Genomic DNA, 57,671 nt, shown 5'->3' with positions numbered 1-57,671 from the left:
TTTAGTACATCATCCACACGGCCCGTGATCCAGTAATAACCATCTTCATCACGGCGAGCGCCATCACCAGTAAAGTACATACCTTTAAAGGTTGAGAAGTAAGTTTGTTCAAAGCGTTCATGGTTACCGTAAAGTGTACGCATTTGACCAGGCCAACTATCTAGCATAACCAAATTACCTTCAACAGCACCTTCTAAAATGGCACCATCATTATCTACTAATGCAGGTTGCACACCAAAAAATGGACGAGTTGCTGAGCCGGGTTTAAGATCTGTTGCACCTGGAAGTGGCGTAATTAAAATGCCACCTGTTTCTGTTTGCCACCATGTATCAACAATAGGGCAACGTTTATCGCCAATTTTCTCGTAGTACCATTCCCATGCTTGAGGGTTAATTGGTTCACCTACAGAGCCAAGTATTCTTAAAGAACTGCGGCTAGTTCCTTGAATTGCTTCATCACCTTTTGCCATTAATGCGCGAATTGCCGTTGGTGCTGTATATAATAATGTGACTTGGTGTTTATCAACCACTTCACTCATGCGAGCAGGTGTAGGGTAATTAGGAACACCTTCAAATAATAATGTCGTCGCACCATTTGCAAGTGGACCATACACTAGGTAACTATGACCTGTTATCCAGCCTACGTCAGCAGTACACCAGTATATGTCACCCTCTTGGTAATCAAATACATACTTAAATGTCATAGCCGCATAAACAAGGTAACCACCTGTTGTATGTAATACACCTTTCGGTGTGCCAGTTGAGCCTGATGTATAAAGAATAAACAGTGGATCTTCTGCGTTCATTGCTTCTGGTTCGCACTCGGTTGCTTGTGATTGAGTTGCTTCCGCCCAATCTAAATCTCGACCTTCAACCCAGTTAACTTCTCCACCTGTATTTTTGAATACAATGACACATTGAACACAATCAGTACTTTCACGTGTTAACGCTTCATCAACATTTGCTTTTAGTGGAACTGTGCGTCCACCACGTCGGCCTTCATCAGCGGTGATCACTAATTTTGCACTACTATCGACAATACGTCCGGCAATAGCATCCGGAGAAAAACCACCAAATACAATCGAATGCACAGCACCAATACGCGTACAAGCGAGCATTGCAACAGCTGCTTCTGGTGTCATTGGCATATATAAGCAAACAACATCACCTTTTTTAATGCCTTGTTCTTTTAGGGCGTTAGCAAATTGACATACTTGTGTATAAAGTGTGCGGTAAGTAATTTTTGCATCCTGATCTGGAGAATCACCTTCCCATAATAAAGCGACTTGATCCGCTCTTGTTGCTAAATGACGATCGATACAGTTAACCGAAACGTTTAATTGACCATCTTCAAACCATTTAATATCAACATGCCCTGGATCATATGAGCTATTTTTAACTTTTGTATAAGGTTTCATCCAGTCTAAAATTTTACCTTTTTCACCCCAGAAGGCTTCAGGATCTTCAATTGAAGCTTTGTAATCAGATAAATATTGTTTGTTAGTTAATAAGCTTTTTTTTGCTACTTCTGGTGAAACAGGATAAATATGGTTCTCGCTCATGTTTAACTCCATTATTGTATAATAATCAATTGCTTATGGTTTTTTATTTATATTCGATTGGTTAAATATTGATGATTTCATTCTAGTCGACAGTTTGGATATATATTGTGAGACAGGCCTCTGTTGTTACAAATATGTTAACTAGCGCGCACTAAGCAGTGTTTTTTGAGATCAAGGTCAATAAATACAAGAAGATAAATACACTTCTTTTTTTATTAATATTATTGGCGGAAATTTACTTAGTGATTAACTAAACTATAAGTAAAAATAAAGTCTTTAGGTGGTTTGTGGAATGACGATAAATGAAAGGATAATGATAATTTTATATTGCAAAATAACTGATTAAATAAAATTTAAAATCCTTAAGGTCGGGGAAATGAAGAATAATAAGCAAGGTTTTGCTGTATTAACGTTTGCTATCCTATTGAGTGTTGCGGGCATTGTTTATACGGTTAATATGGCGCGATCTCAACTCATTGATAATCAAGTTTTAGCTAATTATTATCGTAATAGTGAGGCATTTATTAATGCAGAGTCTGGTGTTAATTTAATTTTAAATAAATTAAATAGTGTTGCTATTGCGAATGAATTAATAGAAAACTTACCTTTTGTTTATCCCGCACAAATGAGTGAAAACACTCCTTATCAAGTAACAGTAACTAAAATCACTCGCCATAAATTTCAAATCGTATCAAAAGGACAATCTCAAGATGCTTCGGCTTCACGACAAATATCTTTACAAGTCTATTACAGTAATGCATTTGATATCCCGGTTGCACCTGTTTCAAGTAATGGAAAACTGAATATTAATGCATTGGCTATGATTAATGATGGTTGTGAAGGGTTAAGCAAAGAAGGCTGCCGTTCACCGGGTAATATAGCAAAACAACTTATTGTGAGTCAGCCTAGTGCTGAATTAGAACAAACGGATCTTTGTACTGGAGATGAACTACAAGTTAATAGTATTGATGAAAATGCTATTTATGGTTTGTTAGAAGATCAGACTGGAGAAACGCGTTTTAAAGAAATAAGTAATAATCAGTGGGGAGTTGCTGCTTCTTCAACGGGTTCTATTTTTGACCAAGTAAGTTCGATTGAAGATATGAGCAATGCGAGTTCTTTATTTCAACGTACTTTTGGTATTAATTTAGAAGATGCTCAAGATGAGTTGAGTAGTTCAGGGCAAGTGGTGCGAATTGATATGACTCATTTAAGCTCGCTAAGTTGTTCGGATCAGCTTCAAGATGTTAGCGATGATACCTCGGTTATTTATATTAAAGGTGACTGTAATATTGATCAAAATGATACATTAAAAAGTCAGACATCTGAATATAACCATTTTACTGTTGGTTCATCAGAAAGACCTAAAATGGTTTTTATTGAAGGAGGTACCTTCATTACTGAAACAAATACAACAGCTTCTGTAATTGGGATGCTGTATTTTCTCCCGGCAACCCATGATGTGATGGATGAGTTAGGCAGTATCGTTTATATCGATGGAGTGAAACAAACCCAAAAAGATCAACGTATTGATATGGCCGGAATTCGTGTTAATGGTGCATTATTAAGTGAATATAATTGCTCAACAGGTGGAGTCGATACAATAGATAGTGATAGTACTCAGCAATATCTATCTGCTCGATATGACAAAACAATATTAAATACGTTATATCAGCAAATGGGAATGACAGCTGCAGCAAGTAGTTATCAATTGGTTGCTGGTACATGGAGGGACTTCTAATGTTATGTAAACTTGCAGGTTTTTCATTAATTGAAGTATTAGTATCATTAATAGTGGTTAGTTTAACGGCTGTAAATATAACAGGTTTACAAAAGAGAATTGCCGATCAGCAACGTGATAATTTAACCCATTCCTTAGTTATTCCATTAGTGACAGAGAAGAGAGAGCAACTATTAACACTCTCTAATGTGCAACAATTAGTGGCATTAGATAACACCTCGGAAACGGATATACAACTTGGTAATAGTCAGTTTAATATTACTTGGAATGTGCATGATGTTAGTAATGAACTCAATACTGCAATTGATTTTAAAGAAATTGAAATGGATGTATCTTGGATTAACGCAAAAGGTAAGGTAGAGCATTTTATACATTCAGAATTGGTGAATTTAAGCTTATTATCAAGTAGTGACAATACTGAAATGACAGCTCAATTAGCGGGGATTATTGTTTCGCAACTAACTACTAACGAAATCTTATACTTTGAGCCTAATATGGAATACAGCAAAGGGGCATTTGTTATCCACAATGGTTATTTATATCAAGCCACTTCTGTTCATTCGGTTGGTGATGGCTACCCCAAAATAATAGCAGATCCTACAACGGGCATTGAGTCCGCTGAAGATGGTTGGCAGAGTTACGGACGTATTGATAACACTGAGCTTATCAATAACCTTCAATTATCAACATTATTTTCAGAAAATGTTAATTAAATTGAAATAAAATAAGCGCAAGTACCGGTCTATTAGATGAACTATAAATGAATTTATCACTCTATTTATAATCACAGTGTCTATTTCAAGGAATGTTTAGCCAATGATTGAAAGTCAGCTTATTATTTTACAACAAGCAAAAACCTATTTAACATCAGTGTCTGAACAACAATACATAGAAATTATTTCACCTTCTTTTATGAGTGCACCGGGTGCGCATATTCGCCATATTTTGGATCATTATTATGCGATTATTAATGGCTTAGAAACGGGGCTTATCGATTATGATCAACGTAGCCGTGGAGGTGTTTTAGAAAGCTCTCCTCAAGCAGCGTTAGAATCGATTATGGAAATAGAGCTTTTTTTATCAGAGTTGACTGAGCAACAACTACAGCAAACCTTAAAATTATCGACTGAAATATCTGTTAAAAGTAAACAAGTGGTTATTGTTAATACAACTCTTGCTCGTGAAGTGATTTTTGTAGGAAGCCATGCGGTTCACCATTTTTCAACAATCAAACAAATTTCTCAAATTCAGAAACTCAAAGTAGATAGTGGTTTAGGGATTGCTCCAGCAACCGCGACTTTTTTACGTACAGGCTAATAGTTATGTGTACATTAACTTATCGATTAACAGAGCAAGGCTATCAACTCTTTTTTAATCGAGATGAGAACAAGCTTAGATCGCAGGCGATCCCTCCAACAGTAAACTCTTCTTTAAAAGCGATTTATCCTATTGATCCTAATGGTGGTGGAACATGGATTGCAGTGCATGAAAGCGGTGTGAGCTTGGCTTTATTGAATTATTATCAAGCACAAGTTGATCCAAACCTTAATATTTTTACTAGTCGTGGAGTTATTATTCCGAGGTTATTAGAGAATGTGAACAATATTCATGAGTATTTAATGAAGATGGATTTTAGGCATTTTCAAGCTTTTCAATTGTGTGTATTTGCTAATAAGTTATCTGCAAAACAAAGTAAAAGTGAACTGGCTTGGCAGTATACTTGGGATGGAAAAAAATTAACTTATGTTACGTTATCTGCAGAATATTCACTACCATTAACATCATCTGGTGTTGATTATGAAAATGTTTACGCATCACGAAAACAGCAATTTAAGAAAATGATCACAGGACAACAAACAACGACTGCTGATTATATTGCCTATCATCAACACCAAGGCCCATCAGGTAAATGTTCAGTAAAAATGTATCGAGAAGATGCACAGACAGTTAGTTTCACTATGATTGACGTTGATCAAAAACAACCCTTAGGTGACAAAATAAAATTGCAATATATAGATTATTTAACACCGCAACCTAATGCCACACTATCACTTCATCTTTAACTTTCTAATAATGAGGAGGGCGCATCTCTTCTTTTTCTGATGCCAGTTGGTTAGGCTCACTCTCTTTTAACTTAACAGCTAATAATGCAACCTGCTCAATAAGTTGTTGTGTCCGACGTTGTTGTTCAAAAATCTCTTTGTTAAGTGTCTCGATATTATCTTCTTGAAAAGCAATTTTCATTTCTAATTGTTCAATACGTTCTGCTAATTGTAATTGTGTACTATTCATAATTTCTCTATATAGGCAGGCTTAGCCAAATGATAACAATTAAGTGGAATTTTGCACCTGTGCATAACTCCATAATACAGCCGAGTATACTACAGCTAGCAAAGCGGGTAGTGATTTTATTATACGTCATTGAGATAAATGATTATTCCTCTTAAAAAGTCGCTACCAGTAATCATAAAATTGAAATGAACTAATTTTGTCTTACTTTGTCCATTAACAATTGGTGTCATCAATCACTTACTTTTATTATGCCCAAATAAATTTTTAATCGTTTATAAGCAATGTAATACAGTTATTTGCAGACAAACGCACAATAAATAGATTGTTACTTTGACTGTTAATGTGATGCCGGTTAAATAGTAGTGATAATTTAGATGATCCCATCAATTTAGTTAAATGGAATTGATAAAATAAGCCTCTTTTTTAAAACGGTAGGTATCTCGCTGTATGTTTAATATTATTGAATGATCAATGAGAATATTCGTAAGTATTCAATAATAAAGTATTTAACATTTTTTAAAAATGACGTGTTAACAGCCCCTCAAGGTAAATAACCTTGGTTGATGAATAACTTTAGGGGTAATATAAACGCAATAGTTTGGATGCTTGGCTTACATTTTGTGATGGAATTTCACCGTAATCTTTTTAATTTAATATTTGGAGTAACAATGAAAAACGTTTTTAAAGTTTCTTTATTAGCAGCAGCAGTTGCATTTACAGTTGGCTGTAATGCAAAAGATGAACCAGCAACAACAGCACAAACTCAAGAAGCTGCCGCTGTAACTTTCAAAAGTGATAACGATAAAGCTGCATACGCAATTGGTGCTTCATTCTCTCGTTACGTTGAAACAACGTTAGATAAACAAGCTGAATTTGGTATGGAGTTAGATAAAGAAGTTATTTTAGAAGGTATTTCAGATACTTTACGTGGTAAATCTAAATTAACTGATGAAGACACTATTCAAACATTAAAAGCTTATGATGCAAGGGTACAAGAAGCTGCACAAAAAGCACAACAAGAAGCGGCAGAGAAAGCAGCAGCAGATGCAAAAGCATTCTTAGATAAAAATGCAAAAGCTGAAGGCGTAACAGTAACTGAATCTGGTTTACAATATTCAGTTATCACTAAAGCTGAAGGTCCTAAACCAAGTGCTGATGATTTAGTAACAGTACATTACGTTGGTACTTTAATCGATGGTACTGAGTTCGATAGCTCTATTAGCCGTGGTGAACCAGTTCAATTCCCTCTAAATGGTGTTATTCCTGGTTGGACTGAAGGTGTTCAACTAATGAGCGTTGGTGAGAAATACAAATTTGTTATTCCTGCTGATTTAGCTTACGGAGAAAAAGGTGCAGGTCCAATTCCTCCTGGTGCAACACTTATTTTTGAAGTTGAATTATTAGCAATTGATTCTCAAGATGCTAAAGATGCTCCAGCTACTAAATAAGTAGTGCAAAGCATTAATAAAAAGGCCGCTGCTACGCGGCCTTTTTTTATCATAAACATCTCCACTTATTCTCATCAATATTTAAAACTTACACATAAGTGCCTGACTAATACCAATCACAATAAACAACCACTTCCTCGTTGTAAATTTCGTAAATAAAACAGCTTTTTGCGTAATTTACACCTTGAATAGAGCTATTTTTTCAGCGTAAAACTTAGATAACATATTTAATGTAATCGCTATAATTTCGCACTTAAAAAAGCAAATAGTGTATCCTTGGGCGATTATTTTTAATGTGTTTATGCTTCAGTGCATATTATCTAAGCTTCGTGTATTTAAGGTCTGCTATGTTTGATGTAATTATTATTGGTGCTGGTGCATCAGGTTTGATGTGTGCAATTGAAGCTGGTAAACGCGGGCGTAACGTGTTGTTAATTGAACATGCAAAGCGTATTGGCCAAAAAATAATAATGAGTGGTGGTGGACGTTGTAATTTCACTAATTTATATGTTGAACCAAGTAATTTTTTATGTAGCAATCCTCATTTTGTGAAATCAGCATTAAGTCGTTATACACAATGGGATTTCATCGCCATGGTGGATAAGCACAATATCAGTTGGCATGAGCGTGACCATGGACAGCTGTTTTGTGATGATAGCGCAAAGCAAATTGTAGGCATGTTATTAGACGAAGCAAAATCAGCTGGCGTGATGATCAAAACCCAGTGTGAAGTGCTTAATCATCAACAAATTGCAGACAATCATTTCTCATTACAAACCACTCATGGTGATTTTAGTTGTCAGTCATTAGTGGTTGCAACGGGCGGATTATCGCTTCCTAAATTGGGCGCTACTCCTTTTGCTTATCAACTGGCAGAACAATACGGGCTCGCCGTAAAACCCACTCGTGCAGGCTTAGTACCTTTTACTTTGCAACCGAGCTTAAAAGAAAAGTTAGAAGGTTTATCGGGGATCAGCTTCCCTGCAACAGCTACGTCCATTAAAAAAGAAGCCAGCAAAAAAGATAAACCAGTTAGCTTTAGCGAAGCTTTGTTGTTTACGCACCGTGGTTTAAGTGGGCCAGTTATTTTACAAATTTCTAATTATTGGCAACCTGGCGATACTATCTTAATTGACCTATTACCAAGCGAAGATCTACAGCAATTATTATCCAATACACAACAAGATCGTCCAGAGCTAGCCTTAAAAACCTTATTATCACAACACCTTCCTAAACGCGTCGTTGAATGTTTGTTAGCACTAGCTGATATCGAAAGCCGACCTTTAAAACAGTTTAACGAAAAAGAGTTAAAGCAAGTGGCAGAACTCTTCCATGAATGGAAACCATTAATTAATGGCACAGAAGGTTACCGAACAGCAGAAGTGACATTAGGAGGCATTGATACCGATGCCATCTCTTCAAAAACCATGGAATGTAAATCAGTGAAAGGTTTATACATTGTTGGTGAAGCCATGGATGTCACAGGATGGTTAGGCGGCTTTAATTTTAGCTGGTGCTGGAGTTGTGGTTGGGCAGCGGGACAAGAGGTTTAGTGTATTCGTGGAATTAAAACGAAGACGTTATTAAGAAAACGAAGACAATTTTTTTCGCTATTTTACCTAAGTATTTGTATTTTCTAACTCTTGTATTTGAATGAAGAGATTATCTTCGTTTTATTGGTGATTTGGTTCTAAATAGAGAAGTGGTGAAATTTCCATATAACTTAATAAATTGAGGTTATATGTTAAGTTTTTATGATCACATATTTTCTATTGAACAGGCTACCTAACTACCTATCTATTGTATTGTTGAACATAATTAGCTATAACCATGCATCTTTAATCGGTAATCAATAAGTAAATTCTATGAATAGTAAATCCACACACAAACCTCGCCCAATGGTTGACCTGCTTGTCAGCATTGTTATTCCTTCGTTTATCCTTATGAAATTAAGTGGTGATAGTGACCTAGGAGCGACCGGTGGTTTAATTGCAGCTTTAGCTTTCCCACTGGGTTGGGGTATTTTTGAATTAGTAAAATACAGAAAATTTAACTTTATCGCTTTATTAGGATTACTCAGTGTTTTGTTAACTGGGGGAATTGGTTTATTTGAGTTAGATAATAAATGGTTGGCAATTAAAGAAGCTGCTATTCCTGCAATAATAGGCATTGCTGTATTGGTTTCAACTTTTACACCTTACCCTTTAGTAAGAGCATTGCTATTTAATCCTGATGTTATGGATGTAGAAAAAATCAAACAAAAACTAATTGAGCATAATTGCACAGAGGCATTTGATCGACGTTTGTTAAAAGCTACTTATCTTGTTGCTTGTTCTTTTGCTTTTTCTGCAACAATGAATTACATACTTGCTAAATGGTTAGTGACTAGCCCTGCCGGAACTGAAGCATTTAATGCAGAATTAGGGCAGTTAACTTTATATAGTTACCCGATGATAGCATTGCCATCTATGGTCATGTTATTTGGTGTTTTTTATTACTTATGGCGTACTGTCCGCGACCTTACTGGGTTAACACTTGATGAAGTGATGGCTACAAAAAAATAAGTTAATTGATTTAAAAGGGCTTTGATGCCCTTTTAAATGACCTAAGGCTTTGTCCTTCCTACTCTGCTGGTTTTGCTACTGTCTCTATTTTTGCCGTTTTTTCATAACTATCTAAACGTTTTTGTAGGGTATTTCTGAATGGTTGAAATTTTAATATTTCATCAAATAACATAATACCAAACACCACATACAACGGAGCACCAAGGTAGATCATCAGTGCGCATAACGGTAAAGATATCACCCATTGTGTAATGATGTTCACACGTACAATTAAATAACTATCTCCCATTGCTCGGATCATATTGCCGCAAAACATATTATTAGTACGGATCAACGGCAGAATAATATAAACCGGTGCAATAGTTGCTAATGCAGCTAATGTGACTGCTGATAGGTTGGGGTAGATTAAATGTGCTAACTCACTGAATGCAAAAAACAGCATCATGATAAATACGGAAATAATCCGGGTGACCATTAATGATTGCGCGATAAATTCGGGGATTTTCTTGTATTCTTTTTGCCCAATATACTGGCTCACCAAAATGGTACTTGCTTGTGCCCAAGTATTTGCAAACATCGAACCTATTTTAATCCAAGGTAAAACTAATGTTATGGCCGCGTAGGATTCAACAGGAAGTTGAGCAAACAACATTTGGAATAATAGTAATCCTGTTAATAACACCATAAAATTTGCGACGATTGGCACAACTTCTTGAATATGCTCGATAATAGAAGCTTTACTAACCACAGTGAATCCGCTAACCAGTCCCTTTATTCTTTCTTTGTTAAAACTGTAAGTTAAGTAAGTTAGACGAATAATAATGGCGATCACACTTCCCCAAGCAGCGCCTGCCAATCCTAGTTCAGGCGCCCCCCACATGCCATAAATAAGCACATAGCTGCATACAATATTACATGGTATTTCGATCATGAAGCCATATAATGGGATGCGTGTTTTTTTCGTGGCATTAAAATAAACCACAATGACTTGTGAAACTGAAGAAAATAGAAGCAATAATAAAGCAACGTTGACATAGCTTTGGGCTTCAGATGAAACAAGAGGGTTATGAGCAATGGCATCAATAAGAGGGCTGCCAATAATGAGTAAAGTGACTAAGGCAAATACTGAAAAACCTAGATTAGTTACCCAAGCGGATGACATAACTAAGCCAATATTTTTTTTGTCACCAGCCCCGACTGCTCTTGAAAGCACAAGCTGCGTACCATTTGCGATAGCAAATTGGATCCCTAAAATAAACGCAACAATTGCACCTGCAATACCATAAGCTGCGACTGGAGAATCACCTAATGAAGCAATTAGCAGCAAGTCAATGATGGTCACTGATTGCATTAGAATTGCATTGCAGGTCATTGGCCAGGCAAGAGAAGCATTATGTAATAATATTTTTTTTGAAAGTTTCATAAACCATCGCATGATAGTAGGTAGACGTAAAATACTCTGGATTAAAGCGTAGAAATAAATATAAGTAGGGTAAAGGTAACCCTAGTTTAAAAAGGCTACCTTCATTAATTGCTTTTAATAATCCAAAGTTTATTCATTCTTTATAACAGAACGTTATGCGCGATATAGCAAATGTACGTTAAGTTTTGTCAGTATATCACAGTAGTAAAACGTCGTTTTAAAAATTATTGTGACGAAGGTTCTAATACTAATTGGTTAGTTTTGTGTAGTTAACCCTAAATTTTTAGCATGAAACTGCAAATGTGATTCAATATAACTACTGATGAAATAATAACTATGGTCGTAACCTTCACGTATATTAAGTGTGAAGTTATTCAATTCTGAGTTAGCGACGGCAAGCAAATTGTCTGGTTTTAACTGTTCTTGTAAAAATGAATCGTTACTACCTTGATCAATTAAAATCGCTTGATGTTGTTTTGTTTTTGCTAGTAATTCACAACTGTCATAGGCTTTCCAATCGTCTCTATTCTCACCTAAATATGCAGACAAGGCTTTTTGTCCCCATGGGCAATTAATTGGATTACAAATTGGACTAAATGCGCTAATGGATTGGTATAAATCTGGGTTACGTAAACCAATGGTTAACGCGCCATGGCCACCCATTGAATGTCCGCTGATCACACGTTGTTTAGTGACGGGAAAATTAGCTTCAATTAAAGCGGGTAACTCGTTAACGATATAATCATACATTTGATAATGTTTGTTCCACGGCGCTTGTGTTGCATTCACATAAAACCCTGCACCTACCCCTAAATCATAAGCTTGATTTTCATCATCTGCTACACCTTTACCACGCGGACTTGTATCGGGTGCAACAATTGCGATGCCTAATTTGGCGGCTAACTTTTGTGCACCTGCTTTTTGCATAAAGTTCTCATCGCTACAGGTTAAACCAGATAACCAATACATAACAGGAACAGGATTTGTGCTAGAAGCTTGAGGGGGTAAATAGATGGCAAAACGCATTTTACAATTTAATATTTGAGAAGGGTGTGTGTATTGTTTATGCCAGCCTTCAAATAATTTATTACTGCTAATGCTTTCAAGGATCATAAGTTTTCCTTATCGATATTAAACAAAACTCTCGCATCGTGGTTTGAACTGCAAGAGTTGTCTTTTAATTTATTAAGTTGGGAGATTATTTATCGAAATGAATCACACTACGAATACTTGCACCGCTATGCATTAAATCGAATGATTTATTAATATCTTCAAGTGGCATGGTATGCGTAATAAAATCGCTTAATTTAAATTCTCCCGCCATGTAACGTGCAACAATTGCTGGTAATTCAGAGCGACCTTTAACGCCACCAAATGCAGTGCCACGCCATACTCGGCCAGTTACTAATTGGAATGGTCGTGTTGAGATCTCTTGGCCAGCTCCTGCGACACCAATGATCACTGATTCGCCCCAACCTTTATGACAACATTCAAGAGCACTACGCATTACATCCACATTGCCAATACATTCAAACGAGTATTCAACACCGCCGTCAGTCATCTCTACAATTACATCTTGAATTGGTTTATCGTAGTCTTTGGGATTAATGCAATCCGTTGCACCCAGTTGTTTTGCTAATTCGAATTTACTTTCATTAATATCAACCCCAATGATTTTATGCGCGCCAGCCATTTTTGCACCGATGATTGCTGATAGGCCGATTCCACCTAATCCGAAAATAGCTACGTTATCACCTTTTTCTACTTTGGCTGTATTAAGTACCGCGCCCATGCCCGTTGTTACGCCACAACCTAATAAACAAACTTCTTCAAGTGGCGCTTCTTTGTTAACTTTTGCTAATGAAATTTCTGGTAAGACTGTGTATTCAGAAAATGTTGAACACCCCATGTAATGGAAGATGGGGTGTCCATCTTTGTAGAAACGGCTTGTACCATCTGGCATTACACCACGACCTTGTGTTTCACGTACCGCGCTACATAAGTTCGTTTTACCTGATTTGCAGAATTTACACTCTCCACATTCAGCGGTGTAAAGTGGGATCACATGATCACCCACGCTAACACTGGTAACACCTTCACCTATTTGTTGAACAATGCCACCACCTTCATGCCCTAAAATTACTGGGAATAAACCTTCAGGATCTTGACCTGATAAAGTAAATGCATCCGTATGACAAACACCTGAAGCAACAACTTTAACTAATACTTCGCCTTTTCTCGGTAGCATTACATCCACTTCTTCAACCACTAATGGTTGATTTGGACCCCACGCAATAGCAGCTTTTGATTTAATAAATTGGTCTGTCATATTTACTCCGTTTATATGTTCATGGCATTTTGTAGAGTCATTATATTTGTTTCTACAATAATGATAATCTAGCTAAAATGAAAATTACTTTTACTAGGTGGTAACAATGAAATGGCAAGGCATTAATGAGTTTGTTGCTGTCGCTGAAACTCACAGCTTTTCATTAGCAGCTAAAAATCTTAATTTATCAACGGCACAAGTAAGCCGTCAAATTAGTGCATTAGAAAAGCGCTTGCAGGTTAAATTATTCTACCGTACCACACGTAAGGTCTCATTAACCCAGGAAGCGCAGTTATTTTATCAGCATTGCCGCAATCTATTAGATGGCTTAGATATTGCTGAGCAAGCCATTAGCAACCTACAGAGTAGTCCACAAGGGAAAATAAAACTAACCGCACCGGTAACCTATGGTGAACAAAAAATATTACCCTTAGTGAATGACTTTGTATCTTTGTATAGCGATATTGAAGTGACCACTGAATTAACTAATCATAGAGTTGATTTGATTGATGGTGGGTTTGATGTGGCTATTCGATTAGGGCAACTACAAGATTCTACTTTAATCGCAAAACAGTTAAGCCAACGATCTAATTATGTGTGTGCTTCAGAAGCTTATTTACAAAAATATGGAGAAGCTCATTCTGTATCAGAATTGAAACAGCATAATTGCTTATTAGGCACTAGAGACTATTGGCGCTTTATTGAATCTGGTAAAGAGAAGAGCTTAAGAGTAAAGGGGAATTTACGCTGTAATAGTGGTATGGCGCTAGTTGATGCAGCGTTAAAGGATATCGGTATTGTGCAATTGCCTGATTATTACGTGCAGTCATATATTGAGTCGGGACAATTAATGACGATATTAGATCAGTTTAGAGAACCTGCAGAGGGTATATGGGCTGTGTACCCTCAAAATCGTTATTTATCACCAAAAATCCGTTTACTGATTGATCATCTAGCTGCGCATCTTCAATAAATTTATAGACCATGCTTGAACCTGTGGGCATACAACTATTGCTAATAGTTAACGACTTATTGACTACTTATATTTAGTATTTTAAATATTTAAACGAGACAAGGAGCAACAATGAATATTGCCATATACCTTTATGAAAATGCAGAAGTTTTAGATTTCTCTGGTCCATATGAAGTATTAAGCACAGCAAAAAGAATAGCGGGTAATGATTGGAATATTTTTTTTGTTGGCGAATCTGATGCCTTAGTTAGTGCTCGTGGTGGTTTTTTAGTTAAACCGCATTATACATTTGATGATCATCCTGCCATTGATGTTTTAATCGTAGTGGGGGGAATTCATACTGAAGAAATGAAGAAAACAAAGGTGATCGAGTGGATCAAGAAAACTGATACCTTAACGAAACAAACGCTGTCAGTATGTACCGGTGCATTTTTATTAGCAGAAGCGGGACTGCTTAATGGTTTATCTGTTACCACACACTGGGAAGATATTGATGATTTAAAAGTAGGCTATCCGACATTACAGGTTGTTGATAATAAACGTTGGGTTTGTGATGGTAAGTATACTACCTCTGGAGGAATATCTGCTGGTATTGATATGACCTTGCATTTAGTTTCTGTTTTGCCGACTTTAACTGGAACCACTTCAACACTTAACTTGGGTGAAAAAACAGCTAGGCAAATGGAGTATACTTGGCAAAAAATACACTGCTAATTGAAATGTCTGCTTTATACCACTCTAAGTAAGTTATTTAATTATTAAGCTTGTAATGAGAGAGTTGATTACAAGCTTAATACCCTGTTTTCGCCGAACTTTCCAGGTGCCTAATTCCCTGATGCTTATCTAGAACACTTATTTAGTTGCAAAATGTTCAATAAAACTAAATTATGCAAAGGCGTTTATTGCCATTAAATAACGGGAAGTCTTATTTTAGAACATCCTGAATCCACGTTGAAATTTCTTCTAATTGTTCCATGACAACCGTGTGACCCATTGCATAGCTTGTCCATTGAGTTTGATAACCATTTTCTAGCAGTAATTGATTTGCCATTTGCCCTGCGCTAAATGGAACAACGTCATCTTGCTCGCCATGATGTTGCAAAATAGGTGTATGTTTATTAGTCGCACTTAGCTGTAGTGGTAATTGATCGCCATTAGGTAAATAACATGACATTGCTAAAATGCCGGCTAGTTTTTGTGGGTATCTAAGTCCTGTAAATAAACTCATTACACCACCTTGACTGAAACCCGCGAGAATAATACTGTCGCTATTAATGCCACTATTAAGCTGTTCTTGAATTAGTGCATGAATCGCTTGTTCAGAGTCAAGTACACCTGCTATATCCGCTCTATTATGTAAATCCATACTTTTAATGTCGTACCATGAACGCATTACTGCACCTTGATTTAGAGTGACTGCTTGTTCTGGCGCGTGTGGAAAAACAAAACGAATGCTGTGGTTTTTAGGCAGTTTCAATACTGGAACAATAGGGGAGAAACCAGCGCCTGAATCACCTAAACCATGTAGCCAAATAACACAACTAGTTGCGCTAGTAGCTGGTTCAATCACAATTCGCTCTAAGTTTTTTACTGACATCTGGTTTGTCCTTTTATTTAGTTCTTTTTAATCGAGTGGTAACGCCGTTTTTTTGATCACTTCTCTTAACACAAAACTAGAATGAACACCTGTTACACCTTCTAATTTAGTTAATTGCCCAAGTAAAAAACGTTCGTAATGTTGCATATCTTTAACAACCACTTTTAATAAAAAATCTGCAGATTGACCGGTTACAATTAAACATTCTAATACTTCAGGCATTGCACTTACAGCGGCTTCAAAATTATCAAAACGCTCAGGAGTATGGCGATCCATACTGATACCAAGCATAGCTGTTAAGTTTAACCCTAATGCAGATGATTTTAATAAGGTGACATGTTTATCGATAATACCTGATTCTTCCAAACGTTTAACTCGTCGAGAACAGGGGGTTGGGGATAAACCGATACTGTCTGCTAATTCTAAATTACTAATACGCGCATTTGCTTGCATTAGTTGCAGTATTTGCTTATCAATTCGATCTAATTTAATGATTGGTTGCATAGTTAATCTTACACTTGGTTTTAATCGCTATTAATTTGTTTAATAGTAGTTATTTGTTGCATTATACTGCATTTTTAGAAGTGACTTTGCAACCATTCCCTATACAAAAGGGATTATAGTTTCACCATGGATAGCGAGCGAAGTTTCTAACCGGAAATGGGGGGCAATAATCTTACCATGCTGAGCCAACTTGCTGATCCTTTAATGCTACCTTAACCAGAGAATAACCATTAAAGGATCCTACTTCATTAAATTAATGAAGCAATGTTGAGTGATGATATTACCCGATATTATTACTCAACATTATTACTTTATCGTATGACAAACACCTGAAAGCCACTGCATGGCAAATCAGAAATAGTTTTAGGGAAATGCTTATGTCAGTTAATACTCAAACATCTCAGTTTAATCACAAAAAATACCGTGCTTTTACACCTATTCAAAAAACGGATAGACGTTGGCCTAATCAAATTATCAGTACTGCTCCGGACTGGTGTAGTGTTGATTTAAGAGATGGCAATCAAGCTCTTATTGAACCGATGAGTCCTAGCCAAAAACTAGAAATGTTTAAGCTATTAGTTGATGTCGGCTTTAAAGAAATTGAAGTTGGATTCCCAGCTGCCTCAGCACCAGACTTTGATTTTGTACGTCAATTGATCGAGCAAGATTTAATTCCTGATGATGTCACTATTCAAGTGTTAACTCAGGCAAGAGAGCCATTAATTGCACGTAGCTTTGAAGCATTAAAAGGCGCTAAAAAAGCGATTGTTCACTTATATAATTCAACTTCTACAGTACAACGTGAACAAGTTTTTAAAAAATCTACAGAAGAAATTAAAAGCATTGCAACTCAAGGTGCACTGTGGGTAAAAGAGATGGCTGCAGCACAACCTGAAACACGTTGGTCTTTCCAATATTCACCAGAAAGTTTTACCGGTACGGAAATGGATTATGCGCTTGAAGTATGTGATGCAGTGATTGCTGTTTGGCAACCAACGCCAGAAAATAAAGTTATTATAAATTTACCTGCCACTGTCGAAGTGTCGACACCTAATGTTTATGCAGACCAAATTGAATGGATTAATGACAATATTAGTCATCGAGATTCAGTGAAAATTAGCTTACATACTCATAATGACCGAGGTTGTGGTGTTGCTGCTGCGGAGCTAGGCGTATTAGCTGGAGCTGATAGGATCGAAGGTACATTATTAGGTAATGGTGAGCGTACTGGTAATATGGATATCGTGACTATGGCCATGAATATCTATAGCCAAGGTATTGATCCTGAATTAAATTTTTCAGATATGGATAGAATTATTGCCACCGTTGAACGTTGTACTCAATTAGCTGTTCACCCTCGTCATGCTTATGCAGGAGAGTTAGTTTTTGCTGCTTTTTCTGGTAGTCATCAAGATGCGATTAATAAATGTATGAGCATCGATGCAGAACAACGTAAAGTTGATCCTGATGCACATTGGCAAGTGGCTTATTTACCAATTGATCCACGCGATTTAGGACGAACTTATCAACAAGTGATCCGTATTAATAGTCAATCTGGTAAAGGCGGGGTAGCTTACGTACTTGAGCAAGATTATGGCATTCAAATGCCTCGCTGGATGCAAGTTGATTTTAGTCCTCATATTCAAACACATGCTGAGCAAAGTGAATCTGAAGTAGGTTCAGAAGCTATTCATCATATTTTTTCAACAACTTACTTAAACCCTAAACATGCGCCTAATATTAGTAATTACCAACTTAGCCGTGAAGGTAGCGTAGATACTTTATCTGCCGAATTACAATTCGATACCTCTATTGTTGAATTAACTGGCCAAGGCAAAGGGGTGTTAGATGCATTTGTAAAAGGATTAAGTGAAACAATTGGCCACGATATTGTGTTACTTGATTACAATGAGCATGCATTGCCGAGTATAGCGGGTGCTGAAAATGAACAGGCCGAAGCTATGGCGTATGTACAAATCAGTATTAAAGGCAGTCGTTATTGTGCCGCCGCTCATTGTGTTGATATTGTTACCGCATCAATGCAAGCAGTATTAAATGCATTAGGACGTAGTGATATTGATATAAAAGAGGTGGCACCTACTGCGCTTATTGCTTAATTGTGTTTTTTGATTGGTAATTTGTCTCATAATTGTTATGTGACAAATTATCTTTCATTTATTTGTTTGAATTATTAATGCTTTAAAGTACAATGAGAATCATTATCATTTGTTTTTTAGAGTAGTTATGTCACATATTGTCGTGGTTAATAATGATGTACAAAATAAACAATTATTAATCCAAGCTTTTAATAAAACTTCACATCAAGTTACTTATGTTAATGAGCATGAGAAAGTATTAAATTATCTTCAACAATGTGATGCTGACTTGATCCTATTAGATCATTGTTCTACACCTCAAGTAATGCTGCAATTAATAGAATCAATCAGCCAACGTTTTGCTATTCCTATTTTATTTTTAACCTCAGAAAAAGATGAAATAAATGCTATTGATGGATTACAAGCTGGGGCAGATCAATACATGATCAAGCCTTATTCTAATAAGTCTCTACTCGTACATATTGATGCTTTATTGCGACGTATAACTTTAGAAAAAAAACGTTTAGCTTTCCAACATTGCAGCCAGCAATTTTCTTTTAAAATATCTCGTTTGCCACTCACGGAAACGGAACAATTATTAGTGCAATATTTGAGTAAAAATAATGGTGATATTGTTTCTAAAGCAACACTACAAAAAAAGGTGCTTAAAAAAGAACTTTCCACCTTTGATCGAAATTTAGATGTTCATATTAGTAATATTCGCCGCAAAATGCTGAATGCGGGACTTTCTAAATTACATATTCAAACAGTGCATGGAAAGGGTTATAGCTTTTGTGAAAAAGTTGCTCAGTTTTCTTTTGCTTTTCTTTCTTTTTTGTAAATAATTTCTTGCTCAAAATAACTCATTTTTTACTTATGAATTTCGTAAATGGAACAACTGTTTACACCTCCTATTAAATATTTTCTGCGTGAAATTTAGATCATATCGTTCATAAAATGACGATTAAAATTAATTTTAGTTAACACCCATTACTCTCCATGAGACTGCACTCACTTATCCCACTACTTGCTTAACTACTTTATTTTGTAAATTAAAACAATTGCTTACCTTAAATTTAACGATTGAAATTTTTCCTGAAATTAGTTTTTACAATAAATATTTATATGTAAAGAATGTAAGTTTGTTGTTATTGATAATTATTATCATATAGATTCCTGTTTCTTCCATTCATACATGTGATTTATCACTCAAATGGAATTGAGAAAAATACAAAATTAATTAGCGCTTTGGAGTAAGGGAATATGTTTAATAAAAGTCAGTTGGCAATGTTTGTAGGGACAGCACTAACTTCATCAATGTTTTATGTTAATGCTGCAGAAACAAGTATTGATGTGGATCCTGAGCAAACAATGGTTGTAACAGGAGAGCGAGCTAATTATAAAGATGATACCAATACTGGTTCGATGCGTATGGAGATGACTCAGCTTGAAACTCCAGGACAAGTAACCGTCATTGATGAACAATTAATTGAAGAGCAACGAGCGACATCATTAAGCCAAGTTTTAAAGAATGACTCAAGTGTATCGGCAGGAGGTAATAGTCGTAATCGTGAACGTTTTTCTTTACGTGGTTTTGAATTAGAGAGCAGTAGTGGTTTTTTACGTGACGGTAAGCAACAATGGGCTCATTACCGTCTGCCTGTTGAGTTGTTAGAATCTGTTGAAGTTTTAAAAGGGCCAGCAAGTTTATTATATGGACAATCTGCGCCGGGTGGTTTAATCAATATGGTTTCTAAAAAACCAACTGCAGAAACTCACGTTGTATTCAGTCAGGATATTGGTTCAAATAATGATACGCGTAGCACAATTGATATCAGCGGTTCATTAAATGAAGCTAAAACATTACGTAGTCGTTTAGTTTTATCACAACAAAATATGGAATCATGGCGCAGTTATAGTGATGGTTCTACTCCTACTACGGATCGTTTTGTTGGTGGATTATTTGTTGATTATGATTTGAATGATGCAATTACTGTTTCTTTTCATTATGACCGTACAGATGATAATGGCGGCGTTGATTCTGGTGCTTACATTAAAGATGATAAAACAGTACTTGGTGATAAATATATTTGGGATGCTCAGTGGTCAAATATAGAAAATGAAGTTGAGAATATTGGAGTTGATGTGGCTGCACAATTAAGTGATAACTGGTCACTTAATGTTGGTTTTAATTACCAAGACTTTAAGCGTCATGATGTAGAAAGTTATCCGCGAGAAGAAACCTATGACCCAACAACTAACACTTATACCCAAGGTGGTAATGATCGAAGTGACAACTGGATTTATAGAACAGCAAATATTGATTTAGTTGGTGAGTTTCAAACAGGTGGTATTGGACACCAATTATTAATCGGTAGTAACTGGTTAGGTCAGAGCTATGATCGTGTTCAGTATTCATTAGTAGGATCGACAACAACGCCAGGCCAACCAACGGCATCACCTGAAATTGATACAACTGCTAGTGTTAGAACCTCTAATACTGAGTATGAACAAGTTGGTGTCTATATCCAAGACATGGTAACACTTAATGATCAATGGCAAGTCTTAGGTGGCCTTCGTTATGATCTTAAAGTGACACCAGGAAGTAATGGCGAATCAGATGAAAAATTAGATGCGGTTGTACCTAAATTAGCCCTAATTTATCATCCTGCAAGTAATGGTTCTATCTATCTAACTTACTCTGAAAGTTTTGAACCTTTATCTGATGTTTCAGATACTAATGCAACTAATGATGGGGCTAAATTAGATCCAGTTACCGGTAAACTTTATGAGTTAGGTAGTAAATGGGAACTGTTTGATAACCGTCTATATACTTCTGCTGCTATTTTCCAAATTAGTGAAGAAAATTCAACAATCAATGTTGATAAAGGTAATGGTAACTACGAAGTTACTCAAGCGGGTGAGCGTATTCACCGTGGTGCTGAATTAACATTACAAGGTAATTTAACTACTGATTTATCATTAAGTGGAACAGGTACTTACTTGAATGCTGAATATACTAAGGATGCAAACTACCAAGGTAATCGTCCTGCAGACGTGCCTGAATTATCTGCTAGCCTTTGGTCTCGTTATCAAGTAACTCATAATACCGATCTTAATGTTGGTGCTATTTATGTTGGTGAGCGATTTGGTGATGCTGCAAATACCTTCAAAAAAGATGCTTATACCCGTTTCGATCTAGGTGTTGCTCATCATTTACAATATGACCAAAATTTAGAAATGGTATTTCGTTTTAACGTAGAAAATGTCTTTGATACTAGTTATTACGGTGGCGGTGGTTCTACCAGTGATGACTATACAAATAATGGTGCCCAAAATGTTGTACTGGGTGAAGGTCGCAACTTTATGGCTTCAGTACAAGTTCGTTACTAATTACCTTTAGTTACTACTACGAATAGAAACGACTAGGTCACTAGTCGTTTTATAACCCCTGATATAAATGTAAAGAATGTAAGTTTAATTAGAACTTAAATGATAATGAGTTACATTTGCATTTTAAAATTAACCACACAATGAATATGTCTAATACCATCACAACTTCGCTTAAAAATAAAAAAGTACAGCTTTGGGCTCGTCGCTTACATGTCTATGTTTCGATGTCATTATTGTTGGTTGTACTGTTTTTTTCGTTAACAGGGATCACCTTAAATCGTCCTCAACTCTTTGTAAGTGAAAAACCTCAAATTGAAAACAGTGAACTGATCATGCCTGCTCACTTTTTTAATATTGAGGAAGGACGCCTAAATATAGAGAAACCATTATTGTTGGACTTCTTAGCTACTCAAGGAAATTTATCTGGCAAACCTTCTGAACTGCAATTGTTTAGTGATGTGCAAAATGGAGAGTTACTTGAAGGAGAAATCTCTCTCGATTACAAAGGTCCTGGTTATAACAGTACTGTCTTTATCGATTTAGTGAGTCGACAAGTTGAAATTGAAACAAGTCACTATGGGCTTATTGCAGTATTAAATGATCTACATAAAGGGCGAAATAGTGGTCAGGTATGGGCTTGGTTTATTGATATTAGTGCGTTGTTAATGGTGTTTTTTGTTGTAACTGGAGTGTGTTTGTTAGTGCCTAAGAAAAAGAGTTTTCGTCTTGGACTGAAATGGACTGCATTGGGTTCTATTGCCAGTCTGTTGATCTTTTTCTTGGCAGTACCTTAGTGTTATTTGTTGTTGAGTGCAGCATCGAAAATGATCGCATTGATATCTGATTGAGAATGTAAAAAATGAAAATTAAAAATATAAGTTACTTGTTGTTTGCTCTTTGTATTGCTTTACCAAGCTGGGCTAAAACAATTCCTGATAATGCCACTTTGGATGTACATCTTGAGTTGCCGGTTATTGAAACTACTAGTTATGCGAGACCTTATGTTGCGGTCTGGCTTGAGAATGAACAAAAAAAATCAGTTCGTACTTTGCAACTTTGGGTGGGTAAGGATGATTGGCTAAAAGATCTACGCAGCTGGTGGAGAAAAGTTGGACGAAATGATCGTCAATTAGTCGATGCCGTGACTTCTGCTTCTCGACCTGCAGGGAAATACCGTTTTACTTGGGATGGTTTGAATGACCAAGGTGAACGTATAGAGCAAGGTGAATACACGCTTTATATTGAAGTTGTTCGTGAGCATGGAGGGCGAAATATTTTACGTCAAAAACTACAACTATTTGAAAATGGTTTTAGTAAACAGCTAAAACCGACACAAGAAACTGGGCTGATAACCCTTAAGTATCGAACTAAATAGAATAATGTCCGTTTAAAATTATTAATTGAGAGTCAAAATGTTAAATAAAAAAATCAATGTATTAGCCGTTGCTTGCACTATGTTAGCTGGCGCTGCTTTTTCTAGTGCTGCAAGCGCACATACTCGTTGGGTATTACCGTCAAACTTTACCGTTTCAACAGAAGGAGGTGAATGGTTAACTTTTGATGTGACGGCTGCTAATGCAACTTTTGTATTTGATAAACCTGCCGGCAGTGAAAATGCGCGAATCATTATGCCTGATGGCCGTAAAGAGCGACCAAATTTTGTATTACGTGGTAAACGCCGATCTGTATTCGATTTTGAATTTATTGAAGCAGGCACACATAAAGTAACCATCAATAATGAGCCAAGTTACTTCACTCGATTTAAAGCAGGGCGTCGTGATACTCCTAAGAGAATGCGTGCCAATAAAATTGACCGTGTTGCCCTTTTACCAAAAGAGTCTAGAGATGTAGAAACAGCGGTGATGTTTACTCGCGTAGAAAGCTATATCACTGTGGGAAAACCCAATACCAAGGCATTTGAGTTAGAAGGTAAGTATTTAGAGTTAATGCCAATTACTCACCCATCAGATATCGTGGCTGAAGAGCCTGTTCGTTTGCAGCTTTTCTTTAACGGTAAAGCTCAAGCGGGTGTTGAAGTTGAAGTCGTTCGTGAAGGTATGATTTATCGTAATCAACAAGAAGAAGTAAAGGTCGTTAGTGATGAAAAAGGATTTGTTACTTTTACACCTGAAATTGCAGGGCGATACCTGTTAGTTGCAAAACATCAGGATGTATTAGTTGATAATCAATTTGCAGACAAAATGATGGCGAGCGTAAACCTAACTTTTGAAGCGGTATTACCATAGTGAGCAATTTTAACTTATTAAGGAATGCCTGTGGCGTTCCTCTATTATTTTTTAGTCAGTTTGCTTTTGCACATTTTCCTTTGATGCAATGTTGGTATCAAGGCGAAATGATCGAATGTGAAGCGGGTTATAGTGATGGTAGCACTGCCGTTGATTATCAAATCAATATGTTTGATTACGATGATAATTTAATTGCTAAAGTGCAAACAGATAATCGTTCTATTGCTACTTTTACTAAAACAACGGATGAGTTTTATATTGTCTTCGATTCTGGTCATGAAAGCCCTGTTGAAGTTGATAGTGTTGAGATTTCAGAAAAATGATAATTCAAGCTGTAGTGAGTGAAAATAAAGGACAAGAAGGTGCTTGGATCAGCGCCTTATGCGTCCTTATTCTTTTATTAGGGGCAATATTATTACCTTATAATAGTACTGGCCATCAGCATCAAACTATCGAACCGCATCAAGTTCTAATTACTTCTTTAACGCCTCCGCCATTATCTATGATCTCAGAATTGCGTCTTGCTCATGAAGAGATCCGTTATTTTTATCAAGCTAATCAAACCTGGTTATCGGTTAATCAATTGGAGCAAGATTGGATTGCTCCTTTTGTCAAAGACAAAAGCTGGGAGCATCAAGGTAAGCATATTTGGGTACAAGTGGCCGATGGTGTTTATCAAAGTGAACCGACTAATGATAGCGCGCGTTATATTTTAATTAGTCAACATGAGCAACTTGATATTTGGATTGACCTTAAGCAGCAAGCGCAACCTATTAACCTTGAAGATGGCTTTGCTTTCAATACTGCTTTTCTTATTAAAGCTGGTTGGACTCAAGTGGTTTTTGAGTCAGATAATCATCATGCAAACCATCAACATTGATAAATATATATCAATTAACTAACGAGATTATTTTCCATGTTTAAAAAGCTATTTTTAAGTTTGTTATTAGTACTTTATAGTACAGCAAGCTTGGCGGATAAGTTGATTGTTGGGATCACCTTGCAACCTTATTATAGTTATGTAAAAGCGGTTGTTGGTGATCGTGTTGAAATATTGCCTTTAGTTGATGAGGGGTTTAATCCACATAACTATCAGCCACAAGCGAATGATTTACGTCGTTTAAACAAAATGGATATCATTGTGGTCAATGGTATTGGTCATGATGATTTTGCTTTGAAAGTAATTGATGCAGCTAACCGTAGTGATTTGATTGTTATTCAAGCGAATAAAGATGTTCCTTTATTGCCTGCAATGGGGCAATCAGTGGGTAATGGTGTAGTTAATCCACATACGTTTGTTGGCATCTCTACTACTATTCAAAAGGTTTATACCATTGCTAATGAAATGGCGAAAATCGACCCTCCTAATGCTGCTTTTTATCGTGCAAATGCACGAGCTTATGCAATGAAATTTAGAAAAATGAAGCATCAAGCAATGCAAGAATTAAGTGATATCAATACAGTAGGTATGAAAGTGGCAACAACACATAATGCTTATGGTTACATTCTGCAGGAGTTTGGTGTTGAAGTTTCAGCTGTTATTGAGCCTGCGCACGGTGTTGAGCCAAGTGCGAGTCAATTACAAGAAACCATAGAAAAAATTAGAGACTCAAATATCGATGTCTTATTTTATGAGTTAAATATGCCTAATCGTTATGTTGATACTATTGAAAAAGAAACGGGCATTAAATTATACCGCTTTTCACACATGACACATGGAGCCTACAAAGCCAATAAAGTAGAGATAGAAATGCATGACAATATACAAACTTTGGTTGAAGCAATGAAATTTACTGCTCAGCAAAAAGGAGGTGTTTAATGGGGCCTTCAATTTCACTGCAAAGTGTGAGTTTACGTTATGAAAATAACTGTATATTAGAAAATATTTCATTAACGCTTGATGCAGGAAAGTGCCATGTGATCATGGGACCAAATGGAGGTGGTAAAACTTCACTTTTACGTTCTATGTTAGGTCTGACTCCTTTTAAAGGAGGTATCAATATTCATTGGTCAGAAAATCCTGGAAAGGTGGGGTATGTTCCTCAAAAGGCAACCTTTGAACCTAGTTTACCTTTAACCGTATTAGATTTTATTTTGCTTAATCAAAGCCGTTCTCCGTTATTTTTTAACTTTAATAAAAAGCATAAAACAAAAGCATTACTGCAGTTAGCAAGAGTTGGCATGGCTGATCGGGCTATGTTAAGAATGGGGCAACTTTCAGGAGGTGAGCAACAGCGTGTTCTGTTTGCACAAGCTTTATTAGATACCCCTGATCTATTAATTTTAGATGAGCCAACTAATGGTATGGACGATCAAGGTGTGCGTTATTTTGAATCGCTGATTGTTGAGTTAGTGAAAGAAAATAAAACAATTATTATTGTGCATCATGACATCAGCGCAGTACGCCGTTTAGAAGCCACTGTGCATGTAGTGAATGGTGAATTATTAGAAAGTGGCGATGCGAGTGAAGTATTGAAAGCACATAAAATAGAACAACTTTTTAATCATTACCGAGCGACGTCTTGTCTTAACTCTACTCAAATTCACCCACATAATAATGAGGTCGCATAATGGATTGGTTACGTTTAGTCGCTAGTCAAGGTGCTGAAGCGGGTTGGTTAAGTGAAAGTTTTTCTTATGCTTTTATGGTTAATGCGTTAGTTGCTGCTTTATTAGTAGGGCCGTTATTAGGTGGATTAGGCACCTTGGTCATCGCCAAACGTTTGGCTTTCTTTTCTGAAGCAGTTGGTCATGCTGCTTTGACTGGTATTGCGATTGGAGTTTTATTGGGCGAACCACCTGAAAATCCTATTATTGGTTTATTCTGCTTTTGTATGCTGTTTGCTTTGTTGCTGCACTTTGTGCGTAATCGTACCGCAGTACCTTATGATACTTTAGTGGGTGTTTTCCTTGCTGTTGCTCTTGCTGGTGGTGCAGCCCTATTGATGTATGTTGCGCGCAAAATAAATATTCACATGTTAGAAAATGTTTTATTTGGTTCGATTTTAACTATTACTGATTTTGATTTGTTAGTGCTAGCCATCAGTTGTACTTTGATTGTAGTTGGATTGATGTTTACTTTTAATCGAATTTTACTGGCTTCAATTAGTCCTGATATTGCGAAAGTGCGTGGCCATAATACCCATTTTTATGATTACTTATTTGTCATGATGATCACCTTAGTCACTATTGCTGCGGTTAAAATTGTTGGTGCGGTATTAGTTGGAGCCTTGTTATTAATTCCAGGTGCGACAGCACGTTTAATGACTAAAAGTATGGGCAGTTTTGTGTTGTTATCTTCAGCATTAGCAACCTTAAGTTGTTTGATTGGTACATTATTGCCTATGGAGTTGAAGTTACCTATCCCATCGGGTGCTTCAATTATATTAGTTGCAGCCACTTTCTTTTTAATCGCGACAATGTATCGCATCATATTGCAGCGTAGATAAATAACGCAACTAAGGTCATGGATGAAAACGTTGATACAAAAAAATAGACTCTATAAATTACTCTTGTGTATTGTTGCTTTATTGCCTACTCAGCTATGGGCGAAAGATATTTTAACCACAGCCCCTGTTACTTATATGATTGCAACACAGTTAATGAAAGGTTCCCCTATAACAACAAGTTATCTGGCACCAAAACGTTATGGTATTGAGCGTTTAAATAATTGGTATATGAGTAAAGGAACGGAAAAAGCATTACACGCAGGTAAAGAAGCGACTGTTGCTATTACGTTAAAGGCTTTATGGCCACAAGATCCTCTGTTTATTTATGCTCGTCAGGGAAATATTAAACTCATCGAGATTGATGCTTCACAATCCCTGGCTCCTTTAGCAAAAGGAGTGGCTACAGTGACGTTGAATAATGGTAAAAGTTCGATTTATGCTTGGTTGAATCCTAATAATCTAGGAACAATGTTAAGTATTGTAAGTGATGACTTACAAAAAATTTGGCCTGAATATGCAACTTTGATTGAAAAAAATCAGCAGCGATTATTAGTGGATATTCGCTTGTTAATTAATCAGCAACAGCAAGTTTTGTTTGATAAAGAGATTGATTCAGTTGTGCTTTTATCTGAACAATTAGAAGATTTTTCTTCTGCTAATCAGTTATTTGTTGTGAAACGTTTATTTAAAGCAGAATTAGAGTGGACTGAACAAGATAAATTAGTATTAAAAACATTATTAAAAGAGTCTCCTCATTTGTGGTTGTTAACGAGTAGAAAAGTTTCTAAAAATTTACGTGAATTGTTACCTGATTTTAAAAATATTTTAGTGGTGGATAGTATTGATCGTTGGGGAAGTATTGGCATTAATAACCAACACCCATTACAGCGTTGGTTATTTTAAAGGGCAAGTTTATCGCCCTTATAAGCGTTTTTTGATATGTAGCAGAGCATGTAGTTTAGATTGATACTTTTGATCTGCTTTATCTTTAATTTTTGCTTCTCCCGCTTTGACAATATCAATGATACCGGAACGATTTAAGGTTATTTTATAACGTTCAAATTGCGCCAGATATTCTCCTTGATCAAGGGCGACAATAATATTGATTTGATAACGTCGTTCAATAGAAGTACTTTGAATTTTTTCCCTGTTAGTGGTGCTATCTAAACGTTCAAATACTTTTCCAGTGCCACCTTCAACATAACGAGTTAATGGACGTAAATTAAATACGATATTTTCTTCCATTGTGTCGTAACCAGGTTGAAAGCCACTTTTGCTTACTCTCGTTTCAATACGGAAATGTAATAACTCTGCACTTTGTTTATTCTGTGTATGGCGCTCTGCGAGTAAGTCCTTACTTTGTTGAGGTAGTTTTTTACTTTTACTGTAATCTAACCAAACTTTTTGCTTTGCTATTTCATGTTTATTGGTGGAGTCTAATAAAGTGCGAGACCATTTAGGTTTACCGGTTCGTATCCAGCGCCATAAGATATTTTTAAAATCATCTTTAAACACTTCGCGTGCGCCATAAATGATCGCTAATAAGAAAATCATCAAAGCTGTTAATTGGCTAAAGGCACCTTGCGTTTTAATAATTAGAATTAGCACAACACTCATTAATAAAGCCGTTGCAATGCCGGTAACAAATTTACGTGTGATATTACCTAATACGACAGTTTTGCTTTTGAAAATGACACTGTATTCAATTAAGCGTCGTAATAAGCGCATTTTATTAGCTATTCGATTTGCGTCTTTTAAAGTTGCTTCCGAGTTATAAGCATTTTTTTTACGGTATTGGCTTTCTTCGTCACAGATGGTGAGTAAAGCTAAACGTGTTTCTGAAAATTCAGAATGACGGGGTTTTTTAGATAACATGAGCATAATAGTTTGCTCGGTATACCAAGAAAGATAATTATCTACATTTTCATAAATGGGAATTAGTTTCGCACGAGTAGGTTGGTGGCTACGGTGCTTTTTTAGAATATCTAAACAGTGCTCCGTTAATTCAACCATAGCATGATAGAAATCACCTAGTCCTTCACTATCATCAATCGCTAATACTTCATTCGCATCAGTATCTAGTGCCGTAATATATTGATAAGCAAAAAGATTTAGGTTGGTTCTATATTCAGCAAGAGAACGTTTCATACGACTTGCAAAACGACGATGCAATAAGGGTAAATGCAGGCCTTTGGTATAATAGGCTCTACGACCTTTTATACCTGCATTAAAATAATCAACTTCAGATAGTGTATCTTTATTAATTCCCATCTCTTTTGGTAACGAAAAATATAAATCAATCCGTCTGAATTCTCTCATTTTCATATGATGAGTTAATTTAATTGATAATTTATCTTCTTGTTTAAGAGTGAACTTTGGCAATTAATATCTCCTTGATTAAACAGCAGTATATCCCGATTAAAACAGCTTGTAATGAGTTTGTATTATAAAAAATATAGCATTTAGCGGTACTTATTTTTATTTAATTCTATGTAAACAATTTTGCTGACGTTCAAGTTTTATTATTTACACTATGATTATTTCAGGCGTATTTATTATTGCACATTATATTAGTGTTATTGCCACAGTATGAATATGCTTAATATCAATTATTAGTTCTAAAACAAAAGGTTAGTTGGCATGAGTCAAAAATTCGCGTTGTGAGCCTATTCAATTTAACGCTTGGAGTTTTTTATGGAACAACAGTTACCAGCTAGCACTAACATAGTTGCTATTAGAGCTAGTTTTTTACATTTTATTGAAGATCCTGCAAAGGTTGAGCAAGTTGATCGGGCTTATCAATTTATCTTAGATGGTTTGATGATTGTTAATGAAGGTAAAGTTCAATCATTAACATTATTTACTGAAGAAGAGGCGGAGTTATACAGCAATATTGAAGATAAACGAGGTAAGTTAATTATTCCCGGTTTTATTGATACTCATGTCCATTACCCACAAACTCAAATGATCGCAGCTTATGGTGATCAGCTATTAGAATGGTTAGAAAATTATACTTTTCTAACGGAAAAACAGTTTTCAAATAAAGAGTATGCACAAAAAATAGCTAAGTTCTTTATTAATGAACTATTAAAGAACGGCACAACGAGTGCATTAGTTTTTGGAACTGTTCATTCCGAGTCTATTGATGCGCTTTTTGAAGAAGCACAAAAAATAGATATGCGATTAATTGCAGGTAAAGTGATGATGGATAGAAATGCGCCTGACTACTTATTAGATACTGCCCAATCAAGCTATGATGAATCTAAAGCTCTCATTGAAAAGTGGCATAATAAAGGGCGTTTACAGTATGCCATTACCCCGCGATTTGCTCCTACTTCTTCTCCTTTGCAATTACAGGCAGCGGGAAAATTAAAATCAGAATATCCTGATGTTTATGTGCATACGCATTTATCTGAAAATAAGAATGAAATTGAATGGGTTAAATCTTTGTTTCCAGAGCGAGAAGGGTATTTTGATGTTTATGCACATCATGGGTTAACTGGGCATAAATCAATATTTGCTCATTGTTTACACCTCACGGATAAAGAGTGGCTGGCATTTTCTAGCAGCAATTCAGTTATTTCATTTTGTCCTACTTCTAATTTGTTTCTAGGCAGCGGGTTATTTGATTTAGATAAAGCAGAAAAAAATAATATTAGAGTGGGCTTAGGTACTGACGTAGGAGCGGGCACTAGTTTCTCTCAATTTACCTCATTAAATGAAGCCTATAAAATTATGCAATTACAAGGGCAAAAATTATCAGTTTTTAAAGGTTTATATTTAGCCACATTAGGCAGTGCTAAATCACTTAGTCTCGATGATCAAGTAGGTAATTTTGAGGTAGGAAAAGAAGCTGATTTTGTTGTATTAAATTGGGCTGCAACGGACCTTCAAAAATTACGTCAACAATCTTCAACAACACTTGAAGATAAATTATTTGCATTAATGATGTTAGCGGATGATCGTAATATTGCTGAAACCTATATCACAGGAAAGTTAGTTTATAGTGCAAATAAATACAGCGGTAAAAAGAGTGATTTCTGATAATATCTCTTGGTTATTTAAAGATAGGAAAAAGCATGAAATTAACTCAATTAACGCCTACTATGTATCAAAAATTATATCGTGATATTACACAGTTCAGAGAAACCTTTGATTTACCTTGTTCATCCCCTGAAAGTTTAGATGAAAAAGCAGACGCTCTACATACTTCATTAATTATTGAAGAGCTAACAGAATTAGCTGAAGCACCTTGTAAAGTGGAGCAAGCAGATGCCATTGTAGATAGTATTTATGTATTAATGGGCCGTTTAGTTCATTTAGGAGATAGTAAAGTTACTGATAATCTGGCTATCAGTTATCTGATTGACCTATTTTTAAATGTAGCCAAACAACGTGCAATTGATTTTCTACCATGTTGGGATGAAGTACATTCAAGTAATATGAGTAAAGTGTGCCGTAACCCAAGTGAATATGCTGAAACAAAAGCTTTTTATGCTAAACAAGGCGTAAAATTAGTGGACAGTATTAAAGGTGAATTTATCATTGCCAAGTGTGCTGAAGATGTGCAATTAGAGGGTAAATTAGTACGTCAGGGTAAAGTACTTAAATCTGTCTTCTATCGCCCTGCGAATTTAACACCTCTGGTGAATGACTAATTTAGATTGAAAATTTTCGGTTAACTAAAGCTCTGAAAATGTAGTCTAGGATAGTAATCGAGTTAATTTAAAGCAGTCGCTTTTAGCATTAACTCGATTCAGAATCGATATTAAAATCAATCTCCACATAATGGCCATTATCAGTCGCTATATTTTTATATTTCCAACCATAATGCTGTACCAGTCGTTTAGTTAATTCCAGCCCTAAACCAAATCCTAATTCATCTTGGTTATTCTCACCTTTAACATTTTTGTTGCTAATAATAAGGTTTGTCTTATTTTGTTTGATTGTGACACTACCTTCTGCCGTGTGCTGTAAGGCATTTCTAATTAAATTAGTGATCACAATGCGACACAATGCTTGCGGTAAAATATGGCTACTTTGATCCGTTATTATGGAAACCTCAACATCTTTTCCAGTTAGTAAATAAGCTAACTCTTCTAATAGTTGATTGGTTAATAAACCAATTTCTATTGATTTTGAAGGAATAGATTTATCCGACTGACGATTCAACCATAATAAGGTTTCAGTAAGATCTGTCATGGTAACACTAGCCCTTTCTATTCTATCTAAAACTTGAAGTTGTTTTTCAGGGCTAATATTTTTTGAGATCATTTTGCGTAATAATTCGGTATTAGTACGAGTGACGGCAATGGGGGTCCGTAATTCATGACTTGCATAACCTAAAAACTGTTGCTCTCTATCTAAACTTTCTTGTACAGATACTAGACTTGATTGCACAATGGCTGCTAACTTATTGAATTCACTATAATGAAAGTCTGGTGTAGTTTGTACTAACTCTTTTCTATTTAATTTTTTAGTCCAACTCATTAATTTTTCAACGGGAGTGGTGACCTTTCGTAAAATAAAATAAGGGACTAAGGAAAATAGGAGCATAACAACAAGTGCAATAAATATAAGGTATAAAAACTGCGAAGGATTATTTTCTATGGGTATCCTTTCTTCAGCTTTTGAAAACATTGAGGATACATAACGAGTTTGACCATCGTAATTTAGCTTAAGTGCAAAGTATCCTGCTTCAGGACGAGAAAATGGAGGATTACCAACAATATGTTTAAGTAATTCTCCTTCTACTAAGTCTGTTTGATTAAGGTGATTTTTAATTGGATCTGGTAGATCTTGCCAGCGGTTAGCAATGACAAAATCATTAATCATCACAGGTTCAGCATCATTCACTGGTTGTTTATATGCTTGTGAACGCATTGTGTTAAGCATATAGAAATCAATACCGTCTAAAAAATATTTGAAGCTAACCACTGACATAATAGAGATAGTAGCGATGCCTGCCATAATGGTCATGGCGAGAAAATAGAGCTTTAAACTGGGTTTTATTTTCATGGGGTAGACTCACCTTTTAATGCAAAACCATAGCCGACAATAGTATGGATGAGTTTTTTATTCTTATCATTTATCTCTCCATCGATGATTTTTCTTAAATTAAACATATGTACTTTGAGACTGTTACTATCTGGTTGATCATTCCCCCAAACACTTTGTATTAATTTATCTCTGCTTACTGGCTCCGGGCTAGCTAACATAAGTGTTTCTAAAATTTTGAAATTGATAGGGGATAACTTTAGAGGCATGGTGTTGCGGGCAATCGTTTGCTGTTTTGTATCTAATTCAAGACCGCATATTGCTAATTTTTGCATTTGCCCACTACGTCGACGTGATAAGACTTGCACTCGAACAATCAACTCTTCCATGGCAAAGGGTTTAACTAAGTAGTCATCCGCTCCTTTTGAAAAACCTTCTAATTTATCATCAAGTGTATCTTTTGCGGTAAGCATTAAAATAGGGACATCAATACCTTGTGATCGTAGTTTTTCACACACTTCTAGACCGCTCATTTTAGGCATATTTAAATCTAAAATAACCACATCATAATGATTGGATTGGATCAAGTTGAAGCCGGATAAACCATTTGATGCATGATCACAGTTAATTTTATCAAGCTCAAAATAATCAATGATTGCAGTGGCTAAATCGATATCATCTTCTACTAATAATAACTGTAATTTATCTGTATCCATGCTCACCTCTATTGATTATTTTTAATACTTTATATTAGGTAAATAAAATAACAATAGCGGGGTTAATTATTGGTTAAGCTGAAATGCTATTAAGCTGCTGAATTTTTATTTATATAAAAAAAGCGACTCCAAAGAGTCGCTTTATAATTACATGCAGATTTTAAATTTTGTTAAATAATGGCTTAACGCACGCCCACTAAGATTAATCCAGGTAAGACAAAGAAAGCACCAATAACATATCCTAAAGCGAGTAGTTTATTTTTAGTGCCCACTTCAGCTAGTCGTTCTGCTCCCTTGATTGGTAAGTCACGTAAGAATGGTGTTCCGTAAATAACTAATACTGAAAGGGCATTGAAGTAGAAGTGTACTAAAGCAATCGTTAATGCAGCTTCAGCCATTGTTCCTGAAATAGCAGTTGCTGCTAACAATGCAGTAATTGTTGTACCAATATTAGCACCAAGCGTGAATGGGTATATTTGACGAGTAGTAAACATGCCACTGCCCGCTAATGGGATCATTAAACTTGTTGTCGTTGATGATGATTGCACCATCACAGTCACTAATGCGCCTGAGCTAATACCTGCAACAGGGCCTTTACCAATTGCGTTATGAAGGATATTTTTTGCTTTGCCTACTAATACTTTTTTCAGTACTTTTCCTAAAAAAGCAACAGAGAATAAGATAAGAGCAATACCAGCGACAACCATTGCAATTCCTGCCATTTTCCCTGGTATTATTGAAGCCATGTCTGAAATTAAGTCTACACCTGGTTTTGTTAAAGGTTTCATAAAGTTAAAACCTTTCATGGACATATCTGCACTACCAATTAATAGATGAGAAGTTGCAGCTGATATTTTTTCTAATAAATGGAACATTAACTCAAGTGGTAAGAAGATAATAACTGCAATTAAGTTAAAGAAATCATGCACAGTGGCCGCACTGAAAGCACGTTTAAAGTCTTCGTTATTACGTACATGCCCAATTGATACAATAGAGTTAGTAATGGTTGTACCAACATTTGCCCCCATGATAATTGGAATGGCAATTGATACAGGTAAACCACCTGCAACTAAACCTACGGTGACAGCTGTAACAGTTGAAGAAGACTGCACTAATGCGGTTGCTAAAATACCTAGAATTAATGCTATTAATGGGTTGCTTGCAAATTGAAATATTTGCTCTGCACCTGCTGAACCACCTGAGAATATTTTAAAGCCACCACTGACACTGCTGACGGCAACTAACATGCAATATACTAAAAAGACGACTGCAGACCAGTTAAAAAGTTTATTTAATGTTGTGGTGTTATCTTGGTTATTCATTTTATAAGCCTATTGATTGAAGCTGTTTTGTATCTAAATTTTATGAGGGGGATTAGAACAGAGTTTTGTTACAGAATTATTTCAGTTGAAATAAAACAGAAGGAATAAAGCGAGTAAGTAGTTTTATAAGGTGAGTTTTTGATGTTTACTTTGGCTTGAACAGCTGAAATACATAACGTGTAAATAATAAGAGGGAATAAATTCCCTCTTAAAAATGCTGTGGTTTATATATGTTCTTTTAATTGATAAAGCATTGCTAATGCTTGTTTAGGTGTTAGCTCATCAGGATCTAAGTTCTTCAATAAATCTAGAGCTTGATGCTGTTCTGGGATAGATAAGTTTAAACTGGTTTGTGGATTCTCTGTGTTCTCAGGTACAAGTGTTATATCCTGTGATGCTTCTAGTTGTTGTAACTTACGTTTTGCATTATTTAATACGGACTTAGGTACACCCGCTAATGCAGCGACTTGTAAACCATAGCTTTTGTTTGCAGCACCTTCTTGTAATGAGTGTAAAAAGGCAATGCTATCACCATGTTCAACAGCATCTAGGTGAACGTTAACTAACTCTGGAATAGTTTCTGGTAAACGAGTTAATTCAAAATAATGCGTTGCAAATAAAGTGTAAGATTGAATGTTTTGAGCAAGTTGTTCTGCACAGGCCCAAGCTAATGATAAACCATCAAAAGTACTAGTACCTCGACCAATTTCATCCATTAAAACTAATGAGTTAGTTGTAGCATTATGCAAAATATTTGCGGTTTCAGTCATTTCAACCATAAATGTTGAGCGTCCACTTGCTAGATCATCAGATGCACCAATACGTGTAAATATGCGATCTACAGGGCCTATTTTTGCACTTTGTGCAGGTATAAAACTTCCCATATGAGCCATTAGTACCATTAGCGCAACTTGGCGCATATAGGTTGATTTACCACCCATGTTGGGGCCGGTAATGATTAACATTCGACGATCATTATGCAAGTTAACAGGGTTGGCTATAAAAGGTGTTTTACTGACTTGCTCAACAACTGGATGACGACCTTCTTCAATTTCAATACCATTTTCTTGTTGCAAAGTAGGGCGTACATAATTCAGCGTTAATGCGCGTTCTGTTAAAGTATTTAATACGTCTAGCTCTGCTAATGCTTTGGCAGTAAATTGTAAACTTCTTAGGTGTGGTAATAATAATTCAATTAATTGTTCGTAGAGTTTTTTCTCTAACGCTAATGCCTTACCTTGGCTAGATAATACTTTTTCTTCGTGTTCTTTTAATTCGGCGATAATGTAACGCTCAGCACCTTTCAGTGTTTGGCGACGAACATAATGATCTGGTACATGAGTTGATTGACTACGACTAATCTCAATGAAATATCCATGAACACGGTTATAGCCAACTTTTAATGTGCTAATACCTGTGCTTTCTCGCTCTCTTTTTTCTAGCTGTTCTAAATAATCGGTTGCACCTTTTGATAAATTGCGCCAATGATCTAATTCTTCGTTATAACCTTCTTTGATTACTCCTCCATCTCGAATAAGTACCGGTGGATTATCAATGACAGCGCTTTCTAATAATGATAATAACTCAGGGTAGTTCCCCATTTCTTGGCTTAGGGTTGCAACAAGTTCTGAAGGTAATTGAGCAATTAAATGTTGTAATTCAGGCAATAAAGAAAAAGCACAACGTAAACGGGTTAAGTCACGAGGTCGTGCTGAGCGTAATGCTAAGCGAGCAATGACACGTTCAATATCACCAATTTGCTTTAATGGAATTGATAATGCGTCAGTTAAATCCAAATCCATTAAAGTTTGGATCATGGTTTGGCGATAATTTAATATTGTTAAATTACGAATTGGCTGGTGGATCCAACGTTTTAATAAGCGACTCCCCATAGGAGTTACAGTGGTATCAAGTGTCTGCGCTAATGTGTTGTCTGTGCCACCTGCTAGATTAAATGTCAGTTCAAGGTTACGACGTGTTGCCGCATCTAAAATAACGGTATCGGTACTTTGTTCTAAGGTGATGGATTGAATATGCGTTAAAGCGGTACGTTGCGTATCTTTTAAATATTGTAATAACGCACCAGCTGCACAAATAGCAAAATGTGCTTTTTCAATACCAAAGCCAACGAGATCTTTTGTGCCAAGTTGTTGCGTCAGTATATTTCTGCAAGTCCCTAACTCAAACTCCCATTCAGGGCGGCGACGAATAGTTGGTAGATGTTCAATTAATTCAACGTACTCAAAATTATCTGGGTATAACAATTCAGCTGGATTTAATCGTTGTATTTCAGCTTGTAAAGACTCTGCTTTATCAAATTCATTTACAATAAAACGACCACTACCTATGTCTAAGGAAGCAATACCAAAGGTTTCACCTTGTTGGTAAACAGAACATAATAAATTATCTTGTTTATCATTTAGTAGAGCTTCATCGGTGATCGTACCTGGGGTAATAATTCGTACAATTTTACGTTCAACAGGGCCTTTACTCGTTGCTGGGTCACCAATTTGCTCACAAATTGCAATGGATTCACCTAGTGCAATTAATTTAGCTAAATAACCTTCTACACTATGATAAGGAACGCCGGCCATAGGAATTGCATTACCACCTGTTTTTCCTCGTTGAGTTAAGGAAATTCCTAATAGTTGCGAGGCTTTACGTGCATCATCAAAAAAGAGTTCATAGAAGTCTCCCATGCGATAAAAGAGTAAGGTGTCAGGCACTTCACTTTTTAAGGTTAAAAATTGTTGCATCATAGGAGTATGTTGTTTTAATTCTTGCGCACTTGGCTTCATAATGAATACACTTAATAACTATTTCTAAAAAAGGCGGAAAATAATATGTTTACCGAAAAAACCGTTAAAGAATTGGCACAACTATTAGGTGAAAAACTGACTAATGCTGGCTTAGTTGCTACAACCGCTGAATCCTGTACCGGTGGTGGTGTAGCATACGCTATTACAGAAATTTCTGGAAGTTCACTGTGGTTTGATCGTAGCTTTATCACTTATAGTAATGGTGCTAAAAGTCAGATGCTAGATGTAGATCCAAGTTTAATTTCTGAATTTGGAGCCGTTTCAAAAGAAGTAGTTAATGCAATGGCAATTGGTGCCGTAAAAAATTCTGATGCGGACATCGCAGTTGCAATTAGTGGAATTGCTGGCCCTGGTGGTGGAACAGAAGAAAAACCTGTCGGTACCGTATGTATTGCTTGGTATAACGCACATAGTGGTCATAAAGCGGAAAGTTATTTGTTTGTTGGTGACCGCTCTGAAGTTAGAACTCAAGCAATTCGTTTGGCACTTTTAGGCTTAATAGATAATATAGAGTCACATTTTTAATAAAAAAACTTGATACTGTATAAATGAGCAGTATACTGCATGCATATACAGTAAATTTAATAAGAACAACTGGAGAAGATATGAGTCAGGACGCGAATAAAGATAAAGCATTAGCAGCGGCATTAGGCCAAATTGAAAAGCAATTTGGTAAAGGTTCAATTATGCGTCTAGGTGACGGTGCAGCAGCAATGATGGAAATTGAATCTGTTTCAACTGGCTCATTGGGTTTAGATGTTGCATTAGGTATAGGCGGTTTACCATACGGTCGTGTTGTTGAAATTTATGGTCCAGAAAGTTCAGGTAAAACAACATTAACCTTACAAGTTATTGCAGAAGCACAAAAACAAGGTAAAACTTGTGCTTTCATCGATGCTGAGCATGCACTTGACCCAAGTTACGCGAGAAAATTAGGTGTTAATGTTGATGATCTTCTTATCTCTCAACCTGACACGGGTGAGCAAGCTTTAGAAATTTGCGATATGTTAGTACGTTCTGGCGCTGTTGGTGTTGTGATTGTCGATTCAGTTGCTGCTTTAACACCAAAAGCTGAAATTGAAGGTGATATGGGTGATTCACACATGGGTCTTCAAGCACGTTTAATGTCTCAAGCGTTACGTAAATTAACTGGTAATATCAAACAAACGAATACCATGGTGATTTTCATTAACCAAATTAGAATGAAAATTGGAGTCATGTTTGGTAATCCTGAAACAACAACAGGTGGTAATGCATTAAAATTCTATGCTTCTGTACGTTTAGATATTCGTCGTATTGGTGCAGTTAAGAATGGAGATGAAATTACTGGTAATGAAACACGTGTTAAAGTTGTGAAAAACAAAGTTTCTCCTCCTTTCAAACAAGCTGAATTCCAAATCTTATACGGTGAAGGGATTAATAATTACGGCGAGTTAATTGATTTAGGTGTGAAACAAGATCTAGTTGAAAAATCAGGATCTTGGTACTCGTATAATGGCAATAAGATTGGTCAAGGTAAGAGTAATGCTTGTAAGTTCTTACAAGAAAATCCTGCTTCAGCTCAAGAGTTAGATGCTAAATTACGTGAAATTTTATTAGTAAAAGTAGTACCTGAAACAAAAGAAACAGAGTTACCTGAAGCTGAATAGTTTTATCAGAAGATTAATAATTAAATAATCTAGAAAGCGTGAATAGAAATATTCACGCTTTTTTGTTTTAAGTGGCCATTAAAAACTTAAGCAATAGAAACACAAGCATGCCAAAGAAAATCGTTTTTAATAGACTTTTTGTTACTAGACTGATTATTACACTGATAATAGCCGCCAATAAATAAACATTAGTGAAGCTAATATCTATTTTTCCATAAGGCATAACTACAGCTGGAATAATGATAGCGGTGAGCACTGCTGGAGGTACAAATTTTAATGATTGTTGCATCCATACAGGGAAAGTCATTTTTCCTGCAAAAGCAAACATCACAAAACGAATACCAAAAGTGACAACAAACATACCTAATATTAACCAAAACTCATTCATGTTTATTATCCTTGATCTGATTAATTGGCATATTTTGAAAATGTATTACTAATAATCCCATTGCAACACCAATCAAGGCACTAACAATAAGTCCTAATTTATTAGGTAAATATGCAAAATATAAAGAAGCGATACCTGCACTTAACATTGCGCTGAACATAGCTTTACTATTTAAATAAGGGATGACCATGCCAATGAAGGTGACTGACATTGCAAATTCTAATCCCCAACTAGTCATATCGGGGATCATATTGCCTAAGATTAATCCAACGGCTGTAGAAGTAGACCAAGTAATATAAAAACTTATCATTGAACCAATATAGAAAAAATGTGCAAATTGGTGATCACTTCCTAATGGTGAATCCGGTTGATAACGTTGGCTCATATTAGCAAAAGTCTCATCTGTTAACCCGAAAGCTAGAAATGTACGCAAGGGTAATGATAAATGACTTACTTTAGGTACTAATGCTGTTGCATAAAGTAGATGGCGTAAATTAACCACAAATGTGGTTAATAAAATGACTTCAAGTGGGGCTTGTACTGCAATTAAGGCTAAAACAATAAATTGTGCTGAGCCAGCAAATACAATTAATGACATCGCCATTGTTGCCCATATAGATAAGCCACTAGTCGGGGCGAGTGTGCCAAATAAAATACCAAAGGGAATACCTCCAACTATTAATGGCAATGCCGCTTTTGAACCGGCTAGCATTTCAGTTTTCTTCCGTTGCTGGCTATTGATAATTCTTTCCTTAACTCAATTTTGTTATATTTTTATTCTTTATTTATGGCACCTTTAGTCCATAAAAATGCTTAATAATTCGTTCAAATAACGATGTCCAAGCGGTGTTACATGGCAATAATCTTGTTCAATAGTGATTAGTTGCTTACTACTGGCTTTTGCTAATTGTTTATTTAAGACTGAACGTTGTAATCCTGTATAGCTTTCAAATTCTGCAAATGGAATTTTCTCCATTAATCTTAATCGGTTCATCATATATTCAAAAACTAACTCATCTTTATCAACAGTGCTGCAATCATCGGTATATGAGCGGGTTGGATCTAAGTATCCTTTAGGGTGCTTTATTTTAGTGGTGCGTAATATTTTATTTTCTAATGGTAATGATATTTTACCGTGAGCCCCACAACCAATGCCCAAGTAATCTCCAAAGCGCCAATAATTTAAATTATGTTGACATTGCCAACCAGTTTGACTGTAACCAGAAATTTCATATTGTTGGTAACCATGCTCTGCTAATAGCTCAACACCTTTTTCTTGAATCTCCCATAAGGTTTCATCATCTGGTAATTTAGGGGGATGAGAAAAATATTGAGTATTCGGCTCTATAGTTAATTGATACCAAGATAAATGAGTTGGTTTTAATGCGATTGCTGTATTTAGGTCACTCATAGCATCTTCTAAACTTTGATCTGGTAAACCATGCATTAAGTCTAGATTGAATGTTTTCATTCCAACATAGTGTGCTTGTTTTGCTGCTGTTTTAGCTTCTTCTACTCCATGTATTCTGCCAAGTTTAGTGAGTTTTTCTTGTTGAAAACTTTGTACTCCAAATGAAAATCGCGTTATGCCTGCGGCTTTAAAGTCAGCTATCTTTTGATTTTCTATTGCACCGGGGTTTGCCTCAAGTGTAATTTCGATATGGTTACTAAAAGGGAGCAGTTGTTGGATGTTTTCTAATAACCAACTCATACCTGATGCTGAAATTAAACTAGGTGTTCCACCGCCAATAAAAATACTAAATAACTCTCGTCCTTGAACAAAATGCAGATCTTGTTTTAAATCATCAATAAGAGCAGATAAATATTCTGTTTCAGGGATTTCTCCACGTAATTTATGTGAATTAAAATCGCAGTAAGGACATTTCTCTATGCACCAAGGAATATGTACATACAAACTAAGAGGGGGAAGTTGCAACATTATTTTATCCAATTGAAAAAGCGACCTAAAAGCCGCTTTTAAATGTATGAAAGTTATTTTAAAGTAAAATTAAGCTGATAATTGCTCTTTTAATAATGCCACTAATTGCGTTAGTGCTTTGCCACGGTGACTTAATTCACTTTTACGTTGTTTACTTAGCTGTGCTGAAGTTGATTGTTCGCTCTCTACCCAAAATAAAGGATCGTATCCAAAGCCATTCTCTCCATGTTTAACCTCTGTTATGCTGCCTTCCCAAGTTCCTTGGCAGATGATAGGTGTTGGGTCTAACTCATGACGCATATAAACTAATACACACTGGAAACGTGCTTTGCGTTGTTCTACTGCGATCCCCTCAAGCTTATTTAATAATTTGTCTATATTATCTTGGTCTGTTGCATTTTCACCGGCAAAGCGCGCAGAATAAATCCCTGGTTGACCATTTAAAAAATCCACCTCTAAACCTGAATCATCAGCGATCGCAGGTAACCCGGTTAATTTGGCTGCATGGCGTGCTTTAATAATGGCATTTTCTACAAACGTGGTACCTGTTTCTGGAACATCTGGTACGTTAAATTGACTTTGTGGTAAAACTTCAATAGAAAAGCTATTTAACAACTCGCTCATCTCTTTTACTTTGCCTTGATTGCCGGTGGCAAGTACCCATTTTTGTTTCATGTCATTTCCTTAATCAACATAAAATTTATGTTGAAATTTAAGTGTATTCGATTTCTTTTCTGTCTTGATATTAATATCAAAATTAACAATTTCTTCATTGGTAAAAGGGTACTCAGCTATATAATAGATAGCTTTACCTTCTTTTATTTCAGTAAATTTTAATTGATGTGTTTGTCCAAGTAAGTTTCTACCTGTTCCAGTGATGATTGCTGTGACTGCTTTTTTATCTTGGTTGTTATCAAGTATTGCTAAGTTTAGTAATCCATTATATTTACTACGTTTGATATTGTTTTTTTGTGCGACATCGGGTTGTATGAATGTACTTGGTAAAGCGATGTAATGTACTTCTAAATTAGCAAATTGTTTAAATTGTCCTGCATTAGCAAATACACTACTGAATAATAATGTACTCATTAATAATGCTTTAAATACCGTTATTGAACGAAACATGTTTTCCCTTATTCTGAAAAAATGGACGGTAGTTTTTTAGGCGCTTTAATACGAATTAATTTGTGTCGGCTTTGTGTTCCTTTTTCGACATTAATTGCACTTTTAGCTACGTTAAATTGTTTACTTAAAAACTTTATTAAATGTGCATTCGCTTTACCGTCTATAGGTGGAGCGGTAATACTCACTTTTAATTCTTCACCGTGTTGCCCTACAAACTGATCGCGACTGGCTTTAGGTTGTAAATAAAGGCGAAGCAATAAATCTTCGCCTTGATATGAATAATAATTTGTCATTATTCGACTATAAACATAATTAAAAGATTAACCTAGAAATCTTGCGATCACATCATTCAATAAAATTTCTAAAAACTGTAATCCTAAAAGCACAACAACAATTGATAAATCTAATCCACCTAATGGAGGAAGAATGCGACGTATTGGGCTTAAAAGAGGCTCTGATAATTGAATCATTACTGCTTCAATAGGGTTTTGACCACGGCTAACCCAACTAAGAATGGCACGTAATACTAAGACCCAAAATACTAATTTGAAGGCAGCTGTAATTACAATAACCAATGCTGAAATTAAGGTGACGACAGGATCAATACCGTAATTCATCATTAGGCTTAATGTGATCACTTTAAGTGCAGCAACAACGACCGCAAATAAAATAGTGGCAATATCTAACCCACCTAAGCTGGGGATCATTCGGCGTAATGGTCCAACTACAGGCTGAGTTGCCTTAACAATAAATTGACTGAATGGATTATAAAAATCTGCTCGTGCTAGTTGTAACCAAACACGTAAAAGAATGACCATGATATACAGGTCAAACAGGGTATTAACTAAAAAATTAACTGCGTTCATTTACTACCTCGTATTTTTATTAGAATATTAAAACAGTTTTTCCATTTCTGCGCCACGATCAACTGCTGCTTGCATCGCTTTTGCTACTGTTTCTGGTAAAGACAATTCTTGTAGCGTACGAACAGCCTCAGCCGTTGTGCCACCTTTTGATGTTACGTTATTACGCAATGTTGCTAAATCTAATTGTGGGTTCTGTTTGACCATTTCAGCACTACCAATTGCAGTTTGTTGAACTAATAAACGCGCTTCTTGTTCATTAAAACCAAGTTCCATTGCTTTTGTTTGCATTGCTTCCATAAACAAGAAAAAATAAGCAGGTGCAGAACCAGAAGCCGCAATAATGCCATTAATTTTTGTTTCTTTTTCAACCCAAATAATTTCACCAACCGCAGCCATTAAATCACCTGCGTAACTTTTATCATCATTCGTTACTTGTGATGAAGCAAATAAACCTGTCATGCCTTTACCCAGTAAAGAAGGTGTATTTGGCATAGTGCGTATCACTGCAGTGTTTTCACCTAGAATTGATTGCAAGCGTTCAACTGAAATTCCTGCTGCAATTGAGATAACTAATTTATTACTAAAATCGACACCATCTTTAATCAGGGTTTCACAAACATCTGCCATCATTTGAGGTTTCACAGATAACACAACCACTTCAGCCCATTGTGCAGATTGAATATTATCTTGGCTATTTAATATTGAAAACTCAGCACTTAATTTCTGTGTATTAGTCAAACTTGGTGCCGATGCACAGATCAGTTCAGCAGGATACCCACCTTTTACTAAACCACTAATAATACTGCCTGCCATGTTGCCGGCTCCGATAAAGGTGATTTTCTTATGTTGCATGTAATGTTTCCTTACTTTAATTTTTATCGAGCACCAAAAATATCAGTACCTACTCGTACCATAGTGCTACCACATTTGATCGCGCTTTCTAAATCAGCACTCATACCCATCGATAATGTATCTATGTCAGAATATTGTTGTTGTAACTCTTGATATATATTGTGTAACTCTGAGAATTGTTGTTCAACTATTGCTAGGTCATCACTCTTTTGAGGTATTGCCATAATACCACGAAGTTTTAGGCGAGGTAGATCCTGAACTTGTGAAGCCAGTTCCATTACCTGTGATAAAGTAGTACCTGATTTACTTTTTTCTCCGCTAATATTAACCTGTAAGCAAATATTGAGAATCGGTAAGTTTTCTGGGCGTTGTTGATTAAGTCGTTGTGCTATTTTTAAACGATCAACGCTTTGTACCCAATCAAAATTTTCAGCAACAGGACGTGTTTTATTGGATTGAAGGGGGCCTATAAAATACCAATATATAGGTCTGTCAAAATCACTATCTAGTTTAATTTGTTGAATTTTATCCACACTTTCTTGCACATAATTTTCTCCAAAGTGAGATAAACCTTGTGCAAATGCTTGTTTAATTAGCGAAACCGGCTTGGTTTTGCTCACGGCTAATAACTGCACTTCATCTTGACGCTGTGCTTGTTTATTCGCCTTCGCTATTCTTTGTTGAATGGCGACAATATTGTTAGATATATTAGTCATATTATTAGGGATTTTAAATTATGGATATAACGGAATTATTAGCCTTTAGTGTAAAGCATAATGCATCAGATCTACACCTTTCTGCAGGTGTTCCGCCAATGATTAGGGTAGATGGTGAGGTACGTAAGGTAAATGTACCTGCATTAGACCATAAAGAGGTACATAGCCTGATTTATGACATCATGAATGATAAACAGCGTAAAGATTATGAAGAGCAATTAGAAACAGATTTTTCTTTTGAAATTCCAGATTTAGCTCGTTTTCGTGTAAATGCTTTTAATCAAAAGCGCGGTGCTGGTGCCGTATTTCGTACCATTCCTAGTACGGTATTAACTCTGCATGACCTTGCTGCGCCAGAAATTTTTAAAAAAATATCTGAGTTCCCTCGTGGATTGGTACTCGTTACAGGCCCAACAGGTTCAGGTAAATCAACTACGTTAGCTGCGATGATTGATTATATTAATGAATCTCGCCATGAGCATATCTTAACTATCGAAGATCCTATTGAGTTTGTGCATGAATCTAAAAAAGCACTGATTAACCAACGAGAAGTGCATAAAGACACATTAGGATTTGATATGGCTCTACGTAGTGCGTTACGTGAAGATCCCGATGTTATTCTAGTGGGGGAGATGCGTGATTTAGAAACTATTCGTCTTGCTTTAACTGCTGCAGAAACGGGACACTTGGTATTTGGTACATTGCATACAACTTCTGCGGCTAAAACGATTGACCGTATTATTGATGTATTTCCTGCTGAAGAAAAAAGTATGGTGCGCTCAATGCTCTCTGAGTCATTACGAGCTGTAATTTCACAAACATTATTAAAAAAACATGGCGGTGGACGTGTGGCTGCTCATGAGATCATGTTAGGTATTCCTGCTATTCGTAACTTAATTCGTGAAGATAAAGTTGCTCAAATGTACTCGGTTATTCAAACTGGGATGGTACATGGTATGCAAACATTAGATCAGTGTTTACGTAATTTAGTTAGCCAAGGTGTTGTGTCTTATGAAGATGCTTCTCAAAAAGCGATGGATCCTAAAACTTTCTAGGGAATAGATATGTTAAATAAATTATTAAATACCTTGGACCAAGTAAAAGCCTCGGATTTATATATTTCAGTTGGTTTACCACCAACCATTAAATTAAATGGTCGATTAGAGTCTTTATCTGAAAAAAATTTAGCGGCTGATGATATTTATGATTTGTTAGCGAGTACGATGGATGAAGATCGTATGGCTGAATTTAAAAGTAAAAAAGAAGCTAATTTTGCGATTCATTTACCCGATGCAGGGCGTTTTCGTATTAGTGCATTTATGCAAAAAGATAGTCCAGGCATGGTTGTTCGCCGTATCCAAGGTAATATTCCAACTTTTGAAGAGTTATATTTGCCTGAGCAATTAAAAGAAGCTTGCATGGCTAAACGTGGGCTTATTTTATTTGTTGGTGCAACCGGTGCAGGCAAATCAACAACCCAAGCGGCGATGATTGGTTTCCGTAATCAACATGCATCCGGGCATATTTTGACCGTTGAAGATCCAATTGAATTTGTTCACGAACATGCTCGCTCAGTTATTACTCAGCGAGAAGTGGGCTTAGATACGGATTCTTTTGAAGAAGCATTACGTAATTCATTACGTCAAGCGCCAGATGTCATCGTTCAAGGTGAGATTCGAACACGTGAAACAATGCAATATGCATTAACGTTTGCTGAAACAGGGCATCTTTGTATGGCAACATTACATGCTAATAATGCCAACCAAGCGCTGGATCGTATTTTGCACTTAGTGCCTAAAGAACGTCATCGTCAATTTTTATTTGATCTTTCTGTAAACTTAAAAGCAATTGTCGCTCAACAATTAATCCCAACCGTTGATGGTAAAGGTAGTAGGGCTGCTTTTGAAATTATGTTTAATACTCCGACTTTGGCAGACGCTATTCGTAAAGGAGATTTACATTTATTAAAAGATATTATGAAAGCTTCTACAGAGCATGGTATGCAAACATTTGATCAAGCGTTGTTCAATTTATATGATGAAGGGCATATTGGATATACTGAAGCACTAGCACATGCAGATTCATCTAATGATTTACGTTTGATGATTAAATTAAAAGAAACCGGTGCTTCTGCAAATCGTAGTGCAGGTACATTAAATGATGTTACTGTTGGTTAAGTAGACTGATAGTTAAATATTAACTAAAAGAAAGCGGTTGCGGTTGTCGCTTTCTTTTTTGATAGATTAGGAAAAAAAATGATTGTTGTTATATCTCCAGCAAAAACATTAAATTTTGATACGCCTGCCACCACAACAGAATATTCCCAAGCTGATTTATTAACTGAAAGCCAGCGATTAATCGATCGTTGTAAGCAACTATCAATGCAAGATGTTGCTTCATTAATGAAAGTAAGTGACAAAATAGCTGGTTTAAATGTTGCTCGTTTTGCGCAATGGCAAACTCCTTTTTCGTTAGATAATGATGCAAAACAGTGTTTATTTGCTTTTAAAGGTGATGTTTATACTGGCTTAGATGCTGAGACATTAACCGATAAAACGCTGCAATATGCGCAGCAGAACCTACGAATTTTATCTGGATTATATGGTTTATTACGCCCTTTAGATTTAATGCTGGCGTATCGTCTTGAGATGGGAACACGTTTAGATAACGAACGAGGTACAAATCTTTATCAGTTTTGGGGAGAATTGATCACCGAAAAACTAAATCTAAAACTGCAAGAAGTAGGTAGCCAGTATTTAGTTAACTTGGCATCTAATGAATATTTTAAAGCAGTGAAAACTAAGCAATTAAATGCAACTGTGATCACGCCTATCTTTAAAGATCAAAAGAATGGGCAATATAAAGTGATCAGTTTTTATGCGAAAAAAGCGCGTGGTTTAATGGCGCGATATATTATGGAAAATGAAATTACAGATATTGAGCTGTTAAAAGCTTTTTCTGTTGATGGTTATTATTTTGTTGAAGCGGCTTCTAATGAAACGAATTTAGTTTTTCAGCGTGATCAACAATAGTTATGTTTTCATTACCCAAAAAAAGATCCTATAAAGGATCTTTTTTATGGGGCTTAATTCAATTTACCAGAGGATATGCCCAAGTAAAGGTGCTGATAAAACAGTTAATACACCTGATAACATCATCACTAAACTTGCGATAACACCGGCTTGGTCGTGTATTTTATAAGCTGTTGCAGTACCTGCTCCATGTGCACAAGCTCCCATGCCTGCACCTTTACCATGATGAGAGCCAATTGATAACCAGCCTAGAATCAGCTCTCCAAATAAAATCCCAACTACGCCTGTAATAACCACGAATACCGCTGTTAAATCAGGTTGACCACCAACACTCTTAGTTGCTTCAATGGCAAAAGGAGTAGTAATTGAACGCATTGCTAAGCTGCGTTGTAATAATTCAGATAATGAAAATAGTCGACTTAATAAAACGGTACTACCAACACCTGCAAGTACGGCTACCAAAACACCAACGGTAAGTGAACGCCAATGTTGAACCATTAAATGACGGTTTTCATAAACCGGAATAGCAAAAGCAATTGTTGCAGGGCCTAACATCCATAATAACCAATGAGATTCTGCAATATATTGGCTGTAATCAATGTGCATTATTGAAACTAAAATCAATAGGATAATAGGTACAAAAATAAGTGGAACAAATAGGATGAATTTAGTGCGGTTATAAATAGCTTTACTTAAGTAATAACAAAGTACTGTGAATGCTAAATATACAAATGGAATGAGAGGATGCATATTATTCTATTCCTTCTATATCAGTTTTTAATTTTTTTTCATCTAACTTTCTAACTTCATATTCATAAATCTTTTCTACAACTTTTGCTGTAATACCTAAAACAAAAACAGTACTTATCATAATAACGGCAAGAATTTTTAGGCCGCTTGAAAGTACAATTTCTTGATAATTAACGATTGAAATAACGGCGGGAATAAAAAAGAGTAACATTTCAGCTAAAAGCCACATTGCACCGAGTTTAAACCACTTAACTTTTACAATGCCTGTTAATAACAAAATAAATAGTATTAACATGCCTAGAACATTAGAAGGTAGAGGGATGGAAAACTTTTTAACTACTATATCTGCTAGTATCCACATTGCGCATAACAATGCGACTTGGAGTAAGGTAAACCCGTTTTTTTTCATTTTCAAAACCAAGTTAATAAATTGATGTAAATCAGTATAAAGTACTTGGTTAATATTATGAAATGAATAATATAAGTGTAAAGTATTCCATTTTGGAATGATTTAAGGAGCATTCATCTTGAATAATCGTGAATTACATTATTTTGTTACCCTTATTCGTACTAAAAGTTTTACTCGTGCTTCAGAGGTTTTATATGTAACTCAGCCAACAATAAGTAAAGCAGTGAAATCATTGGAGACACAATGTAATGAAAAGCTCTTGCATCGGCAGGGACGAAATATCGGATTAACCGCTGCAGGGGAAGTTGTATTTCGTTATGGTGAAATGATGATATTGCAAATGCAGCAAATGAAAGCTGAATTAAATGATTTAAGCCAATTGGGACACGGTGAAGTAAAGGTTGGTATTCCACCAATGGTTGGGCATTTATATGCTCAATTATTAGCTGAATTTCGTTTAGCGCATCCTAATATTGATTTAGTTACTTTCGAGCATGGTAGCCATAAAAATGAATTGGCTTTATTAAATGGTGAATTGGATTTAGCGATCACTATGCTACCCCTGAAAAGTGAGAAGTTGAGTTATAAAAAAATTGATGATTATTCAGTGTGGGCTGTTCTTCCAAAACAATCACGTTGGCAATCTATTCAAACATTGCAAGTATCTGCTCTTAAAGATGAAATGTTTTATCTTTATAACACTGATTTTGCATTAAGTGATCGGGTTGAAGGAGTCTGTCAAGATGCAGGATTTTATCCTAAAGTAGGAATGAGAAGTAGCCAATGGGATTTTATTGCCGCGATGGTAAAAAGTGGCCTTGGTGTCAGCTTTATACCAGAGCCAATTTGTAAAAAGCTAGATGGAGATGAATATATATTTCGTCAGACTCAACCTGAGATCCGCTGGCAACTTGCTATGGCCTATTCGAAAGAACGTTATTTATCTAATGCAGCTGAAGCTCTTTTTAAGTTATTTACTCAACCAAAATAAAAACTATTTATTTTAAGTTTTAGTATTTTTTGCGTTATGTAAAATACTGTTTAGCTTAATGGCTACGCCGTTTTCTTTTGATGACTTTGTAATTTCAGCATCGGGTAATGCTTTGAGTAAATCTGCTTGAGAATTTGCCATTAAGATAGGTTTACCTACAACTTGTAACATTTCAACATCATTCATGCCATCACCAAAAGCAATGGTTTGCTCTACCGATAAATTTTTTGATGCTAATAATGCAGTTATCGCACTGCCTTTATTGGCATTGGCCGCCATGACTTCTAAGCATCTATCAAGTGAAAAGGTGAGGTTAATTTTATCTGAAAATTGTAAGTGAAGTGCTTTATAAATAATATTTAGCTTTTCTCTTTCTCCCCAAAAGAATATTTTAATGGTGTCTGATTTATCAATCTCTTTTAAATTTGTAACTTCACATTGAAATTTTTTATTCAAACTCATCTCAGTTAATTCTGGTAATAAGAAGTTGGCGTACCATTGTTGGTCAGTAAAAAGGTTGGTTTGTATTTCACTATCAAAGTAATCATTACAAATGATTGTTGCAATATCTGCTGGTAGGTTCTGTTTTAAAACAATTTCACCATGTTTATTGTGTACGCGAGCTCCATTCGATGAAATAAGATATGTTGATTCTATGATTTCATCTTGGATTGTTTTAGCTTCGATATAATGCCTACCTGTGGCAATGACAAACCTTCTATCATTTTGTATCCACTGATCAATGCTCTGCTTTGTTGTATTTGATATCTTATGATCAGGCCCAAGTAATGTCCCATCAAGATCTGAAATGGCTATTTTATACATGCTAGTTTACCTTTTTGATATTGTTGGAAGAAATCAAGTACAGCGGTTATTGCAGGTATTCTATATATATCTTGCTCCAATAATAACTCATGTTTAGCGCCGGCTATTGTAACTAACTTACTCGCAGCACATTGTGCGCTATTTTCTAAAAATGCCTGTTGCCCCTCTGCTGTTACGATGGAGTCTGCTCCTGATTGAATAATAATGACTGGGATTTTTATAAGGGAAGCGCTATCAATTGCTTTTTCAGTAGCATATAAGCTTTGGTTAACCCATCGCATGGTTGCACCGCCAAGTTGTGTTTCTTTTGCAACTTCAAAAAAATGAAAAGCAGAAGCGTAACGTTTTGTACTGTTTGTTAATTCATTTTTTTCAAATGATGTTGCTTTATAGGGGCCTACACCTGGAGCATAACAAGCTAAATCACTAAACCAACGACATAATAAATCACTGATATAACTAATTATTTTTGCAATGAAAGCGGGTAATCCTCCTAAATTAATAGAAAACATTGGGCTGAAAAAAGCGGCTGCTTGGAAGGGATGTGATTGTTCCTCTAAATATAAAGCATTAATGGTGCCTCCCATTGAATGAGATAACAAGAATCGATATTGATAATGTTTGTCTAATTGTAATGAATCAATAAAGGTTTTTAGATCGATTACATAATGTTGGAAATCTTCTACATGACCTCGGTGAGCATCGCCACCTAAACGACTTGAGAAACCTTGTCCTCTATGGTCAATTAAAAAGACATCATAACCTTGCTTACTTAGATCGAAAGCAAACTCTTTATATTTTAAAACTGACTCATTACGACCTTGGCTGATGACAACTGCATTTTTTTGCCCTGTAGTGATGTGAATGGTATGGATGGTGCCACCATTAGTGCTTTCAAAAGAATATACTTGGGCATGTTTATCCCAAAATTCATTAATTTCAGGAGAATAGTTATTATCTAGCTGTGCTTCAGTATTAAGCTGATATTTATTATCTAGCATTTCACCTAACTTATTTTCCATGGTTGGCGAATTTGCCTCTGCGTTTGAATAAAATGAAGTGAAAATGATAGGTATGAATAATAAAAGCTGTAATAACCATTTCATAAAACATCCATATTTAATCTGATTTCTCTTAATATTAATGTAATTTAGGTAAATGATGAATGAATATTTCTAAGGCTATTTGAATTTTGCGTATAAAAAAACCACGCGAATACGGCGTGGTTTTGTTTAACTATCATCAAGAAGTTTTTATTTAAGCAAATTTAGCTTTAATAAACTCAATCACTTCTTCAATTTTCACTTCTTGTTTTTCGCCAGAGATACGATCTTTATATTCAATAACTCCGTTGTCAATACTACGATCACCAATGACGAAAGTATGCGGAATACCGATTAATTCAGCATCTGCAAACATAATCCCTGGGCGTTCTTTACGATCATCTAATAACACCTCAATACCTGCAGCTTTTAATTCTGCATAATATTGTTCTGCTAGATCTGCCACTCGGTGTGATTTCTTCATATTCATAGGCACAATAACAACAGAGAAAGGTGCTAAAGCATCATTCCAAATAATACCGTTTTTATCATTATTCTGTTCAATAGCCGCTGCAACAATACGAGAAATACCAATCCCGTAACAACCCATGGTCATCACTTGATTTTTACCTTGTTGGTTTAATACTGCCGCATTCATTGATTTAGCGTAAGTATCACCTAATTGGAATATATGACCCACTTCGATACCGCGAGCAATTGATAATGTTCCTTTACCACATGGACTTGGGTCACCTTCAACCACGTCACGTAAATCAGCAACTTCATATTCAGTGATATCACGATCCCAGTTAACACCTGTTAAATGTTTACCTGTTTCATTGGCACCACAAACAAAGTCTGCTAATTTTTCTGCACTGCGATCAACGATAGTGCGAATAGATAAACCTTTAGGACCAATAGAACCAGCTTCGCAGTTTGCAGCGTCTAAAACTTGTTGAGCACTTGCAAAACGTAATGGGCTTGCAATCCCTTCAATGTGTTCAACTTTAATTTCATTCAGATTGTGGTCACCACGTAGGACTAATGCAATAACAGCAGGCACTTCCCCTTCTTCTGCATCTCCTTCAACTAACAATGTTTTAACTGTATTTGATGCTTCAACATTAAGTAGGTTGCATACTTCTTCAATAGTATGTGTGTTAGGAGTATCTACTACAGTTAATTCAGCGCTTGCTGCTGGGCGATCAAATGCAGGAGTTAACGCTTCTGCTTTTTCAATGTTTGCTGCGTAATCACTTTGGTCTGAGAATACAATTGCATCTTCACCACTTTGCGCTAATACGTGGAATTCATGAGAAGCACTACCACCGATACTCCCTGTATCAGCAATAACAGGGCGATATTCTAAACCTAGGCGATCAAAAATTTTGCAATAAGCATTAAACATATTTTGGTATGTTTTTTCTAAACACTCTTGCTCAAGGTGGAAAGAGTAAGCATCTTTCATCGTGAATTCACGAGCACGCATTACACCAAAACGAGGGCGTGTTTCATCACGGAATTTAGTTTGAATTTGGAATAAATTAAGTGGTAACTGTTTGTAACTGCTAACTTCTTTACGTACCAGTTCTGTAATGACTTCTTCGTGTGTTGGACCTAAAACAAAATCACGACTATTACGATCTTTAATGCGCAATAGCTCGCCACCAAATTTGTCCCAACGACCTGTTTCATGCCATAAGTCTGCAGGTTGTACGACAGGCATTAATACTTCAATAACACCTGCGCGTTCCATTTCTTCACGTACAATATTTTCTACTTTGCGTAATACGCGTAAACCCGTTGGTAACCAAGTATATAAACCAGATGCAAGTTTACGGATCATACCTGCGCGTAACATAAGCTGGTGGCTGGCAATTACTGCATCACTTGGTGCTTCTTTTTGAGTGGATAATAAATAATTAGTAGTGCGCATGGAGATCCTTGTTGATAGTTATCTATCATATAGCAAATATAAAGTTGGCTGATTTTAGCAGTCGATGGCGGTGGACTAAAGCATTGTTAGTTAATTTATCTAAATAATGTTGTGTTTTTAGTGTGAATTTAGTTAGTTTATCTTCTGAACTTGAGGATCTTATATGCAACGTTATTTAAAACCTGCAAAACATAGCTTAATGATCATGATATTATGTGCTGCTTTATTATTAATTAATATTATTTTGCCCGTTAATAGTTTGGGGATCGTTCCACGTGAAGTAAACCATTTATCAGGTATTGTATTTGCACCTTTTTTACATGCAGATTGGTTACATCTTATTAGTAATTTTTTGCCTTTTGTTATTTTATCCAGTTTGATTGGTTTACATAGCTTAAGAAGGTTTTGGATGGTATTTACTTTATCTATTTTATTTACTGGTTGTTTGGTGTGGTTGTTTGCCAGAGGCGGCAGTATTCATATTGGTATGAGTGGTGTTGTGTATGCAATGTGGGGTTATTTAATCGTATATGGATTTAGGCAAAAACATTTTCGAGATGTGTTAATTGCAGTGTTAGTTGTGATCCTCTATGGAGGACTGGTATTTGGTGTTTTACCAAGTGCACCTAATGTTTCTTATGAAAGCCATTTCTTTGGTGCACTAGTGGGAGGGGTATTAGGTTATCTTTTTTCTAAACCCGTTTAATAGATAATACAGAGACTGTATCTAAAGCACATTGCCACTTAATATTGAAGTCCGATAAATGCATCGCATAGACTTTGCTATCGGGCTTTAGCTTTTTATAAGCAGGACGAGGATCTTGTTGCAAGACTTCAATAATAAATTGCTTTAGTTCTATATATTCATTAGTTAACGCTTTTAGTTGTAAGTTAGCTTGTTCGCTAAAGTTAATCGTTAATATTGTTTCAGGTGCTTCTTGGGCAAACCCAGCCTTTGCATCAGGTAATGCATCGGCGTAAGGAATATAAGGTTTGATATCGATAATAGGTGTGGAATCAACTAGATCTATATTACTTAGAGACAAAAATAGCTTTTTATCTCGTTGAATTAATCCATGAAACTTAACTAAAGATAAACCTATTGAATTAGGCCTATTAGGACTACGAGTTGCAAATACACCAACCCGTTTATTTCCGCCTAAACGTGGAGGACGTACGGTAGGGCTCCACTTATCAGTCGTGTTTTTATGAAACTCAAAAATTAACCATAAATGACTAAACACTTCTAATCCATTAAATGCATTAATATCATCGTAAGGAGGTAGAATTTCTAATTCTGCTTTTGCACTCGGAACTAATCCTGGCTGTCTAGGGACGGCAAACTTCTCTTTATAAGGAGAATGCAATATTGCGAGAGGAGCAAAGTTAGTCATTAGGTAAAGTCACTTTAATTGCTCTGCCATAGCAAATAATATTAGTCACACAGCTTTGGTCTGCTTCAAAATTTAAACAAGATTGAAAAATAACTCCATTTGCATGCATGTTTGCTGCATTGATTCTTGCTTTTGTGCGTGCTTCTTTTATATCTGCAGGTACATCCTTTGTTTCTTCTTGGCAGCTACTGCCTTCAACTGCGCCTAATACCGTATAATCAAGATCTAATAATTCATTTTTATCATAAATGGTTACTTGCGATGGCTTGAAATAAGTATCGAAGTTTTGTTTATCTACATTAGTAGTAAATTGGTAATGGCTGCATCCAGAAAGCAGACTAATAAAAGCTATAACAATAATTCTATTCATAAACATCACTCTTATTAATAGTAGGAGATAATAATGGGTGGCATAATAACATTATTAAACAGCCCTGAAATAGAGAAGTAAAAATGAGTAAAGCAAAACCGGCAATATTTTTAGATAGAGATGGTGTTATTAATAAAGATAATGGCTATGTTTCTCAAATCGATGATTTTGAATTTTTAGAGGGTGTAATAGAGTCCTGCATAGAATTTCAGAAAAAAGGTTACCTATTAGTCCTTATTACAAATCAATCAGGTATTGCGAGAGGTTATTTTACTGAAGAGCAATTTCATACTCTAACTGAATGGATGGATTGGTCGATGGCAGACCGCGGCGTAGATTTGGATGGTATTTATTATTGCCCGCATCATTCAATAGAAGGTCAAGGTGAATTTAAAATTGATTGTGATTGTCGTAAACCTAAACCTGGCATGCTAATGAATGCGATTGAAGATTTAAATATTGACATAGAAAGCTCGATTTTAATTGGAGATAAGGTTTCTGATCTACAAGCTGGTATCGCAGCGGGTGTTAAAACTAATTATTTAGTACGAACTGGTAAAGCTATTACGCCAGAAGGTGAAACATTAGCAACAGATGTTTTTGATGACCTAGCTGCAATTGTTAAAGTCATTTAATAACTCTGTGGATAACTACACTTAAATTGTGTGTAACTTGTGTTCAAGGTAAGTATAAAAATTAATTGTAATTTATCGTAATAAAACGCTTGCCAATGTGATCTCAATCCCTATAATGCGACCCCACAGACACGGCAGGTAACGCAAGTTACTCAGCGAGTTTGAGAATGATTCACAACGTATTAACGCTTCGAGGTTCGCTTCGAAATTAAGTTAAATTAAAACGTTGACATTGTTCGAAAGGCGCGTAATATACGCCGCCTAGCCGAAAGGCACGCTC

Annotated in this window: 59 protein-coding genes (1 of these 59 running past the window's edge); 31 read left to right on the top strand and 28 right to left on the bottom strand. The window is 35.9% G+C overall.

All coding sequences use genetic code 11. The annotated features are described in order from the left end of the window. Nucleotides 1-1,562, bottom strand: the 5' portion of a protein-coding gene (gene acs, locus E2R68_RS07875; RefSeq protein ID WP_134277132.1) for an acetate--CoA ligase. Its footprint begins 388 nt before the window's first position; only the first 1,562 of its 1,950 coding nucleotides appear in the window; it begins with the start codon at nt 1,560-1,562; the stop codon falls past the left edge of the window. 376 nt (nt 1,563-1,938) lie between these two features. Here acs and E2R68_RS07870 point away from each other — a divergent pair, with 376 nt between their 5' ends. From E2R68_RS07870 to E2R68_RS07855, 4 genes are all read left to right on the top strand, one after another. Then, complete coding sequence (locus tag E2R68_RS07870) at nt 1,939-3,303, top strand: hypothetical protein (protein ID WP_134277130.1); 1,365 nt, start codon at nt 1,939-1,941, stop codon at nt 3,301-3,303. Next, nucleotides 3,303-4,016 (top strand): type II secretion system protein, encoded by a 714-nt coding sequence (locus tag E2R68_RS07865; protein WP_166738831.1) that lies wholly within the window; start codon nt 3,303-3,305, stop codon nt 4,014-4,016. The genes E2R68_RS07870 and E2R68_RS07865 overlap by 1 nt, the downstream gene beginning before the upstream one ends. Before the next feature lie 103 nt (nt 4,017-4,119). After that, nucleotides 4,120-4,620: a hypothetical protein gene (locus E2R68_RS07860; protein WP_134277126.1), complete on the top strand. Its 501-nt coding sequence runs from the start codon at nt 4,120-4,122 to the stop codon at nt 4,618-4,620. 5 nt (nt 4,621-4,625) lie between these two features. Next, nucleotides 4,626-5,366 (top strand): NRDE family protein, encoded by a 741-nt coding sequence (locus E2R68_RS07855; protein WP_134277125.1) that lies wholly within the window; start codon nt 4,626-4,628, stop codon nt 5,364-5,366. 4 nt (nt 5,367-5,370) lie between these two features. Here the strand turns inward: E2R68_RS07855 and E2R68_RS07850 are convergent, their stop codons facing one another. Beyond that, on the bottom strand, nt 5,371-5,595 hold the full coding sequence (locus tag E2R68_RS07850; RefSeq protein WP_134277123.1) for a SlyX family protein: 225 nt from the start codon (nt 5,593-5,595) through the stop codon (nt 5,371-5,373). 668 nt (nt 5,596-6,263) lie between these two features. Here E2R68_RS07850 and fkpA point away from each other — a divergent pair. The 3 genes from fkpA (at nt 6,264) to E2R68_RS07835 (ending at nt 9,607) form a co-directional block, all read left to right on the top strand. Continuing rightward, nucleotides 6,264-7,043 carry an FKBP-type peptidyl-prolyl cis-trans isomerase gene (gene fkpA, locus E2R68_RS07845; protein WP_134277122.1) on the top strand — a complete coding sequence of 260 codons (780 nt, stop codon included), beginning with the start codon at nt 6,264-6,266 and terminating at the stop codon, nt 7,041-7,043. A 347-nt stretch (nt 7,044-7,390) separates the two neighbouring features. After that, nucleotides 7,391-8,596 carry a BaiN/RdsA family NAD(P)/FAD-dependent oxidoreductase gene (locus E2R68_RS07840; protein ID WP_134277120.1) on the top strand — a complete coding sequence of 402 codons (1,206 nt, stop codon included), beginning with the start codon at nt 7,391-7,393 and terminating at the stop codon, nt 8,594-8,596. Between the two features lie 312 nt (nt 8,597-8,908). Further along, entirely contained in the window at nt 8,909-9,607 is a 699-nt protein-coding gene (locus E2R68_RS07835) for a VC0807 family protein (protein ID WP_134277118.1), read from the top strand. A 58-nt stretch (nt 9,608-9,665) separates the two neighbouring features. Here the strand turns inward: E2R68_RS07835 and E2R68_RS07830 are convergent, their stop codons facing one another. From E2R68_RS07830 to E2R68_RS07820, 3 genes are all read right to left on the bottom strand, one after another. After that, nucleotides 9,666-11,030 carry an MATE family efflux transporter gene (locus tag E2R68_RS07830; RefSeq protein WP_166738830.1) on the bottom strand — a complete coding sequence of 455 codons (1,365 nt, stop codon included), beginning with the start codon at nt 11,028-11,030 and terminating at the stop codon, nt 9,666-9,668. Between the two features lie 255 nt (nt 11,031-11,285). Beyond that, nucleotides 11,286-12,143 (bottom strand): S-formylglutathione hydrolase, encoded by an 858-nt coding sequence (fghA, locus tag E2R68_RS07825; RefSeq protein ID WP_134277114.1) that lies wholly within the window; start codon nt 12,141-12,143, stop codon nt 11,286-11,288. Between the two features lie 85 nt (nt 12,144-12,228). Next, a complete protein-coding gene (locus E2R68_RS07820; protein WP_134277112.1) occupies nt 12,229-13,359 on the bottom strand; it encodes an S-(hydroxymethyl)glutathione dehydrogenase/class III alcohol dehydrogenase in 1,131 nt (376 codons plus the stop codon). A gap of 106 nt (nt 13,360-13,465) precedes the next feature. On the opposite strand from E2R68_RS07820, the gene E2R68_RS07815 reads away from it, so the two are divergent. Continuing rightward, nucleotides 13,466-14,332: a LysR family transcriptional regulator gene (locus tag E2R68_RS07815; RefSeq protein ID WP_134277110.1), complete on the top strand. Its 867-nt coding sequence runs from the start codon at nt 13,466-13,468 to the stop codon at nt 14,330-14,332. Between the two features lie 111 nt (nt 14,333-14,443). Continuing rightward, nucleotides 14,444-15,046 carry a DJ-1/PfpI family protein gene (locus E2R68_RS07810; protein ID WP_134277108.1) on the top strand — a complete coding sequence of 201 codons (603 nt, stop codon included), beginning with the start codon at nt 14,444-14,446 and terminating at the stop codon, nt 15,044-15,046. 211 nt (nt 15,047-15,257) lie between these two features. Here the strand turns inward: E2R68_RS07810 and E2R68_RS07805 are convergent, their stop codons facing one another. Both E2R68_RS07805 and E2R68_RS07800 read right to left on the bottom strand, forming a co-directional pair. Next, nucleotides 15,258-15,929: an alpha/beta hydrolase gene (locus tag E2R68_RS07805; RefSeq protein ID WP_134277106.1), complete on the bottom strand. Its 672-nt coding sequence runs from the start codon at nt 15,927-15,929 to the stop codon at nt 15,258-15,260. 27 nt (nt 15,930-15,956) lie between these two features. Further along, nucleotides 15,957-16,433, bottom strand: a complete 477-nt coding sequence (locus tag E2R68_RS07800) for an Lrp/AsnC family transcriptional regulator (RefSeq protein ID WP_445177081.1) — start codon at nt 16,431-16,433, stop codon at nt 15,957-15,959. A 377-nt stretch (nt 16,434-16,810) separates the two neighbouring features. Between E2R68_RS07800 and leuA the strand changes: the two genes are divergently transcribed. The 12 genes from leuA to E2R68_RS07740 all read left to right on the top strand — a co-directional run bounded on the left by leuA (nt 16,811) and on the right by E2R68_RS07740 (nt 28,520). Next, nucleotides 16,811-18,550, top strand: a complete 1,740-nt coding sequence (gene leuA / locus E2R68_RS07795; RefSeq protein ID WP_208380163.1) for a 2-isopropylmalate synthase — start codon at nt 16,811-16,813, stop codon at nt 18,548-18,550. A gap of 127 nt (nt 18,551-18,677) precedes the next feature. Next, nucleotides 18,678-19,370 (top strand): response regulator transcription factor, encoded by a 693-nt coding sequence (locus E2R68_RS07790; RefSeq protein WP_134277102.1) that lies wholly within the window; start codon nt 18,678-18,680, stop codon nt 19,368-19,370. A gap of 422 nt (nt 19,371-19,792) precedes the next feature. Beyond that, nucleotides 19,793-21,922 (top strand): TonB-dependent siderophore receptor, encoded by a 2,130-nt coding sequence (locus E2R68_RS07785; protein ID WP_134277100.1) that lies wholly within the window; start codon nt 19,793-19,795, stop codon nt 21,920-21,922. Between the two features lie 146 nt (nt 21,923-22,068). After that, the gene (locus tag E2R68_RS07780; protein ID WP_134277098.1) at nt 22,069-22,716 is read left to right on the top strand and encodes a PepSY-associated TM helix domain-containing protein; all 648 of its coding nucleotides are present in this window, start codon (nt 22,069-22,071) and stop codon (nt 22,714-22,716) included. Between the two features lie 65 nt (nt 22,717-22,781). Then, nucleotides 22,782-23,297 (top strand): DUF2271 domain-containing protein, encoded by a 516-nt coding sequence (locus E2R68_RS07775; protein ID WP_134277096.1) that lies wholly within the window; start codon nt 22,782-22,784, stop codon nt 23,295-23,297. A 37-nt stretch (nt 23,298-23,334) separates the two neighbouring features. Beyond that, nucleotides 23,335-24,168, top strand: a complete 834-nt coding sequence (locus E2R68_RS07770) for a DUF4198 domain-containing protein (protein ID WP_134277094.1) — start codon at nt 23,335-23,337, stop codon at nt 24,166-24,168. Then, nucleotides 24,168-24,491: a hypothetical protein gene (locus E2R68_RS07765; RefSeq protein ID WP_243834629.1), complete on the top strand. Its 324-nt coding sequence runs from the start codon at nt 24,168-24,170 to the stop codon at nt 24,489-24,491. Before E2R68_RS07770 ends, E2R68_RS07765 begins: the two co-directional genes overlap by 1 nt. Continuing rightward, entirely contained in the window at nt 24,488-25,048 is a 561-nt protein-coding gene (locus E2R68_RS07760) for a DUF6162 family protein (RefSeq protein ID WP_134277090.1), read from the top strand. The genes E2R68_RS07765 and E2R68_RS07760 overlap by 4 nt, the downstream gene beginning before the upstream one ends. Nucleotides 25,049-25,084: 36 nt before the next feature. After that, nucleotides 25,085-25,987: a metal ABC transporter solute-binding protein, Zn/Mn family gene (locus E2R68_RS07755; RefSeq protein ID WP_134277088.1), complete on the top strand. Its 903-nt coding sequence runs from the start codon at nt 25,085-25,087 to the stop codon at nt 25,985-25,987. Next, entirely contained in the window at nt 25,987-26,739 is a 753-nt protein-coding gene (locus E2R68_RS07750; protein ID WP_134277086.1) for a metal ABC transporter ATP-binding protein, read from the top strand. Before E2R68_RS07755 ends, E2R68_RS07750 begins: the two co-directional genes overlap by 1 nt. Then, the gene (locus tag E2R68_RS07745) at nt 26,739-27,617 is read left to right on the top strand and encodes a metal ABC transporter permease (protein WP_134277085.1); all 879 of its coding nucleotides are present in this window, start codon (nt 26,739-26,741) and stop codon (nt 27,615-27,617) included. Before E2R68_RS07750 ends, E2R68_RS07745 begins: the two co-directional genes overlap by 1 nt. A 21-nt stretch (nt 27,618-27,638) precedes the next feature. After that, nucleotides 27,639-28,520, top strand: a complete 882-nt coding sequence (locus E2R68_RS07740) for a metal ABC transporter substrate-binding protein (protein ID WP_134277083.1) — start codon at nt 27,639-27,641, stop codon at nt 28,518-28,520. Between the two features lie 18 nt (nt 28,521-28,538). Here E2R68_RS07740 and E2R68_RS13890 read toward each other — a convergent pair whose 3' ends face one another. After that, complete coding sequence (locus E2R68_RS13890) at nt 28,539-29,999, bottom strand: hypothetical protein (RefSeq protein ID WP_166738829.1); 1,461 nt, start codon at nt 29,997-29,999, stop codon at nt 28,539-28,541. 312 nt (nt 30,000-30,311) lie between these two features. On the opposite strand from E2R68_RS13890, the gene guaD reads away from it, so the two are divergent. Continuing rightward, entirely contained in the window at nt 30,312-31,661 is a 1,350-nt protein-coding gene (guaD, locus tag E2R68_RS07730) for a guanine deaminase (RefSeq protein WP_134277081.1), read from the top strand. Nucleotides 31,662-31,696: 35 nt separating this feature from the next. Further along, a complete protein-coding gene (locus E2R68_RS07725) occupies nt 31,697-32,275 on the top strand; it encodes a nucleoside triphosphate pyrophosphohydrolase family protein (RefSeq protein WP_134277079.1) in 579 nt (192 codons plus the stop codon). Nucleotides 32,276-32,363: 88 nt separating this feature from the next. Here E2R68_RS07725 and E2R68_RS07720 read toward each other — a convergent pair whose 3' ends face one another. From E2R68_RS07720 to mutS, 4 genes are all read right to left on the bottom strand, one after another. Further along, complete coding sequence (locus E2R68_RS07720; protein ID WP_134277077.1) at nt 32,364-33,635, bottom strand: sensor histidine kinase; 1,272 nt, start codon at nt 33,633-33,635, stop codon at nt 32,364-32,366. Then, entirely contained in the window at nt 33,632-34,330 is a 699-nt protein-coding gene (locus E2R68_RS07715) for a response regulator transcription factor (RefSeq protein ID WP_134277075.1), read from the bottom strand. The genes E2R68_RS07720 and E2R68_RS07715 overlap by 4 nt, the downstream gene beginning before the upstream one ends. Before the next feature lie 182 nt (nt 34,331-34,512). Next, nucleotides 34,513-35,652: a Na/Pi cotransporter family protein gene (locus tag E2R68_RS07710; protein ID WP_134277073.1), complete on the bottom strand. Its 1,140-nt coding sequence runs from the start codon at nt 35,650-35,652 to the stop codon at nt 34,513-34,515. Between the two features lie 224 nt (nt 35,653-35,876). Continuing rightward, nucleotides 35,877-38,450, bottom strand: a complete 2,574-nt coding sequence (mutS, locus tag E2R68_RS07705) for a DNA mismatch repair protein MutS (protein WP_134277071.1) — start codon at nt 38,448-38,450, stop codon at nt 35,877-35,879. A 45-nt stretch (nt 38,451-38,495) separates the two neighbouring features. Here mutS and E2R68_RS07700 point away from each other — a divergent pair, with 45 nt between their 5' ends. Next, complete coding sequence (locus tag E2R68_RS07700) at nt 38,496-38,996, top strand: CinA family protein (RefSeq protein WP_134277069.1); 501 nt, start codon at nt 38,496-38,498, stop codon at nt 38,994-38,996. A gap of 80 nt (nt 38,997-39,076) precedes the next feature. Continuing rightward, nucleotides 39,077-40,120 (top strand): recombinase RecA, encoded by a 1,044-nt coding sequence (gene recA / locus E2R68_RS07695; RefSeq protein WP_134277067.1) that lies wholly within the window; start codon nt 39,077-39,079, stop codon nt 40,118-40,120. Between the two features lie 67 nt (nt 40,121-40,187). Here recA and E2R68_RS07690 read toward each other — a convergent pair whose 3' ends face one another. The 9 genes from E2R68_RS07690 to E2R68_RS07650 form a co-directional block, all read right to left on the bottom strand. Next, complete coding sequence (locus E2R68_RS07690; protein WP_134277065.1) at nt 40,188-40,508, bottom strand: AzlD domain-containing protein; 321 nt, start codon at nt 40,506-40,508, stop codon at nt 40,188-40,190. Continuing rightward, on the bottom strand, nt 40,501-41,220 hold the full coding sequence (locus tag E2R68_RS07685) for an AzlC family ABC transporter permease (RefSeq protein ID WP_134277063.1): 720 nt from the start codon (nt 41,218-41,220) through the stop codon (nt 40,501-40,503). Before E2R68_RS07685 ends, E2R68_RS07690 begins: the two co-directional genes overlap by 8 nt. Nucleotides 41,221-41,304: 84 nt before the next feature. Then, complete coding sequence (gene hemW, locus E2R68_RS07680) at nt 41,305-42,447, bottom strand: radical SAM family heme chaperone HemW (RefSeq protein WP_134277061.1); 1,143 nt, start codon at nt 42,445-42,447, stop codon at nt 41,305-41,307. Between the two features lie 69 nt (nt 42,448-42,516). Further along, nucleotides 42,517-43,122 carry an XTP/dITP diphosphatase gene (locus E2R68_RS07675; protein WP_134277059.1) on the bottom strand — a complete coding sequence of 202 codons (606 nt, stop codon included), beginning with the start codon at nt 43,120-43,122 and terminating at the stop codon, nt 42,517-42,519. Nucleotides 43,123-43,131: 9 nt separating this feature from the next. Beyond that, a complete protein-coding gene (locus tag E2R68_RS07670) occupies nt 43,132-43,572 on the bottom strand; it encodes a DUF4426 domain-containing protein (protein WP_134277057.1) in 441 nt (146 codons plus the stop codon). Between the two features lie 8 nt (nt 43,573-43,580). Next, nucleotides 43,581-43,865 carry a DUF167 family protein YggU gene (gene yggU / locus E2R68_RS07665; RefSeq protein ID WP_134277055.1) on the bottom strand — a complete coding sequence of 95 codons (285 nt, stop codon included), beginning with the start codon at nt 43,863-43,865 and terminating at the stop codon, nt 43,581-43,583. A 27-nt stretch (nt 43,866-43,892) separates the two neighbouring features. Continuing rightward, nucleotides 43,893-44,438: a YggT family protein gene (locus E2R68_RS07660; RefSeq protein ID WP_134277053.1), complete on the bottom strand. Its 546-nt coding sequence runs from the start codon at nt 44,436-44,438 to the stop codon at nt 43,893-43,895. 27 nt (nt 44,439-44,465) lie between these two features. Further along, complete coding sequence (proC, locus tag E2R68_RS07655; protein WP_134277051.1) at nt 44,466-45,290, bottom strand: pyrroline-5-carboxylate reductase; 825 nt, start codon at nt 45,288-45,290, stop codon at nt 44,466-44,468. Between the two features lie 23 nt (nt 45,291-45,313). Further along, nucleotides 45,314-46,006, bottom strand: a complete 693-nt coding sequence (locus tag E2R68_RS07650; protein WP_134277049.1) for a YggS family pyridoxal phosphate-dependent enzyme — start codon at nt 46,004-46,006, stop codon at nt 45,314-45,316. A gap of 20 nt (nt 46,007-46,026) precedes the next feature. On the opposite strand from E2R68_RS07650, the gene E2R68_RS07645 reads away from it, so the two are divergent. From E2R68_RS07645 to yaaA, 3 genes are all read left to right on the top strand, one after another. Further along, nucleotides 46,027-47,061, top strand: coding sequence for a type IV pilus twitching motility protein PilT (locus E2R68_RS07645; protein WP_134277047.1), 1,035 nt, complete (start codon nt 46,027-46,029; stop codon nt 47,059-47,061). 9 nt (nt 47,062-47,070) lie between these two features. Then, a complete protein-coding gene (locus E2R68_RS07640; RefSeq protein ID WP_134277045.1) occupies nt 47,071-48,183 on the top strand; it encodes a PilT/PilU family type 4a pilus ATPase in 1,113 nt (370 codons plus the stop codon). 78 nt (nt 48,184-48,261) lie between these two features. Then, on the top strand, nt 48,262-49,038 hold the full coding sequence (gene yaaA, locus E2R68_RS07635) for a peroxide stress protein YaaA (protein ID WP_134277043.1): 777 nt from the start codon (nt 48,262-48,264) through the stop codon (nt 49,036-49,038). Nucleotides 49,039-49,101: 63 nt separating this feature from the next. Here the strand turns inward: yaaA and E2R68_RS07630 are convergent, their stop codons facing one another. After that, the gene (locus tag E2R68_RS07630) at nt 49,102-49,788 is read right to left on the bottom strand and encodes an LrgB family protein (protein WP_134277041.1); all 687 of its coding nucleotides are present in this window, start codon (nt 49,786-49,788) and stop codon (nt 49,102-49,104) included. A 1-nt stretch (nt 49,789) separates the two neighbouring features. Beyond that, on the bottom strand, nt 49,790-50,197 hold the full coding sequence (locus tag E2R68_RS07625; RefSeq protein WP_134277039.1) for a CidA/LrgA family protein: 408 nt from the start codon (nt 50,195-50,197) through the stop codon (nt 49,790-49,792). Nucleotides 50,198-50,315: 118 nt separating this feature from the next. Here E2R68_RS07625 and E2R68_RS07620 point away from each other — a divergent pair, with 118 nt between their 5' ends. After that, nucleotides 50,316-51,188 (top strand): LysR family transcriptional regulator, encoded by an 873-nt coding sequence (locus tag E2R68_RS07620; protein WP_134277037.1) that lies wholly within the window; start codon nt 50,316-50,318, stop codon nt 51,186-51,188. A 12-nt stretch (nt 51,189-51,200) separates the two neighbouring features. Here the strand turns inward: E2R68_RS07620 and E2R68_RS07615 are convergent, their stop codons facing one another. From E2R68_RS07615 to E2R68_RS07605, 3 genes are all read right to left on the bottom strand, one after another. Next, nucleotides 51,201-52,013, bottom strand: a complete 813-nt coding sequence (locus E2R68_RS07615; RefSeq protein ID WP_134277035.1) for a Cof-type HAD-IIB family hydrolase — start codon at nt 52,011-52,013, stop codon at nt 51,201-51,203. Continuing rightward, entirely contained in the window at nt 52,001-53,119 is a 1,119-nt protein-coding gene (locus E2R68_RS07610) for an alpha/beta fold hydrolase (RefSeq protein ID WP_134277034.1), read from the bottom strand. Before E2R68_RS07610 ends, E2R68_RS07615 begins: the two co-directional genes overlap by 13 nt. Before the next feature lie 151 nt (nt 53,120-53,270). Then, nucleotides 53,271-54,992, bottom strand: a complete 1,722-nt coding sequence (locus E2R68_RS07605) for a proline--tRNA ligase (protein ID WP_134277032.1) — start codon at nt 54,990-54,992, stop codon at nt 53,271-53,273. Nucleotides 54,993-55,155: 163 nt separating this feature from the next. On the opposite strand from E2R68_RS07605, the gene E2R68_RS07600 reads away from it, so the two are divergent. Then, complete coding sequence (locus E2R68_RS07600) at nt 55,156-55,698, top strand: rhomboid family intramembrane serine protease (protein ID WP_134277030.1); 543 nt, start codon at nt 55,156-55,158, stop codon at nt 55,696-55,698. Here E2R68_RS07600 and tsaA read toward each other — a convergent pair. Both tsaA and rcsF read right to left on the bottom strand, forming a co-directional pair. After that, complete coding sequence (gene tsaA, locus E2R68_RS07595; protein WP_134277028.1) at nt 55,685-56,386, bottom strand: tRNA (N6-threonylcarbamoyladenosine(37)-N6)-methyltransferase TrmO; 702 nt, start codon at nt 56,384-56,386, stop codon at nt 55,685-55,687. The two genes, E2R68_RS07600 and tsaA, sit on opposite strands and share 14 nt — an antisense overlap. Next, nucleotides 56,379-56,756, bottom strand: coding sequence for an Rcs stress response system protein RcsF (gene rcsF, locus E2R68_RS07590; protein WP_134277026.1), 378 nt, complete (start codon nt 56,754-56,756; stop codon nt 56,379-56,381). Before rcsF ends, tsaA begins: the two co-directional genes overlap by 8 nt. 83 nt (nt 56,757-56,839) lie before the next feature. Between rcsF and gmhB the strand changes: the two genes are divergently transcribed. Beyond that, nucleotides 56,840-57,391: a D-glycero-beta-D-manno-heptose 1,7-bisphosphate 7-phosphatase gene (gene gmhB / locus E2R68_RS07585; RefSeq protein WP_134277024.1), complete on the top strand. Its 552-nt coding sequence runs from the start codon at nt 56,840-56,842 to the stop codon at nt 57,389-57,391. Nucleotides 57,392-57,671 lie beyond the last annotated feature (280 nt).

It is taken from the genome of Psychromonas algarum (genome assembly GCF_004376845.1).
GTDB lineage: Bacteria > Pseudomonadota > Gammaproteobacteria > Enterobacterales > Psychromonadaceae > Psychromonas.
The sequence above is the reverse complement of the archived record's forward strand: the minus strand, read 5'-3'. Positions and strand labels throughout refer to the sequence as shown.

Coding starts and splice junctions, on each gene's coding strand:
- E2R68_RS07870 (WP_134277130.1), top strand. CDS start 1,939: ATGAAGAATAATAAGCAAGGTTTTGCTGTATTAACGTTTGCTATCCTA.
- E2R68_RS07865 (WP_166738831.1), top strand. CDS start 3,303: ATGTTATGTAAACTTGCAGGTTTTTCATTAATTGAAGTATTAGTATCA.
- E2R68_RS07860 (WP_134277126.1), top strand. CDS start 4,120: ATGATTGAAAGTCAGCTTATTATTTTACAACAAGCAAAAACCTATTTA.
- E2R68_RS07855 (WP_134277125.1), top strand. CDS start 4,626: ATGTGTACATTAACTTATCGATTAACAGAGCAAGGCTATCAACTCTTT.
- E2R68_RS07850 (WP_134277123.1), bottom strand. CDS start 5,595: ATGAATAGTACACAATTACAATTAGCAGAACGTATTGAACAATTAGAA.
- fkpA (WP_134277122.1), top strand. CDS start 6,264: ATGAAAAACGTTTTTAAAGTTTCTTTATTAGCAGCAGCAGTTGCATTT.
- E2R68_RS07840 (WP_134277120.1), top strand. CDS start 7,391: ATGTTTGATGTAATTATTATTGGTGCTGGTGCATCAGGTTTGATGTGT.
- E2R68_RS07835 (WP_134277118.1), top strand. CDS start 8,909: ATGAATAGTAAATCCACACACAAACCTCGCCCAATGGTTGACCTGCTT.
- E2R68_RS07830 (WP_166738830.1), bottom strand. CDS start 11,030: ATGAAACTTTCAAAAAAAATATTATTACATAATGCTTCTCTTGCCTGG.
- fghA (WP_134277114.1), bottom strand. CDS start 12,143: ATGATCCTTGAAAGCATTAGCAGTAATAAATTATTTGAAGGCTGGCAT.
- E2R68_RS07820 (WP_134277112.1), bottom strand. CDS start 13,359: ATGACAGACCAATTTATTAAATCAAAAGCTGCTATTGCGTGGGGTCCA.
- E2R68_RS07815 (WP_134277110.1), top strand. CDS start 13,466: ATGAAATGGCAAGGCATTAATGAGTTTGTTGCTGTCGCTGAAACTCAC.
- E2R68_RS07810 (WP_134277108.1), top strand. CDS start 14,444: ATGAATATTGCCATATACCTTTATGAAAATGCAGAAGTTTTAGATTTC.
- E2R68_RS07805 (WP_134277106.1), bottom strand. CDS start 15,929: ATGTCAGTAAAAAACTTAGAGCGAATTGTGATTGAACCAGCTACTAGC.
- E2R68_RS07800 (WP_445177081.1), bottom strand. CDS start 16,433: ATGCAACCAATCATTAAATTAGATCGAATTGATAAGCAAATACTGCAA.
- leuA (WP_208380163.1), top strand. CDS start 16,811: ATGTCAGTTAATACTCAAACATCTCAGTTTAATCACAAAAAATACCGT.
- E2R68_RS07790 (WP_134277102.1), top strand. CDS start 18,678: ATGTCACATATTGTCGTGGTTAATAATGATGTACAAAATAAACAATTA.
- E2R68_RS07785 (WP_134277100.1), top strand. CDS start 19,793: ATGTTTAATAAAAGTCAGTTGGCAATGTTTGTAGGGACAGCACTAACT.
- E2R68_RS07780 (WP_134277098.1), top strand. CDS start 22,069: ATGTCTAATACCATCACAACTTCGCTTAAAAATAAAAAAGTACAGCTT.
- E2R68_RS07775 (WP_134277096.1), top strand. CDS start 22,782: ATGAAAATTAAAAATATAAGTTACTTGTTGTTTGCTCTTTGTATTGCT.
- E2R68_RS07770 (WP_134277094.1), top strand. CDS start 23,335: ATGTTAAATAAAAAAATCAATGTATTAGCCGTTGCTTGCACTATGTTA.
- E2R68_RS07760 (WP_134277090.1), top strand. CDS start 24,488: ATGATAATTCAAGCTGTAGTGAGTGAAAATAAAGGACAAGAAGGTGCT.
- E2R68_RS07755 (WP_134277088.1), top strand. CDS start 25,085: ATGTTTAAAAAGCTATTTTTAAGTTTGTTATTAGTACTTTATAGTACA.
- E2R68_RS07750 (WP_134277086.1), top strand. CDS start 25,987: ATGGGGCCTTCAATTTCACTGCAAAGTGTGAGTTTACGTTATGAAAAT.
- E2R68_RS07745 (WP_134277085.1), top strand. CDS start 26,739: ATGGATTGGTTACGTTTAGTCGCTAGTCAAGGTGCTGAAGCGGGTTGG.
- E2R68_RS07740 (WP_134277083.1), top strand. CDS start 27,639: ATGAAAACGTTGATACAAAAAAATAGACTCTATAAATTACTCTTGTGT.
- guaD (WP_134277081.1), top strand. CDS start 30,312: ATGGAACAACAGTTACCAGCTAGCACTAACATAGTTGCTATTAGAGCT.
- E2R68_RS07725 (WP_134277079.1), top strand. CDS start 31,697: ATGAAATTAACTCAATTAACGCCTACTATGTATCAAAAATTATATCGT.
- E2R68_RS07720 (WP_134277077.1), bottom strand. CDS start 33,635: ATGAAAATAAAACCCAGTTTAAAGCTCTATTTTCTCGCCATGACCATT.
- E2R68_RS07715 (WP_134277075.1), bottom strand. CDS start 34,330: ATGGATACAGATAAATTACAGTTATTATTAGTAGAAGATGATATCGAT.
- E2R68_RS07710 (WP_134277073.1), bottom strand. CDS start 35,652: ATGAATAACCAAGATAACACCACAACATTAAATAAACTTTTTAACTGG.
- mutS (WP_134277071.1), bottom strand. CDS start 38,450: ATGAAGCCAAGTGCGCAAGAATTAAAACAACATACTCCTATGATGCAA.
- E2R68_RS07700 (WP_134277069.1), top strand. CDS start 38,496: ATGTTTACCGAAAAAACCGTTAAAGAATTGGCACAACTATTAGGTGAA.
- recA (WP_134277067.1), top strand. CDS start 39,077: ATGAGTCAGGACGCGAATAAAGATAAAGCATTAGCAGCGGCATTAGGC.
- E2R68_RS07690 (WP_134277065.1), bottom strand. CDS start 40,508: ATGAATGAGTTTTGGTTAATATTAGGTATGTTTGTTGTCACTTTTGGT.
- E2R68_RS07685 (WP_134277063.1), bottom strand. CDS start 41,220: ATGCTAGCCGGTTCAAAAGCGGCATTGCCATTAATAGTTGGAGGTATT.
- hemW (WP_134277061.1), bottom strand. CDS start 42,447: ATGTTGCAACTTCCCCCTCTTAGTTTGTATGTACATATTCCTTGGTGC.
- E2R68_RS07675 (WP_134277059.1), bottom strand. CDS start 43,122: ATGAAACAAAAATGGGTACTTGCCACCGGCAATCAAGGCAAAGTAAAA.
- E2R68_RS07670 (WP_134277057.1), bottom strand. CDS start 43,572: ATGTTTCGTTCAATAACGGTATTTAAAGCATTATTAATGAGTACATTA.
- yggU (WP_134277055.1), bottom strand. CDS start 43,865: ATGACAAATTATTATTCATATCAAGGCGAAGATTTATTGCTTCGCCTT.
- E2R68_RS07660 (WP_134277053.1), bottom strand. CDS start 44,438: ATGAACGCAGTTAATTTTTTAGTTAATACCCTGTTTGACCTGTATATC.
- proC (WP_134277051.1), bottom strand. CDS start 45,290: ATGCAACATAAGAAAATCACCTTTATCGGAGCCGGCAACATGGCAGGC.
- E2R68_RS07650 (WP_134277049.1), bottom strand. CDS start 46,006: ATGACTAATATATCTAACAATATTGTCGCCATTCAACAAAGAATAGCG.
- E2R68_RS07645 (WP_134277047.1), top strand. CDS start 46,027: ATGGATATAACGGAATTATTAGCCTTTAGTGTAAAGCATAATGCATCA.
- E2R68_RS07640 (WP_134277045.1), top strand. CDS start 47,071: ATGTTAAATAAATTATTAAATACCTTGGACCAAGTAAAAGCCTCGGAT.
- yaaA (WP_134277043.1), top strand. CDS start 48,262: ATGATTGTTGTTATATCTCCAGCAAAAACATTAAATTTTGATACGCCT.
- E2R68_RS07630 (WP_134277041.1), bottom strand. CDS start 49,788: ATGCATCCTCTCATTCCATTTGTATATTTAGCATTCACAGTACTTTGT.
- E2R68_RS07625 (WP_134277039.1), bottom strand. CDS start 50,197: ATGAAAAAAAACGGGTTTACCTTACTCCAAGTCGCATTGTTATGCGCA.
- E2R68_RS07615 (WP_134277035.1), bottom strand. CDS start 52,013: ATGTATAAAATAGCCATTTCAGATCTTGATGGGACATTACTTGGGCCT.
- E2R68_RS07610 (WP_134277034.1), bottom strand. CDS start 53,119: ATGAAATGGTTATTACAGCTTTTATTATTCATACCTATCATTTTCACT.
- E2R68_RS07605 (WP_134277032.1), bottom strand. CDS start 54,992: ATGCGCACTACTAATTATTTATTATCCACTCAAAAAGAAGCACCAAGT.
- E2R68_RS07600 (WP_134277030.1), top strand. CDS start 55,156: ATGCAACGTTATTTAAAACCTGCAAAACATAGCTTAATGATCATGATA.
- tsaA (WP_134277028.1), bottom strand. CDS start 56,386: ATGACTAACTTTGCTCCTCTCGCAATATTGCATTCTCCTTATAAAGAG.
- rcsF (WP_134277026.1), bottom strand. CDS start 56,756: ATGAATAGAATTATTGTTATAGCTTTTATTAGTCTGCTTTCTGGATGC.
- gmhB (WP_134277024.1), top strand. CDS start 56,840: ATGAGTAAAGCAAAACCGGCAATATTTTTAGATAGAGATGGTGTTATT.